General features: G+C 34.7%; 46 protein-coding genes and 3 pseudogenes. 35 read left to right on the forward strand and 14 right to left on the reverse strand.

The window, feature by feature from the left end; translation table 11 throughout:
* Positions 1-40 precede the first annotated feature (40 nt).
* From JCM9157_RS16440 to JCM9157_RS24110, 5 genes and pseudogenes are all read left to right on the forward strand, one after another.
* The gene (locus tag JCM9157_RS16440) at positions 41-913 is read left to right on the forward strand and encodes a GNAT family N-acetyltransferase (protein ID WP_035666446.1); all 873 of its coding nucleotides are present in this window, start codon (positions 41-43) and stop codon (positions 911-913) included.
* Entirely contained in the window at positions 906-1,079 is a 174-nt protein-coding gene (locus JCM9157_RS24700) for a hypothetical protein (protein ID WP_156321501.1), read from the forward strand. The genes JCM9157_RS16440 and JCM9157_RS24700 overlap by 8 nt, the downstream gene beginning before the upstream one ends.
* Positions 1,001-1,246: pseudogene (locus JCM9157_RS16445) on the forward strand (GNAT family N-acetyltransferase); the annotation flags it as partial. The gene JCM9157_RS24700 and the pseudogene JCM9157_RS16445, both read left to right, overlap by 79 nt.
* Positions 1,247-1,485: 239 nt before the next feature.
* Positions 1,486-2,061 carry a histidine phosphatase family protein gene (locus JCM9157_RS16450; protein ID WP_035666448.1) on the forward strand — a complete coding sequence of 192 codons (576 nt, stop codon included), beginning with the start codon at positions 1,486-1,488 and terminating at the stop codon, positions 2,059-2,061.
* A 196-nt stretch (positions 2,062-2,257) separates the two neighbouring features.
* Positions 2,258-2,866, forward strand: coding sequence for a Type 1 glutamine amidotransferase-like domain-containing protein (locus JCM9157_RS24110; RefSeq protein ID WP_081734222.1), 609 nt, complete (start codon positions 2,258-2,260; stop codon positions 2,864-2,866).
* A 343-nt stretch (positions 2,867-3,209) separates the two neighbouring features.
* On the opposite strand, the gene JCM9157_RS16460 is transcribed toward JCM9157_RS24110, so the two are convergent.
* Together JCM9157_RS16460 and JCM9157_RS16465 are read right to left on the reverse strand one after the other, a co-directional pair.
* Positions 3,210-4,046 (reverse strand): ATP-dependent DNA ligase, encoded by an 837-nt coding sequence (locus JCM9157_RS16460; protein WP_035666451.1) that lies wholly within the window; start codon positions 4,044-4,046, stop codon positions 3,210-3,212.
* A gap of 96 nt (positions 4,047-4,142) precedes the next feature.
* The gene (locus JCM9157_RS16465; protein WP_035666453.1) at positions 4,143-4,586 is read right to left on the reverse strand and encodes a hypothetical protein; all 444 of its coding nucleotides are present in this window, start codon (positions 4,584-4,586) and stop codon (positions 4,143-4,145) included.
* A gap of 285 nt (positions 4,587-4,871) precedes the next feature.
* Here JCM9157_RS16465 and JCM9157_RS16470 point away from each other — a divergent pair, with 285 nt between their 5' ends.
* The 4 genes from JCM9157_RS16470 (at position 4,872) to JCM9157_RS25820 (ending at position 6,408) form a co-directional block, all read left to right on the forward strand.
* Positions 4,872-5,084 (forward strand): DUF1659 domain-containing protein, encoded by a 213-nt coding sequence (locus tag JCM9157_RS16470; protein WP_035666456.1) that lies wholly within the window; start codon positions 4,872-4,874, stop codon positions 5,082-5,084.
* 36 nt (positions 5,085-5,120) lie between these two features.
* Positions 5,121-5,339: a DUF2922 domain-containing protein gene (locus JCM9157_RS16475; protein WP_035666459.1), complete on the forward strand. Its 219-nt coding sequence runs from the start codon at positions 5,121-5,123 to the stop codon at positions 5,337-5,339.
* 69 nt (positions 5,340-5,408) lie between these two features.
* Positions 5,409-5,615 (forward strand): YvrJ family protein, encoded by a 207-nt coding sequence (locus tag JCM9157_RS16480; RefSeq protein ID WP_035666460.1) that lies wholly within the window; start codon positions 5,409-5,411, stop codon positions 5,613-5,615.
* Between the two features lie 664 nt (positions 5,616-6,279).
* A complete protein-coding gene (locus JCM9157_RS25820) occupies positions 6,280-6,408 on the forward strand; it encodes a hypothetical protein (RefSeq protein ID WP_268870958.1) in 129 nt (42 codons plus the stop codon).
* Here JCM9157_RS25820 and JCM9157_RS16485 read toward each other — a convergent pair.
* Together JCM9157_RS16485 and JCM9157_RS23540 are read right to left on the reverse strand one after the other, a co-directional pair.
* Positions 6,400-6,741 (reverse strand): YhjD family protein, encoded by a 342-nt coding sequence (locus tag JCM9157_RS16485; RefSeq protein ID WP_035666461.1) that lies wholly within the window; start codon positions 6,739-6,741, stop codon positions 6,400-6,402. The genes JCM9157_RS25820 and JCM9157_RS16485 overlap by 9 nt on opposite strands.
* A gap of 500 nt (positions 6,742-7,241) precedes the next feature.
* Positions 7,242-7,790 (reverse strand): HIRAN domain-containing protein, encoded by a 549-nt coding sequence (locus tag JCM9157_RS23540; RefSeq protein ID WP_052013205.1) that lies wholly within the window; start codon positions 7,788-7,790, stop codon positions 7,242-7,244.
* A gap of 196 nt (positions 7,791-7,986) precedes the next feature.
* On the opposite strand from JCM9157_RS23540, the gene JCM9157_RS25825 reads away from it, so the two are divergent.
* The 5 genes from JCM9157_RS25825 (at position 7,987) to JCM9157_RS16515 (ending at position 12,352) form a co-directional block, all read left to right on the forward strand.
* Entirely contained in the window at positions 7,987-8,121 is a 135-nt protein-coding gene (locus tag JCM9157_RS25825) for a hypothetical protein (protein ID WP_268870959.1), read from the forward strand.
* 138 nt (positions 8,122-8,259) lie between these two features.
* On the forward strand, positions 8,260-8,490 hold the full coding sequence (locus JCM9157_RS16495) for a helix-turn-helix domain-containing protein (RefSeq protein WP_035666462.1): 231 nt from the start codon (positions 8,260-8,262) through the stop codon (positions 8,488-8,490).
* 1,376 nt (positions 8,491-9,866) lie between these two features.
* Positions 9,867-10,337, forward strand: a complete 471-nt coding sequence (locus JCM9157_RS16505) for a hypothetical protein (protein WP_035666466.1) — start codon at positions 9,867-9,869, stop codon at positions 10,335-10,337.
* A 9-nt stretch (positions 10,338-10,346) separates the two neighbouring features.
* Positions 10,347-11,954 carry an AlwI family type II restriction endonuclease gene (locus tag JCM9157_RS16510; RefSeq protein ID WP_035666467.1) on the forward strand — a complete coding sequence of 536 codons (1,608 nt, stop codon included), beginning with the start codon at positions 10,347-10,349 and terminating at the stop codon, positions 11,952-11,954.
* Between the two features lie 14 nt (positions 11,955-11,968).
* Positions 11,969-12,352 carry a phospholipase D-like domain-containing protein gene (locus JCM9157_RS16515; protein WP_035666469.1) on the forward strand — a complete coding sequence of 128 codons (384 nt, stop codon included), beginning with the start codon at positions 11,969-11,971 and terminating at the stop codon, positions 12,350-12,352.
* A 47-nt stretch (positions 12,353-12,399) separates the two neighbouring features.
* Here the strand turns inward: JCM9157_RS16515 and JCM9157_RS16520 are convergent, their stop codons facing one another.
* Positions 12,400-13,506 carry a DNA cytosine methyltransferase gene (locus JCM9157_RS16520; RefSeq protein ID WP_035666471.1) on the reverse strand — a complete coding sequence of 369 codons (1,107 nt, stop codon included), beginning with the start codon at positions 13,504-13,506 and terminating at the stop codon, positions 12,400-12,402.
* A gap of 392 nt (positions 13,507-13,898) precedes the next feature.
* On the opposite strand from JCM9157_RS16520, the gene JCM9157_RS16530 reads away from it, so the two are divergent.
* Positions 13,899-14,105 (forward strand): hypothetical protein, encoded by a 207-nt coding sequence (locus tag JCM9157_RS16530; protein WP_035666475.1) that lies wholly within the window; start codon positions 13,899-13,901, stop codon positions 14,103-14,105.
* 884 nt (positions 14,106-14,989) lie between these two features.
* Here the strand turns inward: JCM9157_RS16530 and JCM9157_RS16535 are convergent.
* Positions 14,990-16,492 (reverse strand): restriction endonuclease, encoded by a 1,503-nt coding sequence (locus tag JCM9157_RS16535; protein ID WP_035666477.1) that lies wholly within the window; start codon positions 16,490-16,492, stop codon positions 14,990-14,992.
* Positions 16,493-16,741: 249 nt separating this feature from the next.
* Here JCM9157_RS16535 and JCM9157_RS16540 point away from each other — a divergent pair, with 249 nt between their 5' ends.
* Positions 16,742-18,223, forward strand: a complete 1,482-nt coding sequence (locus JCM9157_RS16540) for a competence protein CoiA (protein ID WP_035666479.1) — start codon at positions 16,742-16,744, stop codon at positions 18,221-18,223.
* A gap of 230 nt (positions 18,224-18,453) precedes the next feature.
* On the opposite strand, the gene JCM9157_RS23545 is transcribed toward JCM9157_RS16540, so the two are convergent.
* Together JCM9157_RS23545 and JCM9157_RS26130 are read right to left on the reverse strand one after the other, a co-directional pair.
* Positions 18,454-18,966, reverse strand: a complete 513-nt coding sequence (locus JCM9157_RS23545; protein ID WP_052013206.1) for a site-specific integrase — start codon at positions 18,964-18,966, stop codon at positions 18,454-18,456.
* Positions 18,967-19,179: 213 nt separating this feature from the next.
* Complete coding sequence (locus tag JCM9157_RS26130) at positions 19,180-19,377, reverse strand: tyrosine-type recombinase/integrase (protein WP_052013207.1); 198 nt, start codon at positions 19,375-19,377, stop codon at positions 19,180-19,182.
* Between the two features lie 265 nt (positions 19,378-19,642).
* On the opposite strand from JCM9157_RS26130, the gene JCM9157_RS16550 reads away from it, so the two are divergent.
* From JCM9157_RS16550 to JCM9157_RS16565, 4 genes are all read left to right on the forward strand, one after another.
* Entirely contained in the window at positions 19,643-20,437 is a 795-nt protein-coding gene (locus JCM9157_RS16550) for a hypothetical protein (protein WP_035666481.1), read from the forward strand.
* A gap of 137 nt (positions 20,438-20,574) precedes the next feature.
* Positions 20,575-21,387 carry a hypothetical protein gene (locus JCM9157_RS16555; protein WP_035666484.1) on the forward strand — a complete coding sequence of 271 codons (813 nt, stop codon included), beginning with the start codon at positions 20,575-20,577 and terminating at the stop codon, positions 21,385-21,387.
* A 985-nt stretch (positions 21,388-22,372) separates the two neighbouring features.
* Entirely contained in the window at positions 22,373-23,392 is a 1,020-nt protein-coding gene (gene dprA / locus JCM9157_RS16560; RefSeq protein WP_052013208.1) for a DNA-processing protein DprA, read from the forward strand.
* Positions 23,385-24,521: a phosphoribosyltransferase gene (locus JCM9157_RS16565; RefSeq protein WP_035666487.1), complete on the forward strand. Its 1,137-nt coding sequence runs from the start codon at positions 23,385-23,387 to the stop codon at positions 24,519-24,521. Before dprA ends, JCM9157_RS16565 begins: the two co-directional genes overlap by 8 nt.
* A gap of 658 nt (positions 24,522-25,179) precedes the next feature.
* Here JCM9157_RS16565 and JCM9157_RS16570 read toward each other — a convergent pair.
* From JCM9157_RS16570 to JCM9157_RS16585, 4 genes are all read right to left on the reverse strand, one after another.
* Positions 25,180-25,485 (reverse strand): Dabb family protein, encoded by a 306-nt coding sequence (locus tag JCM9157_RS16570; protein WP_035666490.1) that lies wholly within the window; start codon positions 25,483-25,485, stop codon positions 25,180-25,182.
* Positions 25,486-25,561: 76 nt separating this feature from the next.
* On the reverse strand, positions 25,562-27,565 hold the full coding sequence (locus JCM9157_RS16575) for a DUF6449 domain-containing protein (protein ID WP_052013209.1): 2,004 nt from the start codon (positions 27,563-27,565) through the stop codon (positions 25,562-25,564).
* Entirely contained in the window at positions 27,540-28,439 is a 900-nt protein-coding gene (locus JCM9157_RS16580) for an ABC transporter ATP-binding protein (RefSeq protein WP_035666492.1), read from the reverse strand. Before JCM9157_RS16580 ends, JCM9157_RS16575 begins: the two co-directional genes overlap by 26 nt.
* Positions 28,432-28,821: a GntR family transcriptional regulator gene (locus JCM9157_RS16585; RefSeq protein ID WP_035666495.1), complete on the reverse strand. Its 390-nt coding sequence runs from the start codon at positions 28,819-28,821 to the stop codon at positions 28,432-28,434. The genes JCM9157_RS16580 and JCM9157_RS16585 overlap by 8 nt, the downstream gene beginning before the upstream one ends.
* Positions 28,822-29,150: 329 nt before the next feature.
* Here JCM9157_RS16585 and JCM9157_RS16590 point away from each other — a divergent pair, with 329 nt between their 5' ends.
* The 5 genes and pseudogenes from JCM9157_RS16590 (at position 29,151) to JCM9157_RS16610 (ending at position 34,432) form a co-directional block, all read left to right on the forward strand.
* The gene (locus JCM9157_RS16590) at positions 29,151-29,996 is read left to right on the forward strand and encodes an ABC transporter ATP-binding protein (protein ID WP_035666498.1); all 846 of its coding nucleotides are present in this window, start codon (positions 29,151-29,153) and stop codon (positions 29,994-29,996) included.
* Positions 29,947-30,897 (forward strand): iron-hydroxamate ABC transporter substrate-binding protein, encoded by a 951-nt coding sequence (locus JCM9157_RS16595; protein WP_035666500.1) that lies wholly within the window; start codon positions 29,947-29,949, stop codon positions 30,895-30,897. The genes JCM9157_RS16590 and JCM9157_RS16595 overlap by 50 nt, the downstream gene beginning before the upstream one ends.
* 158 nt (positions 30,898-31,055) lie before the next feature.
* Positions 31,056-32,065: pseudogene (locus JCM9157_RS16600) on the forward strand (FecCD family ABC transporter permease).
* Positions 32,062-33,069, forward strand: a complete 1,008-nt coding sequence (locus JCM9157_RS16605) for a FecCD family ABC transporter permease (protein ID WP_035666502.1) — start codon at positions 32,062-32,064, stop codon at positions 33,067-33,069. The pseudogene JCM9157_RS16600 and the gene JCM9157_RS16605 overlap by 4 nt, the downstream one beginning before the upstream one ends.
* A gap of 196 nt (positions 33,070-33,265) precedes the next feature.
* Complete coding sequence (locus JCM9157_RS16610; protein WP_035666504.1) at positions 33,266-34,432, forward strand: FAD-dependent oxidoreductase; 1,167 nt, start codon at positions 33,266-33,268, stop codon at positions 34,430-34,432.
* Between the two features lie 61 nt (positions 34,433-34,493).
* On the opposite strand, the gene JCM9157_RS16615 is transcribed toward JCM9157_RS16610, so the two are convergent.
* On the reverse strand, positions 34,494-35,675 hold the full coding sequence (locus JCM9157_RS16615) for a GTP-binding protein (RefSeq protein ID WP_035666505.1): 1,182 nt from the start codon (positions 35,673-35,675) through the stop codon (positions 34,494-34,496).
* A 144-nt stretch (positions 35,676-35,819) separates the two neighbouring features.
* Positions 35,820-36,089 (reverse strand): 30S ribosomal protein S14, encoded by a 270-nt coding sequence (gene rpsN, locus JCM9157_RS16620; RefSeq protein ID WP_035666506.1) that lies wholly within the window; start codon positions 36,087-36,089, stop codon positions 35,820-35,822.
* A 350-nt stretch (positions 36,090-36,439) separates the two neighbouring features.
* On the opposite strand from rpsN, the gene nikA reads away from it, so the two are divergent.
* The 10 genes and pseudogenes from nikA to JCM9157_RS16670 all read left to right on the forward strand — a co-directional run.
* Positions 36,440-37,996, forward strand: a complete 1,557-nt coding sequence (gene nikA, locus JCM9157_RS16625; protein ID WP_035666507.1) for a nickel ABC transporter substrate-binding protein — start codon at positions 36,440-36,442, stop codon at positions 37,994-37,996.
* A gap of 286 nt (positions 37,997-38,282) precedes the next feature.
* Positions 38,283-39,181 (forward strand): annotated as a pseudogene (gene nikB / locus JCM9157_RS16630) (nickel ABC transporter permease).
* An 89-nt stretch (positions 39,182-39,270) separates the two neighbouring features.
* A complete protein-coding gene (nikC, locus tag JCM9157_RS16635) occupies positions 39,271-40,026 on the forward strand; it encodes a nickel transporter permease (RefSeq protein WP_235715040.1) in 756 nt (251 codons plus the stop codon).
* Positions 40,026-40,841, forward strand: coding sequence for an ABC transporter ATP-binding protein (locus JCM9157_RS16640; protein WP_035666509.1), 816 nt, complete (start codon positions 40,026-40,028; stop codon positions 40,839-40,841). Before nikC ends, JCM9157_RS16640 begins: the two co-directional genes overlap by 1 nt.
* Positions 40,838-41,608, forward strand: a complete 771-nt coding sequence (locus JCM9157_RS16645; RefSeq protein ID WP_035666510.1) for an ABC transporter ATP-binding protein — start codon at positions 40,838-40,840, stop codon at positions 41,606-41,608. The genes JCM9157_RS16640 and JCM9157_RS16645 overlap by 4 nt, the downstream gene beginning before the upstream one ends.
* A gap of 48 nt (positions 41,609-41,656) precedes the next feature.
* Positions 41,657-43,000 (forward strand): MATE family efflux transporter, encoded by a 1,344-nt coding sequence (locus JCM9157_RS16650; protein ID WP_052013211.1) that lies wholly within the window; start codon positions 41,657-41,659, stop codon positions 42,998-43,000.
* Positions 43,001-43,204: 204 nt separating this feature from the next.
* The gene (locus tag JCM9157_RS16655; protein WP_035666511.1) at positions 43,205-43,771 is read left to right on the forward strand and encodes a hypothetical protein; all 567 of its coding nucleotides are present in this window, start codon (positions 43,205-43,207) and stop codon (positions 43,769-43,771) included.
* Positions 43,772-43,945: 174 nt separating this feature from the next.
* Positions 43,946-44,455 carry a DUF2243 domain-containing protein gene (locus tag JCM9157_RS16660; RefSeq protein WP_052013212.1) on the forward strand — a complete coding sequence of 170 codons (510 nt, stop codon included), beginning with the start codon at positions 43,946-43,948 and terminating at the stop codon, positions 44,453-44,455.
* Positions 44,448-45,254 carry a cytochrome c oxidase assembly protein gene (locus JCM9157_RS16665; RefSeq protein WP_035666521.1) on the forward strand — a complete coding sequence of 269 codons (807 nt, stop codon included), beginning with the start codon at positions 44,448-44,450 and terminating at the stop codon, positions 45,252-45,254. The genes JCM9157_RS16660 and JCM9157_RS16665 overlap by 8 nt, the downstream gene beginning before the upstream one ends.
* A gap of 378 nt (positions 45,255-45,632) precedes the next feature.
* Positions 45,633-46,308, forward strand: a 676-nt coding sequence (locus JCM9157_RS16670) for an NAD(P)-dependent oxidoreductase (protein WP_035666512.1), incomplete at its 3' end; no start/stop codon positions are given.

The following is a 46,308-nucleotide window of genomic DNA, read 5'->3' on the forward strand; positions in this document are numbered from 1 at the left end:
AAAAGGGGTATAATCATGTTTTACAGGAGGAGTAATCATTATGGCCACATGCAATAAACCAATATTGGAGTTAATCCAATTTGATGGATATGATGTTCCAGGATTAATTGAGCTGTCTGCATCAGTTGGGTGGGATTATGATGAAAAGGAAATTGGAACTGTCCTGTCATCTGGTAAAATATTTGGCCATAAAAATGCTGAGGGGAAAATTGTGTCCAGTGCTGCAATAATTCTGTATGATAAATCTATTGCCTCAATTGGTATGGTTATAGTTAATGAAGATTTCAGAGGTATGGGATTAGGGAAAAAGGCGACTAGGAAATGTATAGAAAGTGTTTCTAAGGAAACTACAATTATGCTAATTGCAACAGAAGAAGGAAGACCCCTTTATGAAAAAATGGGCTTTCATACTGTAGATTATGTTCATAAATCTCTATGTGATAATTACATAATTGGTACGAAACCGATGATTGACAGTGATATAGCTATTGAAGAGTTTAATGAAGTCGATATGGATGAATTACTTAAACTTGATGAGGGTGCTTTTGGTGACAAAAGAACTCAATTTCTTATGAATAGAATAAAACAATCTGAAAAATGCCTGGTAGTAAAAGATAATAATGGGACAATTGTTGGATATGGGCTTTCCATTCCAGGACCAATCAATCTTATATTAGGTCCAATTGTAGCACCGGACTTTCAAATAGCTTCAGTTTTAATAGATAAATTATCTTCAAACCATCAAGGGAAATTAAGAATCGATGTCCCATCAGGTAATGATGATTTTATGAGGTTTTTGGAGGAAAGTGGATTTGTTAATGTAAGTCAACCTCCGATAATGGTAACCAATTCTGTCAATATGCCTTTCAGAAACAATACATTATTCGGGATTGCAGCCCAAATTTTTGGGTAAGTTGAAAAATGTACTTAAACAAACGGGAGCGATAGCACAAGAAGCTGTTGCTGCTCTTGTACCCCTAACGGAAGTTTATGTAGCGAATGGAATGGTGGTTATGGTTCCGAAGCCTATAAGCTGTGGATTGACTATCTTTTTACATCCACTAATTTACACCGATTAGGGATGTCAACATGGTCAGGAAACGTAAGAATGATGAAGGTGGCAGAAAAATTGGGGATGAAAGAAGAAGCTAGAATAAGAGAAGCAAGAATGGTAAATGACGAATATTTTGATGTGATAAAAATGGGGATATTGAGGAAAGAATGGGAAGAATTAAAAATTAGTTGAAAACAATGCTTATATCCAACATACGGGTGCATTCCTTTAACAAGGGATGCTTTTTTTTATGTCAAGGAAAGGAAATAAATGTTAAACTAAAGGGGCAGATTATTGCAAGTGCTTATGAAGTTAGAAGGAATGGATGTAGAAAAACATCCATTCTTAATAAAATTTTAAAAGTAACTTCCAAGCATGAATAGTGTTATTACATTCTCTTGATATCCTTTGTTGAAAGGAGGAATCTATATATGGAGTTAATCTTTATTAGACACGGAGAAGGAGAGCACACCCTAAATACACCCAACAGTTTACAAACCTTTGATCCTATACTTACAGATAAAGGGATTAATCAAGCTAAATTGCTTAGAACACAATTCTCATTGTCAAAAGAGGATATTTTAGTTATTAGTCCTTTGAGAAGAGCTTTGCTAACGGCTCATTACTGGAGTAAGGGAATTAATTGCAAAAAAACTGTAAACCCATTAGTATCTCCCAGGATATTTCCTCAAGTTTCTGAGGGAAGAACTTTACCTTGTGATAGATTATTAGATAGGCAAAAAATATCCGTTGATTTTCCAAATATACAAATTGAAGAAAAGTTGCCTGAAGAATTTTGGGCTAATGGAATAAACATTTTACCCCAAGAAGATTTTAATTACTTGGCTAAACAATTTCTTGAGTGGTGCAAACAGCAAGAAACTCCAAAAATATATATTATTTCTCACGATGGAACAATCACATCTTATAGACAGTTTATTACAGGAGATAAACTAACAAGAGACGATTTTCCGAAAGAAACTGGATGGGTTAATCTCAAGTTCTGAACGTTTAAGTAGAAAAAAGTCAAGAAATTAATGATTCTTCTTCAACTAAAGGGGGCGATACTTTAAGAGCGTACGCTTGTCTTGTTGCGCTAACGGGCAGAAGAGTTGAAAAAGGGAAATGGGAAAAAGTGTAGAATTCGTCTTCTCATAAAAGATAAAGGTTAGGAGATTGGCGGTTTTAATGGAGGAGTTCATAATGGAAAGAAACATTCTTACAATATCTGGTGGTGGTTTTTCTGAAGAAGATAATGCCTATATTGATGAATATTTGCTTAAAATAGCCAGAAAACAGGAACCATTAAAAATTGCATTTATTGCAACGGCAAGTAGTGATGCACAAAGCTATATTGATAAATTTTATGAGGCTTTTAAAACAGAACTTCCAAGTCATATTACAATGAGAGATTTTGAATTGCCAAACATTCAAGAAGTTGTAAATGCTTTGGATATTGTGTATGTAGGCGGTGGCAATACTCAATATATGCTTGAAATTTGGCAGAAAACAGGCTTCGATAATGTATTGAGAAACGCTTATCAAAAAGGTGTCATCTTAGCTGGAATAAGTGCAGGAGCTATGTGTTGGTTTGAAACTTGTTATAGTGAAAAAAATGAGGAAGAATACGAAGAATTTAAAGGATTAGATATGTTAAAAGGCAGTCTTTGTCCACATTATAATGATACCGAAAGGCGTATTGCTTTTAATAGCTGGGCAACTACTCAAAAAAACAGCACTTTATATACTTTAGAGGATAATGAAAACTTACACTTTAAAAATGAAAAGTTGATTGCAAAAATTATTACATAAGATGCAAGATGCTTTACTCTATTCATTGCTCTTTGAAGTGACGAATATGCTTGAATGGAAAGAAGTGAGAAGACCATCACTCCATTTAAAAAAGCTCTATATTAATTAAAGAAGATTGTGAAGTAATACACTTAAAGTAACGGGTAGCGTTAGTTCAATAACAAGGGAACCCACTACGAGGGGTTCCCTTGTTATTGTTATAAAATCAACAATAATTAAAAAACTCAAAATCATTATTAACTGGCTACACCAACCTCTTTACGTTTTATTGAACTAACGAAGTTATTTTCAAAGAAATTAATATTTAGATGTATTTAACAATCTTTTATGAAAAAGTGCCCGCCTAAGCGAACTCTACAAAACTCGGAGACCTTAAAAACCCAGCCTTAGTTAAATTCCGATACTTAACACGACACTTCAGCGATCCCTTATCAAAATATATAAAATTCTCATTCTCATTCTTCTTTAAATCATTAACCAAACCATTTACCGAGTTTCGAGCTCTCTCTGGTACTCCAAGCTCCATAATTCCTGCAGGCCTTCCATCATCAAACGACAATAACAAGCCAAACTCCTTCTTTCTTACTCCACGAATCCACACTTCATCATACTCGTAGTTAACCACCTTAAGCCACGCCTTAGAGCGTTTGTTAATTTCATATTTCGAATCTTTTTGCTTCAATACAATACCTTCAAGACCTTGGGCTTTACACAGCTCAAATAGTTCGATGCCTTTACCTTCAATTGATAATACTTTTGACAATAGTGGAGTATTTTCCGGAATGAGGGACTGCAATAATTGTTTACGCCCAACTAGTGGCAGCTTCGAAACGTTTTCTCCTTTATGATAAATAACATCAAAAACGCAATAGGAGACATGCTGTTGATCTTCTAAATTCTTTGTACGTAGAAAACGAGACTGCATTGCCTCAAAATCTGGCTTGCCATCAGTATCAGTAATCACGATCTCACCGTCAAGTATCGTGCCAGGAGGGATAGGGAGTGAGTGGAGCTCAGGGAAACGATTGGTAACTTCAGTTTTATGCCGGGTATATAATTTTACCTGACCATCAATATTTGAAAAAATTAAACGGATACCATCAAGTTTTAATTCAGCGAGGTAATCCGGGTTGTTAAATGGTTCATCAACTCTATGCAGTAGCATCGGACTTATAAACATGAAATTCACCTCACCGTAAATTATAGCATGGTAAATCTCCGTCAGACTAAGGTAATGAATGGATGAATATCCGTCTTAACTGGTGTTCTTTATTGTCTAACCTTTAAAACTTTGAAATAACTTTCTCATATACGTTTGGTTCTTCTCAATTGACTCTATTGAAAAATTAGGATACTTAATCCGGCTTAACATGTCATCGACAGTAAGGCTTTCATGATGATTAGAATATACAATATCAGCAATTGATTTTGCATGTGTAACCATATCTCTTAGTGCTCGCTTTATCCAAGGGAGGGTTAAGTCATCATTTCCTGACTTATAATGAAAATCAATGATCGTTTTGGGGGCCATAGAGCAAATACATTTAATAGGAGTTCCATTTGAATAAGAAAGAGTAGGAGTGTTGTTAGAAGCTGGGAAAGAGATATACTTTCTGCTACCATCCGATAGTTCATACAAAAAGTGGTGTTTAGAAGTGTCACATTCAATAATTGCTTTCGTGCATTCTTTATAAAATAACGTTCCATCTTTTAATTCCATTTTGCACCGCCTCTCGAGTAATAAGTGGTAATTCTACAATTTGTAACAAATTCCTTGTTAAAATGCATGTTTGGGGAGAAAGTCTAACAGGGTTTTTAATATGAGGTATTGGTAATATTTTCTTAATATATTGATATTACCAATTATAAATTATAAAATGTACTTAGCCGGTGGGAACTCCCTCCGGCTATTTTTATATCCAATAGTAATAGGGTAGCCCACCGGCCGTGGCTACCTATTTACGTTCTCTAGCCGGAGAATATTTTAGAGAAAGGAGGTTTTATCATGGCAACTAAACAAATAATCTCATCACGCATGAATCTAAATCTGTCTGATGGATATGACATGGATGGCAAAGAGATTAAGAGACAAGCTAGCTATATTCTACGAGAGAACGCTGATCCAAACAACTTACTTCAAGTAGCTGCTGCTTTAGCATCTCTTAGTCAGTCCACTCTTACCAAAATTCTAGTTACAGATGTTACGAACGTTGGGTAAGTAGAAACTTTTTAAGATGGGAAGGAGGTGATTTAATTGGAACCTATTTTGACATTAGAATTACGTTTTAATAATGAGCAGAATCGTCAAGTCACAATTCGAATTCCAAACCCAAAGACGAATTTAACAGCACAAGAAGTATCTGCTGTAATGGATGTATTGTTAAATACTCCAGCTCTAGGCGGGCATGCTATGTTAATTACATCAAAAATTGATGCGCGCATTGTGTCACGTGGAGTAGATGTAATTATGTAGCTTAAACATGATAGGCAGCTGGTATAGATACTAGCTGCCTTAAACTTAAGGAAAGGAGAAGCGATACTGATGGATGAAATCGTCACACTTATCTCAAACGTAGGTTTTCCTATCACAGTGGCATCGTACTTGCTCATTCGACTGGAACCTGTAGTTAAAGATTTAAAAGAATCGATTTCAGGCTTAACACTATTAATTGGCAAACAAAATGAAGTAACTCAAAGCCAAATCAATAGTCTAATGCGAATTGTACCACTAGGAGATAGGGAAAGATGAATAGCTTTACTGCTCCCAAATCTTCCAAGTTGGGAGTTTATTTTTTTGTGCAAAAAAAGAAGGAATTTGTCAGTTGAAGAAGAATTCTAAATTTAAGCGAAAGATTGGAGGCCAGAAGTGACAAACAATAAAATAATATTGTTAGAAGCATATTCACTTATCTATGACATTGAAGTTAATCTGAAACATCTTATTTACAATCGGTTATACCAACATCGACTAACTAAGAAAGAAAGTTATTGGACTATTATTAACCTTGTAGAAATGAATAATCTTCTCCCGATATCTTCCTATGAATACAATACACTTCGCAAGACATGCCAAATCAGAAATAAAATTTGCCACATGCAATCCCTACACCGGGATGACATCTATGTATTGAATCAAGCCCACCAGTTAATTTACCAATCCCATTACTTACCTAAACCTAATAGAATAGTCTAATCTATCAAAAGCCTTTGATAAAGCCTTGTAGTTACAAAAAATGATGAAATATAATAAGTTTTTCTGATAACGGAGTATGTAGCAAATATAGTACAGTTGGGTTAAAGCGTAGTACCTCTTTTAAAGCCTGTTCTTAAATACATTGTCATAATTACTAACATTTTGTTGATTTATCTGAATAATGAGGTAATATTTAAAGCAAGAAGATGGAGGTGACAAGATGATGATAACTGTAAACGAACTAATCGTTGAATTTGAAAATAAGTTAAACCGAGAGTTACTAAAAGAAGAAATTGCTATAATAAAAGAAATGGTTAAAAAACATCAACCTTGCAGAGCTTCAGCTTAAATATTGCTCCATATACTCTAAAACTTCATTCTTCATTAAATGCGGAAACAGATTCATATTCTCGCGATACCCACGACAGACAATGAGATATTTGCACACATTATCTCCTTTACCTTGATTGTATACCGTAATTCCCTTTCTTAACATTTCCTTTTTCACTTTACCCAAATCCAGACTAACTTGATTAATTGTTTTTTCAATAAGTAACAAATAAGGGGCCGTAAATTTCAAGTTTGTTTCTTTGATTTTCTGATTATCATATTCTAGTACCTTACGTAACAAAGGTAAATAGATGTAATGTTTAACTAACTTCAACTCTTCTTTATTTAGCATAAGTTCACCTTCTACAAAAAAGTATACGAACATTAGTTCTATTATAAAACAAAAAATAAACAAAAACAAAAACTAAGCAAATATGTAGCGCAACTATTGCCGTTCTAGCCTTGACACCGGGGCCCTACCCCCTTTGGAAACCCTTGAGTTAAGGAAGGAAAAGCACCTTCCTTTCCACCCGCTCCTTGCGTCGCTAAGGATACCAAAGGGGGCCACCCAGTGTAAAGGCACCGCTTCGCTTAGAACTGGATAGAGTTATTAAGTTATTTGGTGTTCTCTCCAGTGATAAAAGAGCTATTGTGATTCAAAGAAGACAAAGACATTCAGCGGGATCAAGTGAACCATTAGTAAGGACTGTACTTAAAAAGAGCTAACTCAATTAAAGAGAGGATTAAAAAAGTGTTGAGAGAGAAAGGTTTTAATAGTGTGAACTGTGAATCAAAGTAGCTTAGTAAATTGGTTCAGTGTTAGGCTAGGAATCCAACACTGAACCAATGCCATTATACAGATAGAGAGGAGTGTGCTTCGTGACCGAGGGATACTCTTTTTGTATGGGGAAATACGGTAACTGGTCTAGAGGCAGCATAGTCAATCACATAACCAATATTAAGACCATAATGAGTACCTTGTTTTCCTCCGGTAATTCCTTCAAATGTTGCCTGGATATGAAGGTTCTTTTTTAGGAGGAGTGCGTACACTTCAGCAAAGTCCTTCTTAATATAACCAATTTGATAAGAACCTTTTCCGATAACTGTTACGATAACGGCTATAGCATTTTGATCATAGGGATTGGTTGGTTCATGTTGAAGAGTGATATTAATTCGACGGGGATCATAATTTTGTAGATGGTTGAGGGCGGTTTGACGTTTACCGAAACTGACACCAGTAACTTTTGTATAGAATACCTGTTTAATCATTCTCCAGGCTACTTTCACAGCTTTACTACGGTTATATTTACTACTTTTAATGAAATAGGTTGCAAGAGTCATTACCTTGCGTCTGATATTTCTTAATTCCTCATTTGTATATTTTCTATTGCGCTGTTTCATTTTTGAATCCCTCCAATAGAGATTTGTCCTGATCGGCTCAGGACCAACTGTTACTGGAAGTTAATTAGTAGTTGTACTTGTAGGAGTTGATTGACTGGAGGACATCATAGAAGCTAGTAGTAGGAATGTGTTCAATTCTCTTGGTGTTATGCTTTCTTTTTACGTAAGATAGGACTGTGTTCACATGAGGTCTTGGTTGGCCTTGGTATTCGATGTAGCTGCAGCAGGCTTGGATCTTTTCTTTGACTTCAATTACTTGTTCTTTAGTAAGGTAGTAATTGGTAGTGTTCATTTGGTTCATCCTTTCTTATCAAATGTTTTCTTTCTATAGTTATATTATACCAAACATTCGTTCTGTTTACAATACAATTTGTTAACTACAGTTAACAAATTGTATTGTTTATTTGTCATATGGATATCTTTGGATTACAATAGGAACGAGAAGTCTTATAAATTGGAGGTTACTAGAATGTTAACAAATAATCTGCAATTAATTATGGCGCAAAAGAAGATTAAAACTGTTACACATTTAAGTGAAATTACAGGAATTAGCAGAGGTATATTAAGTAAATTGTGGCATGAGGAACAAATGGAGACACTGAAATTAGAAACATTGATTAGGATATGCGACAGCCTAGATATAAAACTTTCGGAGTTAGTTGAATATGAGCCAGTGGAGCAAGCTAATGGTGATAGTTAGTTAGCTTCTTGGTTTTACTTACAAAAGAAATGAAGAAGTTGTGTCTGTGACACAGAGAGAATCTTTTGTTGGCCTAACTACCCAGCAGCCGGAGCTTCCATTCAGTCAAGGGCGACCGTTAGGGAGGGCGTAGCTTTACCCTTTACTGGATGGAAGCGGAGGCTAGACTATGTGGGGCCAATAAAGGATTTATATTTTTTAGTCCAGGGGGTAATTAATATCTGTTTATTTAATTAAGGAAAACCTATCTTTCTCTAAATTTTTTTATTATCTTAGTTTTGAAACTCTTCCTATGCGGAAGACTTTTTTAATTTACAGTATTAACTTTTTTGTATAACTGCTTTGCAAGAAGTGGCATGAACAAATTAAAATGGTCAAAAGAAAAAATGCATTCTTCTACAAAGTTATTAGTTTCAATGACAGTTAGTCCATATTTTTCGGCGTCATTAATAAGTATGCTCCTATATTGTTTCATTATTTCAGTGTTTAGAAGTAAGTATTTTTCGAGCTCATAGTTATAATTGATTATTTTCAAGATAGAACATTCCTTTCAAAACAATTCAAAAATTTTATAGTGTAGAGTTGATTATAACATTTTCATAAGCCTAAAATTAGGTAAGAGCTTATTAACTAAGTTGGTTTAGGTTGGAGGGTAATTTTAATTCGCTGGGATCATAATTCTGCAGGTGGTTGAGGGCGGTTTGACGTTTACCGAAACTGACACCGGTAACTTTTGAATAGAATACTTGCATAACTATTCTCCAGGCTATTTTCATTGTTTTGCTACGAATATGTTTACTGCTTCTGATGAGATAGGCTGCGAAAGTCATTACCTTGTGACTGATTTTTTAAAATTCCTCGTTTGTATATTTTCTATTATCCTGTTTCATTTTGAATCCCTCCAATTTAAATGGTCGTGATATCGCTAAGGGCCAGCTAATACTGAAAGAGATTCGGTGGTTGTACTTGTAGAGGTTGATTGACTGTAGAACGTCATAGAAGCTAGTAGTAGGAATGTGTTCAATTCTCTTGGTGTTATGCTTTCTTTTTACATATGATATGACTGTATTCACAGGGGCCTTTGTTGGCCTTGGTATTCAATAAGTTGTAGCAAGCTTGGATCTTTTCTTAGACTTCGATAACTTGTTCCTTAGTAAGGTGTAACTGGTATGTTCATTTGGTCGCCCATTTTTATTAAATATTTTCTTTCTATAAAAGATAATTGAAGTGAAAAACCCTAATAAACCTATACTGGTTCATTAGGGTTTTTGTGTTTCGCAAAACATATCCCCATTTACGGGGTATTATCCTGCTGTTTGGATAAGATAAGATATCACTAAAATATCCAATAAATGTAACACTACTGGAGGGATACAGTGCGAGGAAATGAAAACGAAAAGAAAGCAATGCAATCGTTATTAGATAAAGTAATTGTTAAGCAATTTCAAGAAAACCTTTATAGGGAAATTGAAAGGTTAGGATTAAAGCAATATAAAGTAAGTGAAAAGGCTGGTAAAGGTCAGAAGGGCTTAAATAAAATGCTCACTGAAATAAGAAACGTTAAAGTCTCCAATTTGCTTCGCTACCATTTTGCTATAAATGAACTACTTAAAAATGAGAAAAGAAATGAAATTTTAGTATTAGATGATCTTATAAATGAAAACATTAAGGCAACGATGAAAGTGGCTGAAAACGCTGCTGATGCTCACATTGAAGATTTTATTAAAGAGAATAAGGTATTCTTCCAAGGAATTATGTTTCACTTAGATCACTTTAAAACACGAAAAAATCTAAACCCAGCAGAAATTTTTCTATTAGATGACATAAAAAAAATATTAAATGATTGAGGTGAATATATGTCAGAAAGGTTAGTGTGGTTTATTACAAGACCTGAACGGGACCCGAATTTTCATCCTGAGGCTTTACAAGCTCTTCAAAGTGCCACTGAAAACTTTCAAGTTGTATGGGCTAGGAATAGAGAGGTCCATAAACGATATGAAGAGGAGCTTGGCAAAATTGGAATAAAAAGAATGAATGTTAGCCATGATGGTTCTGGAGGTAGGACCTGGGTTGCAATGTTGAAAACGTTTGCTTATTGCTATGTTAATGATGAAGGACTTATTGTTTTAACAAAAGTAGGTGAAGAAATTCTAAAAGGGAACAATGTGCGTGAGAATATTACTAAGCAAATTTTAACCTTACAGTATCCTAATGCCTATTTTCTTGAAGCGGGATTCAGACCGAAATTTAGTCAAGGGTTTAGAATTCGACCTGCTAGATTTCTTATTAAGTTAACAAATCAAGAGAGATTAAATTACTACCTAACAAAAGAAGAAATAACTTTTTTCGTGATGACTGCTCAGAAGGATAGTCAATTGAATGAGATAACTGATAAAATCATTGAATTTCGGAGTTGTTCTCCGGAATTACAGAACGAAATGAAAAAGGAAATAGCCATTAACTTTGATCATCGAGAACGTTCAGATAAAGCTGCAAGAGACTTTTATGGAGCTCACTCTGATGTAGCTCACACGTTTATGATGATTACTGATTATACCAATTTAGTTGAATATGTTAGAGGCTCAGTATTAAGAATAGCTCCCGAATCTTCAATTGAGGTTAATGAACAAATTGAACAATTAGATTTGCGCTATCCTTTTAATACAAGATATTTAATTTCACTACAGCGGATGGCTGAAAATAATGGACTGGATGTTACAAGTTATAAAGCAAGTAAATATAGGGAAAAGAGGCCAGCTACAAACTCCGAGAAGTTTAATCGAAAAATCGAACGGATTCTAGAAAAACATCCCGAGCCTCATGCAATGAAAGAATTCGAACTTATAGATATATTAAGTTCGGAGATTCCTCCTAGGATGGCGTCCAAGGTAGCTGCATCAATATTAGAAGAAGTCACTTATTCTGGTTTAAATGAGGATTTTGTTGAAGCCTATTTGGATGAAACGAATGATTATGAATTTGAAAATAAAACTGGAGAAATATTCAAATCCCTTGGTTTTGAAGTGGAAATGAGACCGAAGCCTATAAACGAAGTTCAGACTGAGATTGAAATACTCTTGAAATACGGAGAAGGTTACTGCGGTATTATAGACGCAAAAAATTATAAAAAGAAATTTCCGTTATCAGCTAATCTTGCTTCTCATATGGCGTCTGAATATATACCTAATTACAACGGCTATGACGCTAGAAAAGTCAAATTCTTCGGTTATGTCACGGCTTCAGAATTTAGCGGAGAAAAAAATCTTCAAAAAATTAGTGATTTGAGCAAGAGAGTTCTACCAGAACAAGAAGTTAATGGTATTATGCTAACGGCTAAAACGTTGCTTGGCTTTTTGGACTATTGCATTGAAAAAGAAATGAGTTTAGAAGAAAGAAGAAAATTGTTTGTATCTTCAGTAGATAATAAAGCTTTTGCAAGTATAGATAGATTATTAAAGAAGTAAGGGGGAGTTATTATATGACAAGAACAGGACAGCACTTTGAAGTTGTTTTAAAAGATGCACATCTAGGTTGGGGAAAGAAAGGTAACTCCAGATCTACTGTTAATCGAAGCGAATTTGAAGTATATCTACCAATTAATTCTGATAACGCCCGTACTTTTGATATTAAAGCTACTGAAGTTTTTGAAGCTGTGTCTGATGATGGTTATTACAGTCATAACCTAAAAGCATCAGGATCCCAAGGGCCTGGCAATCGATATGCTAAGAACTTTCAAAGTGAGGGTGATCTAAGAAAATTAGGTTACTGGCTTAAAGAACGCAGAAGTGCACAAACAGGTGATCGAATAAAAGTTGAATTTATAGGTGAGCATTCTGTTAAATTAACACATTACCCCACTTAATTAATATTAAACAAGCCAAGTTCTCAATTAGAGAGCTTGGCTTGTTTTTAGACAGGTTGTAAGACTTTATCTTGTTTAACAAGTTCCTCAAATATCCACTTCGGGGCTACATAATCATATTCAACTCCAGCAAAAGTCTTCAAAATAGCTTCAGCAATAATTTTTGCTGCTTTTGGAGGAACAGCCATTCCAATTTGTTGACGAACTTTCTCCTTTTTCCCTTCAAATATATATTCATCAGGGAAGGTTTGAAGACGAGCTCTTTCACGATTCGTTAGTGCCCGAGGCTCATCCCAATGATAGACATGAGTACCGCCACCACCGCTTCCAGTTACTGTATAAGAGGGGTGATCAGGATGTAGCCTTTTATAGATTTGACTCATTCGAGCCCCTTTAACATTAAGTCTAAGGTCTTCTGGAATACCTTCATACCAAGCGTTTTGGCCAGGTGGTATATGCTTTAACATCTCCACTGTTTTAGCATTATGCTTTGTAAACTCATGATTAGGTGCAAATTCTAATATTGGTGGATTTTCCAAAGCTTCTTTAGATGTAACATACTTTTCTGGTGTTGTAGGGGCTGGAACTCGAAAAGTTACACCTTGGTCTTTTCTAATGCCCACTATTATTATACGGTGTCGCTTTTGAGGAACTCCATACTCTTCAAATTTATATAGATGAGGAGTAAGGTTGTAGCCTGGGCCAGCTTCGGACAATTCTTTAAGAATTTGGATAAAAGCCTTTCCTTCATTGGCGCTTTGTAATCCACCAACATTTTCAGCTATAAAAAACTTTGGCTTGTGATGCTTTAAAACTTGTACTCCATATGAATAAAGTGGTCCATATTCTCCACCCATGCCCTTATGTTCTCCAACTATACTATAATCGTTGCAAGGGAAGCCAAAGGCTAATGCATCTATTGGTGAGAGACTCTTAATATCTAATTCTTGAACTGGACCCCAAATAACAGATGGATCCTCTATATCTCCGCATATATTTCTTCTGTACGTACTGCAGGCAGATTCGTCATAATCGTTTGACCACTCGTGTGTAATCCTAAACTCTTCACCGGAAGCATCTAAAACACTTGCGCTTGTAGCACCTAAGGCAAGACCGCCAGGACCACTGAATAGTTCTCCTTTGCGAAATATCATAGTGATACCTCCTATCAAAATCAAGTAATAGACTTATTATAAACCATTTTGTCGAAAAAAGCAGCGATAAGATAAAAATAAGAACATTTGTTTTATGGCAAATATTTACCTTTCTGCTGTAGAAATTTTAGAGTTAATGAAAAGAAATGATATAATATACAAATGAAAAACTATATTAGGTGGGATTACATTGATATGCAATGAATGCGGTGGGGTTCTCGTAGTTAAAGATGTTGAAGAAGTTCCTCAACCAGTAAAAGACAAACTTAATTATCAAAGAGTATGCGATGTTGAGTGTATAAAATGTAAGAAAGTTTATTATTCGCAACCGTATGATAGTGGTTCTAATATTAATGTAGTAAGGAAAATATAGTCTAAGGAGGAAATGAAAATTGTTAATTAAGAAAATGTATGGAATCCATAATTGGTTTTATGAAAAGAAAGAGCTTATTCCAGAAGAACATTTTGACGGGAAAGATGAATTAATAGAGAGATATGTTATTCTCCATGAGTATGTTCCAGATATTAATGCTTATGATGTACCATATGTTGCAAAAACTATAGAAGAAGCAGAAGAAGAATTAAGACATAGTTTCTAATAACAACAAACATCAGCCTACAAGAAGTGTGAAATAGGATCTGTTAAACTAGAGAACTCTAATAAGGAAATTTTTTAAAAAAGGAATCTATTCTCACATAGGGAATAGATTCCTTTTGCTTGAAGACTAACTACTGTCTACTGTATGATAGTTACAATATTTGTTATAAGTGGAAGTAATGATTTATAGAAGAAGATCGACTCTTTAAGACATCGCTTTATAGAGAATCTGAGATACTGTTATATTTAAGAATGGGAGAAGGGAGTTTAGATAGGGTGATCTAAGACAGCTTTCCGAGGAACATAGAATGTTTTTTGTTTGTGTTAGTCGTGCAAAGAGAAGTTGCTAATTCTTGAGCTCACAAGTTCATATTATCAACAAAAGAAGGTTAATGGGAAAAATTGTTCCCTCGATCCTAAAATTCCATAGATATAACGAAAGGAGAAAACGTAAATGGGAAGTGAAAAGATTAAGAGAAATCCCCCATGGAAGCGTGATGAATTAATTCTAGCTTAGACCTATATATTGAACTTGAGCCATCTGAAATGGTATCTAGCAATGAAAAGGTTATCCCAGTTATGAGGAAAATCAAAAAACTTGTATGAAAGATTTTAGTTTTGTTAAGTTGTCATAGAATGTTACATAGACGTAGACCATGGCTTTCTATTAATGAATTGACCAAGATCATAGCAAAATAACTGAATATCAATAGGCTTTTAAAAAAGTCTTATTAAATTAACGGGGAGAGTTAGCAAGATACAAACCGTTAAAAACAAGAAAATGGCTCGATTCGTATGAATTGAGCCATTTGTATTTTGTTAAATACAAAGGTACGGATTCTATTGTATAACTCTGTTTTTGCGATAGAGACAGATTCCGTTAATTTAAGATGGTTCCTTCTTTCCTTTATTAATTTCACAACGAACCCTATGTCCGTGTTCATCTAACATATGGACCAACCTAGGTCCATCAATTAATGTAATAGGTTTATTTTTTACAAAAGTCCAAGAATCGGGTCCGAAATAAGCCGTTGTAACGAGTATTCCTTTTGAAGCGCCCTCGTCATTCATTACACCATTTAATGCACGGACAGCTTCAGGAGGAACAACAGCATTGTATCTTTTTGCTTGTATTATAAATTTACCACCTCGAATTGGATCGGGATCAAATATAACAGCATCAATCCCACCTTCACGTGTGGCGCGTGTGACTTTCACTTCGCCACCAATTTTCTTGAAATAAAGTTCAAACAACTGCCCGATTAAATGTTCAAAGTCGTTCCAGTCCATTGTAGCTATATTTGGAATAGAATTGATATTAGCCAATATTTCTTTTGACTCTATAAATCGTTTGTCGTACTTATCCATTGCTATGATCGGTCGAATTGGTGAAAAAAGATATAAAGGACCAGCAGAAATACCTTTTAAATTTCGAAAACAATCTTTGGGAACTACACGGCCTAGATTTAATGAACTAAACTCATCCTTTTTTACATGTATACTAATAATACGCGAGTTGAATTCTTGTCCAGTAGCCGTATCAATTCCCTTCATCCAACCATTAAACGCAACAGTTTCTAAATTCTCGGGGGAATCTGAAGAAAAACATTCGTGAATTGTTCGCAGTGTTATTTGATATAGAATATCATCATAATATGTTTCAAATTCCTTTTTTTTCATTCGCTTAATATCCACATCTTTTCTAGTTTGAATAAATTTATATTCAACTATATTTGGAACATTATCCGAATGTGGAAGTGAATATTCGATTATTAAAGTTTTATTTTCTCTGTTGTACTGAATGTCAAAATCCTTCTTGAAACATTCTGGATAAATTGAATTATCTAGTACTAGCTTAAAGTAACGTTCAACTGAAATTGTTTCACTATTAGCAAATCCTTGTTTAAAAGATGTAATCTCCTTGTTTCTTTTAGTTTGTTCATTAAGAAATATATTTCTTTCATTATGAAACTCAGCAATTGCTTCACGGTAAAGATTTTCTGCTACTCTTAGCTTTTCTTCTCTTTTTCTCTTAATGGAAGAAAACAAGAACTCAAAGAACTTATCTTCTTTTGGAACGTCAACTTCGGTAATATATGTTTCTAAGGAAGGCTCGACTTTATTAAAAGTGGAATGATCATAAAAATCATCGCAGTTAATAGTATGATTAACGTTTAAAGAATCAGTTAAAATCGAACGGTATTTCTCTATACTAGAAATAGCATGTTGTGTTTTTTTTAGCGATTCATCTTTTAAACGTCCAACTTTCTCTTTTTCCTTCCACTGCTTTCTTTGTTTATTTATTTTTTTTTCTAACTCATAAGAAGTTTTTGCTTTTAGTACTTTTGATTCATTTAGGTATCGGTTAGAAATTTGCTTTTCAATCATGATGAACCTCCATACATTTCTCTTATCTTAAATTTTATCCATGTTAATGTCTTTTTATAAAATTTCCCTTATTATTAAAAATAAGAAAAAAATCATTGTATAAAGCGTGATTATAGAACTATAGGTAAACCAATTAATGTATAATTTGGAATAGGAGCAGGTTGATACATTGTAAAGAATTAATATTATTCCTATTAAAATAATGGAAAGACTTTATAAGGTGTTATTAAACTGAATTGGGTGAGATCATTGAACAAGGCATTAATGGAGAATAAAATTATTAATCTTTTAAGTGAAGAATACGAGAAACAAAGAGAACAGCTTAAAGAAAGTGGTCTCTTCCGTTGCCCGATTTGTAAAGAACAAGTCGTACTACATTGGGCGGAAGTTCCGAAGAAGATACCGCACTTTAAACATAAACCAGAAAGCGTATGTATTGGGACACAAAGTGAATCCCAAGAACATCAAGAGGCAAAGAGAAAGTTATTTGCTTATTTATCTAAAACCCTCGAACATAAAATAAAGATGATTGATATTGAATATTACATAGCTGAGACTAATCAAATCGCTGATGTTTATATCGAATTTACGAATGGTTCTCGTTGGGCTATTGAATATCAACGATCAAATATGTCACCTGAACATCTAAAGCAGAGGCGCAGCTTATATAAAAAATTAGGAATTAGAGACATTTGGATTGTAGGAGAAAATGTTATAAAAGAGAACGGGTTATTTAGTTACCGTGTTTTCAATATTGGTCAAGCTATTATTAGCAATACAGCTTTTGGCAATGACTCTCTTGTGGCGTTTAATCCGAATAATAATAAAGTTTCCATATATAGAGGTCTAGAACGTTTGAATAATCGAACTTATATCGTTAATACAGGGGTATATCATTACGACCTTGACGATATTTGCTTTAATCTATGGGGGGAAATCTTTTGTTTTGATGATTTCTTAGCATATAAAGAATCTCCAGATAAGGTTACATACCATTTTCTTGAATCCTATAAAAATTTTACAGCAATGAATGAAAAACTTTATAGATCCGAAGTTCCTGGATACACCTTTAAGGTATTTATAGAAGATCAAGATTCAAAAGAAAAGGTAGAGAGAAACTTAACAACTCCTGATGAAATCATAAAATATGTTCCTGTTGAGATGAAAGATATTAATTTTTCGTTGCAAATTACGTATAATTCCAGTCAACTTCACGAAATTAATGGATTTTTTGTAGAAGAGATTTATCCATCAAAATGGGGAGGCTATATCAAGGAAAATAGAGCAGAAAAGAAAAGTGATTTTCAAAACGTTACTCGTGGATGGTTACTTTTTGCGCTTGAAGATATTTATTCAAGTAAATTTCAGACGCTAAAAGATTTACAAAAAGAAATTAAGATTTTAGAAAATGGCGAACAAATTCCATTTTCTCTCAGAAATCAAGTTCTGCAAAAACATGGGTTAATTGATAAGCCTTTTCTTTTATCTGAGTTAAGTAAGGAGGTTTCTATTGAAGATTGTCTGTTGCAATTTTTGAAAATAGCCAACATCTCCGTTGAGCGTGAAAATGTTAAAGAAGTTGCACTATATAAGGGAGTTGTTACATTAGAGGAGCTTCAGAGTCCTTTTACAATTCCTATACTTTCTTCATTAGTAAAAAGGATTAACCGCCATATTTTAACGAGTAAAGATTATCATCATGCTACTAATTCAATTTTTTCAGAAACGTAAGCTGAAATCAGGTGCACAAAATGAGAGGATTTTTAATAGTAGATGGGTGTTAATGTACGAAATATTCATGTGACATTATTACTTTTTTTGCATAGGAGGAAGCATAAGAACTTTTCCATGGAGCTTAGGGGGACGAACCATTGACCAATACGCTACCATTGTCCAGATCAATTTGTATATAGGTGCATTATGTGATTATTCATAAGTAGTGACTTTTTAAGATATAAAGATTATAAAGCCTTGTTGAAAGAAATGAAAATGACCACAGAATGCCTCACTAAGTAAAAAAAGAATGAATAAGGATTAACCAGAGTGAATTTGGAAATCCCCGAACCCATTGCTACATTAGTAAAAATTAACAAAGGTAAGTAAAATGAACTAACAGCCTTTTTCTTCATTTCTTTTGTCAAATGACGATAGACAAGTCGTGTGGTTTCGTCATCGGTATGTCCTAGTCTTTCCATGATATCCTCTAACGGCACTTCGAGTTCAGCCAAAAGGGATGTGTGCGTGTGACCTAAGCGTTCTTTGACTTTTTCCTGAGTGGCCTTCAATTCTTTAAGTGCCTCAATGACATCTTCTTCAACGACTATGGTTCGAGCGGATGCAACTGTTTTTGGTGTGTTTAAATTAAACTCAACCGGATTATTCTTTGGATTGTAGTAGGTCTTAATAATGCGAATGGTCTGTTTATCAAAGTCGATGTCATCCCACTGGAGACAAACCAGTTCTCCGACACGCATGCCGGTGTAAGTAGGGTGAGGAACACTGGGAAATCGATCTCTAAGCCTTGGTTAGAGCCACTGTTTTTAGAAATAACGCAAGTTCTTCTTTTTCCATATACTTTGGGATATCATCTTTCTTTAATTCCTCAATCGTTTTCTTTTTCTTTTGTAACACAACAAACAGGGTGGGGTCCTTCTTAATGAGTTCTTTTTGTATCGCTTTCTTGAAAATCACCCGTCTGGTTGAATACCATCTACAGTGTTTGGTGCAAAGCGTTCCTTTAGTTTTTTTATAGCCCCTTCATAGTGATCAGGTTTGATACCTTTGAGTTTCATGTAGGCAAAGTAGGGCATAAGGTTATTGATTTCATTTTGTCTGATCCTAAAGGAGGGCTCTCGCAGCGGCTTAACATCTGATAAGGTAGCCAATAACTTAACAATACTATCACTCCTGTTTCATCTAGTGGATTTTCTATATGATCAATTTTTAAAAATATAAAGTAAATTGTTTTTTATTTTGTTATTGTTTATTATACAATGTTTTGCAGCTCTTTCAGGTGGAGTTTGGGTTGCTTTAGGTTATTCCTTCATTATCCTTACCCTGATGTAGAGTAAAGCACAAAGAAACCTAAACAATAAGTAGGTAACAAATATTAGTTAATTATTTATTTATGTGATTTAAGGAGGGGAAAGAATGTCAACTTATAGATGTAGTCTTAATGTAGACTTAATAGAAAAAGTTAATGAAATGTTAGTTGAAGACGACAATGTATTTTCTAAATATAAAGAAGTAAATGGTGTGTTTATATGGAATAAAATTTCAGCATTACTTTCGAGATTAGTAGATTTAACAAGATATTTAAATAGTGAAAAGATGGTTATTAATACAGATGATGATTTTTGTCAGTTTACATTTATGGAATTGATAAATTATGCAGAACAAATAAACACTTTTGTAACGGAACTTAGTGATATTTTTAATCTGGAAATATATAAAATGAAAACTTCTAAGAGGATATTTCCTAATATAGGTAATGAGATATCTAATGATGATCGGTATATTAAATATTTGAGGTCTTTAGTATCAATACACCCTACTAATACAGATAGACACACTAAATATGGGTACCAATCAGCCGCTGAATATTCACCATATGTTAGAAAAGGTAGTTCATTTAGTCACATACTTATACTTGGAAAATCAAAATATAATGTAATTATTAATAGAGAACACGAGTTAGAAGATCAATTTGTTGTAAGGGTTTATCATAGCGAAGTAAAGGAATTAGATAATGAAGAGTTAAATGAATTAAATAATATGTTAGAAAACAATGCTATTTGTAAAGAAGAATATGAAAGCCTACAAATCACATATAAGACTAAAAGCGATACTTATATCTTCATACACCCGGAAGACATAATTGAATATATATCAGAAAGATATAATATATTGTATGCTTTTGAGCGGGTTTTACAATTAAAATACTAAATTTAATACCTCACTTGTACCTTATTCATTATTCCAGGAGGAAGAATAAAAAAATTTAATAAACAATTCATCATTATAGTTATAGGATTCCCGATATATGGTAAAATTTAGTTACTAGATTTTAGGAGGAATGCTATTTGGTATCACGTAAAACTTTAATAGCTGCTTTGAGTTTACTAGAAGGAAGAACTCATGCTGAAATTGGTAAATTTTCATTAATACACAGCGTCGAAAATGAAACATTAGGTTCTTCAAAGGCAGATAGAATTAACAATTTAACCAGGTATTTAATATCAAATAAATTAGAGGAGAGAGAAGCTCAAGACCTAACTTTTGATATTGTAAAAGATCTAATAGAAGATGAACTCGAACTTATTGAACGAATGAATGGATGGGAGGTTACTACGTTTAAAGACAAGCATCCTAAATTATTCAATTACTTGATAAAAGATGGTTTTATAGTAGATGGCATTTCTTTAAGAAGAAAATTGCCTCAGGATTTTTCACCTGTAATCAATGAAAATGAAGTTGACAGATTACTAATTAAATACCAAATGAACACATTGAAAGTGCATTTAGATCAGGCATTAGATAATTTTCATGATTCTAAATGGGAGTCTTCAAATGCTCAGTTAAGGTCTTTTTTGGAAGGATTATTTAACGAAATTGCAGATAAGCTTGATCCTATTGAGAGTGCTAAAATACAGAGCGATAATGGAAAAAGGGATCTGCTAGGAAGAACAAATCCTCCAATTTTATTTAGTGATCTTAATGAGATTTATAATGATGGCAAAAACTTTATTAATGGCGTATTTAAAAGAATCCACAGAAGAGGATCTCATCCAGGACTTTCAGATCTAAACGATTGTACTTTTAGAATTCACCTTGTGTATTTAGTAGCTGCAGAAGTTTTAAGACGCTTCGATCATGCTATGGAAAACAGAAGATGATAAAAAAAATAGAAGTAAATAATTGGATTGTCGTCTATTTAACAATCCAATTATTCGTTACCTTACCTTATTAAGATTAACCCGCTCATTAGAGTACCACAAGATTAAAGCTGCCTTGTAATAGTTCTGATTTTCATCTCTTGCTACCCATTATTATACCTTTTTAATTGAATAGCTCCCATCAAACCGTCTATGTTTCTTCAAGTTATACAGTCGAGTTAAGTAGAAAAAAGTTACAGCACCAAAGATAGGAGTGTATTAGCAAGATGTAGATTGAATCGAGAAAGTACAATCGCTGAATTAAAAAAATGCAGGAGTTAATAAATCAAATGTATACTTGGGAGTGGATTTTAGTATAAAGCCACCTCCTATAAATTTTCTAATTAAATTAGTAAGTTTGTTCTAGTTTTCATAAATACTTCTAATAGTTAAACACTACATGATCATTCGGTAGCACACCATCCATAAATATCATATCCCAAAGCGTCTAACTTGCACGTCTATCGTAACCCTGAAACTTCAGGAAGTAGGACTCTATTATCTCCCCAATTCAAAATATGAATATCTTGTAGCTCAACATCACGTAAAAGCGATAGTTTCTTTGAATATAGTCTCGTTTGTTTACGCTAATTAAAAGTTTTTCTGCCAAATTAATTTCCTTTGACCAATTTTCCTCTTGAGGTGTGCTTCCCCAGCTAGACGGCCTGCAAAGATTTTTAAGTGTTTAGAGTAATTTGTATTCCACCACATATATTCTTGCGATACTCGCTCCTATAGCTTGTTGAGCATCTTTACCTATATATAGTAAAACATCTTTTCTGTAGACCGTGTGTTTACCGTAGATTTCATTTAAGTTTTCCTTAGTGTATAAGACTGTATTGTATGTTAGTAAAATCATCTATAGTATAATTTAAAGCATCGAATAATTCTTAATTAAAGATATCTAATCAATGGATAAAATCAGTCGATTTTGGAGGAAGTGACAATGCTTAAAGAACTAATGATACTTAAAAATCTCGGTGTAGATGGTTCTTTGATTAACTATTACGTTAACTATTTCTCTGAAGAAGAAAGGGCTCAATTATTTAATGGTGGAGCGTTTGAACTACAATTTAAATATAATCTTACTAATGGAAAACATCTGGTTGTATTTGAAGATAAAGCTAAACTGGTAGCTACAGAAAAAATGGTTGATAATGTAATTAGTAGAAGTGATGCTCAAAATATAAAGATAATTTCTTATTATGATGATTTGTATCCTTCTAATCTAAGATTTATTAAAAATAGTCCCCTTTTTTTGCATGTTAAAGGCAATTTGAACTTATTAAAGGTTAATCATTCTATAGCTTGTGTCGGAACAAGAAATCCCAGCAACAACACACTACAACTTATTGGTGACATTATTAAAGGACTAGTGAAAGAAGGTATGGTTATTGTTAGTGGGCTAGCAAAAGGAATAGATGCTATATCACATAAAGAATGTCTAGATAATAATGGGAGAACTATTGCAGTATTAGCACATGGACTAGATACTATTTATCCAAAGGAAAATAGAACTTTATCTGAACGAATTATAGAACACGATGGTGTTTTAGTTTCAGAATATCCTATAGGTACAAATATACAAAGGTCTAATTTTGTTGCGAGAAATAGAATAGTTTCAGGATTGTCGCAAGGTCTAATTGTTTTTGAAGCTGACGAAAAGAGCGGAACAATGCATACAGCTAGATATGCATATTCCCAAGGTAAGCATATTTTTTGTCCTTATGTAGCAAAAGACAATCAGGACCTATCAACAGGAATAAAGAAATTACTAGAATCAGGTAGTGCTATACCAATTACTAATGCAAAAGATGTATTGAATGTATTGTTTACTAAGGTCGGTATTGAGTCTTCTTTAATAAAAGAGTTACAAAGGATTTCATATCATAGAAACATTTCAATGGAGAAGCTAATAAATTCAATATTAGAGAAATATATTGAGGGGGAAAAAAATAATGAGTAAAACCATTGTTTTTCCAACAGCAACCATAAAAGATAAAACTGATATTATGTATGAAGGTATAGTAGAGTTAATTCAACAACTAAATGACGATAATAATAAAGTTATTATCATGTCACATGACCGTTCTAGGGTTGCGGATTTAGAATCTGAAATTGGATCTGTGGAAATATGTTATAGATGGCAAGTAAGAGATATGATGAAAGAAGATAATGAAGGGAATTACATCTTGGTTGGAAGTAATGAAGATGATATGCGGATGGCAGCAAGTACAAAAACAGTTCTACTTACTCCGAAATGGTCAGATGTTAAGGATCCAGGACCTATAAAATATGGACTTGGAATTCCTACGCCAAAAACGCTTTACAAGGTAATACAAATTATCAAAAACCAAAAAGTTTGGTTTTATCACCTGGATCTGAATGATAGGTCAACAGTATATTCTTTAACAAGTGCCAATTCTAGGGGAGATATATCAAAATCAGAGAGAGAAATAGTTGACGGGTTTAGGGATTCGCTGAAAAAAGGAAATAGAAAGTACTTTAAAGTTCTACAATTACATTTTTTAGCCTCACTTATTCATAATCCAATGTTTAAAGAAGTTGATATATGGTCTGTAATGCCATCTTCTAGTACAGATATAAATGAGGACCTTTGGGCCTTAAAAGAGAGAGCTAGAATTCTTATGGGTAAGCGGTTAGTCAATCCACTTTTTATAAGACATACAGAAATTAAGAAAAGTCACCATTATACTAATATCACCGATAGATTGTATTGTGATAGGCACTTTCAAAGTATCAAGATTAATCCTGAGTATAGGAACAAGATTAAGGGGAAAGTTATTTGTGTTTTGGACGACTATTTAACAAATGGGACTTCATTTGAATCTATAAGAACCTTGTTAATAAAAGCTGGAGCTAAAAAAATAATTTTAGTTTCTTTAGGGAGGTTCAGAAGAGGATCAGGTATTGAATATTATAAGCAAGATTATAATATTGCTGGGGATGTTTTTACACAAAATTATTCCTATGAACTGATAGAAGAAATAGATATAAGTGGCGAGTACAACCCGCAAGCGAGAAACGAGATTGAGAATTTATACAGTCTTATTTATTCAAATGATAATAGTTAGAACAGAGTAGCTCCACCAGATAACAATTAATGATTTAATTTCGTTAGCAAGCTATGACGTGTGCTTGAAAAGACATTCACATAAGGTTCGACCTGTTCTCATAAGATGTAAGGTATCTAGTTTATAAGTTATTAGAGTATAATACCGTTCAAATATATTCTTTCATACTGAAACAAGAATGGAGGGAAGATCTTTAAACTATTTATCTAATATATGTTAAAAGGAAAAAGTCAAATATATCACTTAACTGTTTGTATTTGATAAGTGTATATTCCAAAGCTAACCCTTCACAAATATTATGTTATTTTTCAAATGAAAAGAAAGTCTGTGATACTAATTTGATCCCAGACTTAAGTAAATTATGTTTTCTAAAGTGAACTTGAGTTTTTTCACACTTTTAAAAACCGCGCTACAATAGGCTTTACGCACACCCTTCACCTTACGGAAACAAGTGCCTCGACATTGACAGGGTGGAGGTCACTGGTTCGAACCCAGTACGGGTCATTCCTAAAAAGCTAGTAATGATGCGCCTTCTCAGGTTTTGAGAGGCGTATTTTTTTATGTGCGGTGGTGTGAGAGGTCTGGGATTAATAACCACAGAGTAATTAATTGTTGACTGAGACAGTTAAATGCATCTAATTAAATTTACTTTTTCAGATTAGTAAACTTCAAAATCAATTTCTTGAAATTTTTTAACTTCTTTTTTCCAACGTTCCTCAACAAATGCTTGATGATCTGGATGAGCATTATATGTATCATAAGCTTCTTGATTCGCAAACTCCATTGAAAAACCAAATTCAAAATCATATTTATTACTTATTTGTTTTAATACCTCAAAATGTTCAACAACGGGAATAGAGCTTAATATTTTTTCTCCGTCAGCTAAAAATTTCTTAGTTTCAGCTGAATCATACTGACTCTTTAATGTAAAGACAGCCATATGTCTTATTCTACCTTTTTTCATCTTGTAAACCTCCATTTTCTATTTATCAGTATTATTATAACAAATAAAGTTTGAAAAAAACTCCCGGACTCTAAAGTCACGGGAGTTTATTAATAATGGAATTCGGTAGGTGTTCTCTACTAATGGATTCAAATTCTGGATAAGAATTACTAGAAAGATAAAAACCGATTATATAATCATCGGTATGATTTCCACCAGATTGATTAAGAAGCTCTTGTAGTTCTGCTGGGTCACTAATCTTGATCACATCTTCTCTTTCATCGAGAGTATCTTCTAATCTATTTTCATAAATGAAATCGTACATGTTTCTATTAGGATCATTTTTTATAATATACGCATGCGATAAATCAGCGGCAGTAACTCGTGCTTGTGAAAGAAGATCTTTCTTGTCTAACCAATCCTCAATCTGGGTGTAAGACTTCTTCCAAGTAAGATGGAGGTATTTATTTTGTTCAAATTCATATTCAATTTGAGACCACCAATAAAGTTCATCAAGCATTTCCTCTGTCGTTTGGTTCGATATATCTGCTTTTAACAACTGATGAAACTCTGCTAATTCTTGTGGGTCTATTATTCGAACTTGTTGACCTGTGCGGTACGAGTTAATCGTAATTCGTTTCAGGCTTGTGATGTCATCTACTTCAAGAATTGGAAATTGATTTTGTTTATACTCTGGTGATTCAACAATTTCTCTGTAATGTTTTTGATAAGCATGCATCGGAATTTGATAATGTCTAACCAATTCTTTACCATTTTTTAAATGATAACGGAATGCAACAGAGTCCGTTTGTGAAGCTGTCTTTTTTAGTTGATTTTTTTCTTTGATAATTTGTTCATGTAAGCTTAGAATGCTTTTAATTGTACCGCTCTGATTGTAGTGGTATTTAGGTTCGATATATTCTTCCATTCTCTCACCGTCATAGTAATGATAAAAGCGATCCTGGTCGAGAATTTGATAGATTGAATCCCCGAAATGAACACCTTGAATCTCTTCTATGTTTGGGATTCTTTTTTCAAATCCAAACGCATCTAGTTGAAAAGAAACTCCTAAAATGGTAACGACTATTAAAAATCCAAGATAACCTTTCCATTTAGCTAAAACTCTCCATGTCTTTTCAAGAATCATGGTAGCAAGGTAATACCCTAGTAAAGCTGCTGTGATGTATCCAAATATAGTCCAACCCATTCCACCTTGTACACTACCAAAATAAAGGCCGCCGACCAACATTGTACAGAAGGTAACACCATATTTAAAAACAGGCCGCAATGCTGCAAAAGCAATAGCTTGTGTGGCTGTTTCGGTCGGTCTCTTTTTGTAAGCCAACAATGCGCATAGATAAAAGGAAGCACTTAATAATAAATAGACAACAATCTCAATTGTAGTTAATGGATTTTGTTCTAGCTGTGATATCCGAATAAAAGGGATGATATTTTCGAATTTCTGATTTATGTAGTAGGTAGCTGAAAATCCAAATAAATAAAATTCCAAGTTAGAGTAGAAAAGCATGGTGATTCCAACTGGGAAGACAAAAAGAATATAAGTAAGCGCAGCTTGTAAGATTGACATGCCTGATAACATACCTACAAAAACTCCAGCTAGAAAAACGAAAACAGCAAAAAGTAACGAAAACATTGTCCAGTTAAACACAGAAGAAAAAGATAAAAGTTCATTATAAGGTAGAAACTGTCCTAAAATTAATAAACTAACTGACGTAATCAATACTGGAGTGATTAAACCAAGTAAACCAAACAAAATGTGTTGATTATACAATTGCTCTCTTTTTATCGGTAAACTATGTGTGAAATCACTTGAAAGCTTTACTTGCATATAACGAAATAAGAAAATAGCAAACAATACAGGAAAGGTAAAAGTCATAAGAACCTGAAATTCTATTGAAACTTCCCAAAGACTTTTAGGTGGTATAAATTGATGATATTCGTTGTCTCTTGTATATGCCATAAGTAGCTGTAAAGGTAGAGAAAAAAGCAGGCAAAGTAAATATCCAAGGCTAATCCATCCAACTTGTCTTACATTTTGAATGAATATACCTCTATTAAACAATGATGTTTTCAATTTCATAACCAACACCTCTCATTTCATAAATGAATATTTCTTCTAGAGTTAAAGGAAGTAAATCAAAAATTGCCGGTTGATGAGCCTGTACTTGAGCAGAAATGTCACTTTCTTTTCCACGTACAATATAAAGAAGTACACTACCGCGTTCTTCTCTATATAAGATTGGGAGATCATCTAAGAAATCAGTAGGTACAGCTTGTTTAAAAGCAACTTGTATCTTATGAATATCTGATTTTAAATCATCTAGATCTTTTTCTATAATGATTTGACCATGATGCATGATTCCCACCTGGTCGCATAGGTCTTCAACTTCTCTTAAATTATGAGAAGAGATCATGATCGTCATTTCACGTTCTGCAACGTCTTGTATAAGAAGGTTTTTAACTTTTTGTCTCATGACGGCATCTAATCCGTCTAGTGGTTCATCCAAGATTAATAGATCAGGCATCGTTGATAATGTTAACCAAAAAGCCACTTGTCGTTGCATTCCTTTTGAAAGACGCTGAATTTTTTTTGTCGGATCAATTTGAAAAACATTTTGAAGCATCTTGAAGCGTGTTTCGTTCCACGAAGGAAACAAAGTTTGATAAAAACGAGCTGTTTGCTGAATGGTCGAGTTAGGATAGAAAAATAGCGAATCAGCAAGGAAAATCATTTTCTCTTTTAGAGCTACGTTTTCATATACCGGCTCTTCATTTATATGGACTTGACCAGAACTTGGATTATATATTCCAGCAAGCATTTTCAAAAGCGTTGTTTTCCCTGCGCCATTTGAACCGAGTAACCCGTAAATAGAGCCTTTTTTTATATGAAGGTTTACGTTAGTTACCGCTTCAAACCCATCAAAGTTTTTTTGAACATTGGTTACACTAATCATTTTGATCAACTCCTTTAGTTGATTGTTCAGCAATTGAAATTAAATTTAGAATTTCTTCTTTATTAATACCGAGGTAAAGTGCTTCCGATAGCAACTTAAGTAATTCTTGTTTCATTTTCATCACCTTCTCGTTATTTGTTGTTACTGCTTGTGGGGCAACGAATTTCCCCTTACCTGGAATGGAATAAATGTAACCTTGATGCTCTAGCTCACGATATGCTTTTTGAATGGTATTGGGATTTACCGTTAATTCTTGAGCTAGTACTCTAACAGAAGGAAGTTGTTGATCTGATTGATATACTTCATGAATGATTAAATCCTTCCACTTTTCCACTAATTGTTCATAAATAGGCACTCTGCTTCTAAGGTCTAGTTGAAACATAGGGACCTCCTTTCAAAAGGGAGATGTAGTAACTGAGCTAACTGTATTATTTAATATAATACGGATAGCTGTATTTTACAACTAATAATTTCAAGGAAGAAGCTAAATCTAATTAAGTCAAGTTTTTAAATGAAGAAAAACAAGTTATACAAAAATGCATAACCGGTTTAAACTTTTTCGCTTTCTATTGATACTTCTTTGCTAATTAAGATCATACCTAAAAAAATATTGACACTAAGAACTGGAGAATATATATTAGGTTATGTGTTTGTAAATGATAATCATTTTCGATTGGTTTTTTTTGTTAGTTCGACCGTGGAGGTGAAAAGATGGTTCGTTTATATACAGATGATTTAAACATTAGTTATGGCGAAAAGTTAATTGTGAAAAATCTTAGCGTGAAAATCCCAGATAAGAAAATTACAACTATTATCGGTTCAAATGGTTGTGGGAAATCAACGCTCCTGAAAGCCATTACTCGAATCATATCGCATCAATCTGGTACGGTGATATTAGATGGAGAAAACATCTCCAAAGAAAGTACGAAAATTTTGGCTAAGAAAATGGCGATCCTTCCACAAACACCTGAAAGTGCAAGTGGGTTGACGGTTGGTGAATTAGTATCGTATGGTCGTTTTCCTTATCAAAAAGGGTTCGGAAGGCTAACGAAAAAAGATTATGAAGTAATTGATTGGGCTCTTGAAGTGACTGGAACGAAGGACTTCAAGTTCCGACCGGTAGACGCTTTATCCGGAGGACAACGGCAAAGAGTCTGGATAGCAATGGCTCTTGCGCAAGAAACAGAAATAATCTTTCTAGACGAACCTACCACTTATTTGGATATGGCCCATCAACTTGAGGTTTTAGAATTATTACAAAAATTAAACAGAGATCAGGACCGGACCATTGTAATGGTTCTTCACGATTTGAATCAGGCTGCGCGATTTGCTGATTACATGATTGCTTTAAAAGCTGGAGAAATTGTAAAAACAGGATCTTGTGAAGAAGTTATGGTTCATGAAGTTTTAAAAGAAGTGTTTCAAATTGATGCTGTAATTGGAAGGGACCCTAGAACGAACAAACCAATGTGCGTAACATATAACTTACTTAGAGGAGAAACAACCAATGAAGAAACTACTATTCCCTATTATGCTAATGTTGGTACTAATTATTAGTGCTTGCGGTAGTAATGCAACAGAAGAAACTACAGAAGAAATAGAAGTGGAGCAAGCAGAAACTGAAATTACAGTTGAAGAAACGAGTTCAGATATGATCATTTATGAATCTGAAAATGGTCCTGTTGAAGTTCCAGCCGACCCAAAACGTGTTATTGTACTTGCTACATTTGCTGGAAATGTTTTAGCTTTGGATACCAATCTTGTAGGAGTTGATCCTTGGTCTAAGATGAATCCACGTTACGTTGGATTAGAAGGTGTCGAAGAAGTAACTGATGAAAATTTAGAGAAAATCATTGAACTCGACCCAGATTTAATCATTGGTTTGTCATATACAAATAACCTTGATAAATTAAGTGAAATTGCTCCTACTGTCACTTTTACTTATGGTGCTCTAGATTACTTAACTCAACATTTAGAAATAGGTAAACTACTAAACAAAGAAGCAGAGGCGCAAGCGTGGATTGATGATTTCAAACAACGTGCACAAGCTGCTGGTGAAGAAATCAAAGCGGAAATTGGAGAAGAGGCAACTGTTTCAGTTATTGAGAATTTTGATAAAGAACTTTATGTATTTGGAGATAACTGGGCACGTGGAACAGAGATCCTTTACCAAGAAATGCAATTAGAAATGCCTGAAAAAGTAAAAGAAATGGCATTAGAGCAAGGCTATCATACTCTATCTTTTGAAGTGCTTCCTGAATTTGCAGGTGATTATGTAATATTTAGTAAAAATGCAGATGGTGATACGTCATTCCAAGAAACGGAAACGTACAAAAATATTCCTGCTGTTCAAAATAATCAAGTCTTCGAAGTCAATGCTAAGGAATTTTACTTTAATGATCCAATTACGTTAGAATTTCAATTGGAGTTTTTTATTGAGCAGTTTCTAGGTAACTAATAGTAAAACAGAAGGGGATGCAGGTGTAATAAATTCTGATCCTAGTACTCACTGAGGGATGCTGATATAATTATTTCAGTAACTTTCTATTCGGTGCTAGTAGGGATGAATTACCTGGACCCCTTTTTCCTATTCTATGAAGAAAAGATGAGAAGCTAATGTTTAAAGAAAATGCCACTACTATTCCATTTATCTATAAACTTATCGCTGGACTATTCCTATTTGTTTGTATGTTTTTTGTAGCAATGGGATTTGGTGCCGCCGATATTGCATTTAGAGACGTTTGGTTAGCGCTCACGTCTACTACAACAAGTGATAAAATTTTGATTATTCGAGAAATCCGTCTGCCACGAGAGGTTGCAGCTATTTTTGTAGGAGTTGCTTTGGCTGTTTCAGGAGCTATTATGCAAGGTATGACGAGAAATCCACTTGCAGACCCTGGCTTATTTGGATTAACAGCCGGGGCTAACGCGGCTCTAGCGATTGCGATTGCTTTTGTACCTACACTAAATTATTTTGGCGTCATGATTGCTTGTTTTATTGGAGCGGCAACAGGAGCAATAATGGTCTTTGGAATAGCTCAATTCGTAAAGGAGGCTTTTCACCGTTTCGAATTGTGTTAGCAGGAGCAGCCGTCTCAGCTTTTTTATATGCAATTGCAGATGGGGTTGCTATTTATTTTAAAATATCAAAAGATGTCTCGATGTGGACAGCAGGTGGATTAATCGGTACTTCTTGGATTCAGCTTCAAGTCATCGTTCCATTTATAATCACTGGTGTATTCGTTGCTCTTTTTTTGTCTAGACAACTGACGATTCTCAGCTTGAATGAAGAGGTTGCTGTTGGACTTGGTCAAAAAACGACACAAATAAAAGTGATTTTATTTATTGTCATTATTTTATTAGCTGGTGCATCGGTTGCATTAGTCGGGAACATGGCTTTTATTGGGTTGATGATTCCTCACATAGTGAGAGCCATTGTCGGGACAGATTATCGTTTTATCATTCCAATGTCGGCAGTGATTGGAGCAACTTTTATGTTGCTTGCCGATACACTTGGGCGAACGATTAATGCTCCTTTTGAAACGCCGGTTGTAGCCATTGTAGCCATAATGGGATTACCGTTCTTCCTGGTTATTGTGCGTAAAGGAGGGAGGGAATTCAAATGATTCATCCACGTATAGTTAGAAGGCAAAGAATGATTCTCTGTCTACTTATCATGTTGATTTTTGTAACGGCGATCATTGGAATGGGGTTAGGTTATTCTTCTTTATCATATGACAGACTGTTTCCTACTTTGTTTGGACAAGGGACTTTCAAAGAGGAATTCGTGTTATTTTCGATTCGTCTTCCGAGAATTTTTATTACATTGTTAGCCGGGATGGCACTTGCGTTATCGGGTGCTATTTTACAAGGGATTACTAGAAATGATCTAGCAGACCCAGGCATTATTGGGATCAACTCAGGTGCAGGTGTTGCAATTGCCGTTTTCTTTTTGTTTTTTCCGATCCCAACGGGTCTTTTTGTTTATTTCCTTCCAATCGTAGCTTTTGTTGGTGCATTATTAACTGCACTCATCATCTATGTTTTGGCGTATAATCGAAATTCAGGTCTACAACCGATTAATTTAGTGCTAATTGGTGTAGGGTTCTCCATGGCACTCTCCGGAGTCATGATAGTTCTTATTTCTTCTGCTGAACGCACAAAAGTGGATTTTATTGCGAAGTGGTTAGCAGGGAATATATGGGGAGCGGACTGGCCGTTTATTTGGGCGATTCTTCCATGGCTTATTATTTTGATACCCTTTACATTGTATAAAGCTAACCGGCTAAATCTTCTAGGTGTGAGTGAACCTGTCGCAATTGGTGTTGGTGTAGCAATTGAAAGAGAAAGAGTGGTCCTTTTATTAACAGCCGTTGCCTTAGCTGCATCAGCAGTCTCTGTAACGGGGGGAATTGCTTTTATCGGTTTAATGGCCCCGCATATGGCAAAGGCATTGGTTGGTCCTAGAAATCAATTGTTTATCCCAGTTGCCATTCTTATTGGTGGTTGGTTGTTATTGTTTGCTGATACCATTGGTCGTAATATCATTGAACCCGAAGGCATCTCGGCGGGTATTATGGTTGCACTGATTGGAGCTCCATACTTTATGTATTTGCTATTAAAGAAATAGAAGCAGTGCCATTATATTCGGTTGAGAAATGAACTGAGTATAATGGTTTTTTGTTTTTGAGAAAACTGATAGACCTAGATATTATAGAAAAATTATTGTAATTGATTATCTTGGTTTTATCTATTACAATAAATAATGAATCGTAATGATTTCGATTTAATGATGAGTTAGAAAGAAAACATAGGAGGGGTTTAAATTGGTTGAGTGGACAATAATTGGAGGCGGCATTCAAGGATGTACGCTTGCAAATTATTTAATTAAAACAAATCGCACAACTATCTCAAACCTAGTCATTATAGATCCAAACCCAGAACCGTTATTTACTTGGAAAAAATGTACTAAAACAATAGAAATGCCTTTTTTAAGATCTCCATCTATCCATCACTTAGATCTTGATCCTTTTTCTCTTGAAAAGTTTGCAAAATCTGAAGAAGGTAATCGACTCACTCAATTTTATGGACGTTATGATCGACCATCTCTTGTTCTCTTTAATAAACACTGTGATGTTCTTTTCAATGAGATTCAATTAGAAAAAAGTTGGAATCAGGGGAGAGTTGAACAGTTAGTAAAGGTAAAACAAAATTGGTTGATTAAGCTTTCAGATGGAAGAGAGTTTGAGAGTAAGAATGTTGTGTTAGCAATGGGAGTCAGCGAGAACCCTAACTGGCCAGAATGGGCAAATCAGTTAGTAAACGAGGGAGCCAATGTACATCACATTTATGATAATGCAGTGAATACAGACAATAATTCAATGGATAACATGGTTATTTTGGGCGGAGGAATAAGTGCCGTACATACTGCTTTAAAGTGGAGTAAAAGACGTCCAGGAAAAGTAAGGTTAGTGACTAGACACCCGTTTCGACTTCATCAATTCGATTCTGATCCAGGATGGCTTGGACCTAAAAAAATGAATTCATTTAGAAAAGTAACTTGCTTAAATAAGAGAAGGCATCTCATTATTAATGCTAGACACAAAGGTTCAATCCCACAAGAACTAAAAGCGAAAGTTTTAAAAGAAGAGAAAGATGGGCGTCTAGAGATTATTGTAGATGAAATTTCTAATGCAACGTATTCAAATGGTGAGATTAATCTAAAACTAAAAAATACTAAAATTGTTACGAATCAGATTTTATTGGCAACAGGATTTAATCCAGCACCGCCAGGTTTTAATTGGTTAACCTCTATTATAAAAAGTGAAGGTTTACTTTGTGCAGCTTGTGGTTATCCAATTGTATCCGAAAAGACTTTAGAATGGAAAGATAAATTATTTGTCATAGGTGCTCTTGCTGAACTAGCTGTTGGACCTGTGTCTCGGAATATTTCTGGTGCTCGTAGAGGGGCAGAAAGAATAGTCCAACTATAACTAGTAGAAAAATGAAGGATGCTTGAGCTTCGAAGCTCAAGCATCCTTCTTGTTTAATCATCTATGCTTCAACAAACTCAGGGATTGAATCAACAAACAGTGTCCAATCGGCATTCATCTCATTCTCTGTTAATAAGCATTCATTAAGAGATTTTTTTATTTGATCATGATCCATATCAATCCCAATTAAGACAAGCTCTGTCATTCGATCACCGTAGATGGGATCCCATTTTGCTAGAAGCTCTGGTTCTTCAAGTAACGTTTGTTGTTTTTCTTCTTCCGAATATGCAGCAACCCATTCCCCAGCTCCTTGGATGGTTACAGTTGAACCGGATTGAGAAATCAAACCTGCTACCTGGTTTCTAGAAGCTAACCATATGAAGCCTTTAGCACGAACAACATCAACTGGCCAATTTTCCATCCATGTCATAAGTCGTTCTGGATGGAAAGGTTTCCTACTACGATAAACAAAAGAAGAAATACCATATTCTTCTGTTTCTGGTGTATGCTCTTCATTTAATTCCTTAATCCAACCAGCAGATTGACTCACTTTTTCAAAGTCAAATTTATCTGTATTTAATATTGAAGATAATTCCACTTTAGAGAATGATGTAGGAATGATATCGGCGTCAGCATTTAATTTTCTCATGAAACCGATTATTTCATTTCTATCAAGTTGTTCTAACATCTCTACTTTATTTAAGACAATTACATCAGCAAATTCAATTTGATCAACAAGAAGGTCGGAAATTTCTCGTGTATCCGAGTCGTCAGTACCTTCTTTACGATCAAGTAGTGTTTCACCTGAAGCATAATCCTCCCAAAAGCGGTTGGCATCAACCACGGTCACCATTGTATCAAGCTTACATTTTTGAGTTAAGTCAATTCCTACTTCCTCATCAATATACGTAAATGTCTGTGCTACTGGAACTGGTTCACTAATACCAGAAGATTCAATGACGATATAATCAATGTTACCAGCATCGACAATACGTTCAACCTCTTGCATAAGATCTTCACGTAGAGTACAGCAAATACAGCCATTTTGAAGCTCAACTAATTTTTCCTCAGTTCTTGAGAAGCCATTATTTTTAACAAGTGTTGCATCAATATTAACTTCGCTCATATCGTTTACGATTACTGCAACTTTCAATCCCTCACGATTCGTTAAAATGTGGTTTAGTAATGTCGTTTTACCTGAACCAAGATAGCCACTTAAAACAGTAACTGGTACTTTTTTCATTCGTTTTTCCTCCCACAAAACAATTATAAAACCTCCAAAAGGGGAATTAAATTGTGCTTTCTATAGTTTTTAAAAAGTAATTATTACGATTTGTACCTTAGATAAATAATTAGTTGAAACTTGTAAATAGAACATATATATGCATTACCAACTAGATTTTTTTACACCTGGAACCTGTCCCTTATGCGCTAACTCTCTAAAAGCAATCCTTGAAAGTTTAAATTTACGTAAAACACCTCGTGGTCTGCCTGTCAGTTCGCATCTTCTAGTTAATCTACCCGGAGCTGAATCCCTTGGGAGCTTACTTAGTGCTACATAGTCACCCTTTGCTTTTAGTTCTCTTCTTCTTTCTGCATAACGTGCAACAAGTTCTTGTCTTTTCTTTTCCTTTACAACTTTTGATTTTTTAGCCATTTGTTGACCACCTCGCTATCATGATAATCGAAATCATTACGTTTTATATCTTAATGGATTTCAACACTGAAGTAAAGTTTCTGTCGAAAACAATTCGTAATAATTACGATTTTCTTGTTGACGATTGTTTGTGAATTTAAGTATAGTATTAAAGTGTAAATAATAATCATTACGATATAGTGAGTTGGAAAAATAAAATCTATTATTCTTGTCTACATATGCAGAGTAAAGATTTACTTATGGAAATGGGGGTAGGGGAACCACAATTTTTGGACTGAGGTCAGTTAGAAAAAGACTCTATTAACGTGTTAGGATTTTCTATAAAAAATTAGAACGGGGTTGAATTTAAGTTGATTAAGAAATTTATTACTCTTTATATGGTCACAGCCGTACTTTTGTTTATTACTGGCTGTGATAACAATAGTGAAACTACTACTTCCAATGCAGGTGAAGAAATTTCAAATAGTTCTGAAACTGAGAATAAGTCTTTAACATTGTTATTTAGTTTTGCCTCCAAAACGATTGATCCTCATCAAGACTGGATGGGTGTTCGTGCAGGTATTGCAGAGACTCTAGTGAAGATTGATGAAAATTTACAAATTCAGCCATGGTTAGCAGAGTCATGGGAGCAAATGAATGAAAAAACTTGGACGTTTAAGATTAGAGATGGAGTAACGTTTCACGATGGCACACCTGTTGATGGAGAAGCAGTAAAAGCTTCATTTGAGCGTGTACTTGAAGTGAACGATGCGATTGCATCTAATTTAAAAATTGAATCTATTGAAGCAAACGGACAAGACATTACTTTTGTTACAACAGATGAATATCCTGCATTCCTTTCCGAACTAGTTCACACGAATACTTCTGTTATTAAGACTGATGTAGAAAATATTAGTGAACAACCAATCGCAACGGGTCCATTTCAAGTTGTTGACTTTACAGCAGAAGCAGAGATCAATTTAGCAAGATACGAAGAATACTGGGACGGGGCTGCTAACTTAGAGGAAGTCACGATTAAGTTTAACTCAGATGGTAACGTCAGAGCACTTGCCCTTCAATCAGGAGAAGCTGACATTGCTTATCATTTACCTCCTGAGACGCTAGCCCCAGTAGAAAGCAGTGAAAACCTTCGTGTTGAATCAGTGTCAAGTTTACGTGTTCATTTTATTCTCTATAATGCGGCTAACCCTGCATTACAAGATGTGAAAGTTCGAAAAGCTCTAGATTTACTTGTTAATCGCCCTGTCGCAGTCAGTGAAATCATGAATGGACACGCTACTGCAGCTAATGGACCGTACAATCCTGATTTTGCATTTGCTAGTGAAGAAGAACCAGTGAGTTACAATTCAGAACAAGCAGCGAATTTATTAAAAGAAGCAGGTTACGAGAAGAACGCTGACGGAAAGCTTGAAAAAGCAGGAGAAGTCCTTGAGCTAACATTGGCAACGTATCAAGGTAGACCAGAACTTCCATTAATGGCACAATACTTCCAAGCTGAAGCTGCAAGTCTAGGTATTGGTGTAAACATTGTAACTGTTGAGAACATTGATACTTATTTATGGGAGCAGCAAGAAGAGTGGGATTTAGCGACTTATTCAGTTTTAACTGCTCCAAGAGGAGATGGAGGTTACTTCCTTAATGTTGCCTATCTACCAGATGGTTCATTGAACCCAGGTCAAATTAATATCCCAGAACTTAATGAAGTAACAGAAAAGTTAAATGTGACTGCTGATCGTACAGAACGGATCGAGTTACAAAAGCAAGCTGTAAAAATAATTCAAAAAGAGGTGCCACAGTCATTTATTTTACATCCACATATTATTGTTGGTGTGAATGAGCGTGTGAAAAATTGGAGTCCAGGGTCTGAAGAGTACTACTTAATCACTCACACAATGGACGTAGAATAATAGAAATAGGGGTTATCTCAAATGGTCTGTGTTTTTTGACCTTGAGATAACCCCGAACTAATTTAACGGTGGTTATGATTTGTAGGGATGGAGTTTCACATACGTATTGTTTTGATGTTAGGTAGAGATGCAAGATGTTCATTCAGACTGCTGTACTACATTAAAGAGAAATTATATTTCAAATATTCCTTGTGAAAAGCGACTATTTAATAGAAGAGATTAGGAGGTGGGTGACATTAGAAAAGTTCTTGCCATAATTGGTTCCAGAATGATTCAATTAGTTATCATGGTTCTGCTTTTATCGTTTGTGACTTTCTTATTAATGAAGGTCACACCAGGTGACCCTATTAGAGCGATCTTAAAAGTAGATGATGTAATTTCAACAACTGTGGAAGAAGAAAGAGTAAGAAAGGAATATGGCTTTGATCAACCGATTTTGCAGCAATATAGTCAGTGGATTTGGAATGTAGTACAACTTGATCTAGGTGAGTCAATCATCGCAAAAAGACCTGTGCAGGATATGATTATGACCAGGTTGCCGGCAACGATCGCTTTATCCGCTGGAGGTTTGTTGGTTCTCTTTTTGATTTCTGTTCCACTTGGAATTGTAGGAGCTGTTTATGAAAATAAATGGCCAGACTACCTTAGTAGATGGATTGCCTTAGTGGGTGCTTCTATTCCCAGCTTTTGGCTCGGTTTGTTATTAATCTACTTTTTTTCATTGAAGCTGAATTTATTACCGGTCATGGGGAAAGGAAGTTTGGCTCATTTTATTTTACCATCCGTCACCCTAGGAGTAGCGATGGCACCGATGTACATTAGACTTTTACGAGAAAGACTCATATCTACGTTACAGAGTTCTTACATTGAAGCTGCAAAGGCAAGAGGCTTAGGGATGAACGAGTTCTAATTTTTCACGCCTTAAGGGGTAGTCTTATTCCAATGGTTACGATGTTTGGTTTAAGTGTGGGGAGTCTTCTTGGTGGGATAACCGTTATTGAAATTCTCTTTTCTTGGCCAGGAATGGGAGAATTAATTGTTCAAGCAGTGATGCAGAGAGATTATCCTGTTATTCAAGGTTATATTTTAATTGTAGGTTGTTTAGTCGTCGTAACCAATTTAATTGTAGATCTACTGTATTTAGTTGTTAATCCTCAAATTAATCAAGGAAAGGAAAGTGTGTAATGGAGTTGGCATATTTTAAAAATTCAAGGAAGCTCCATAATCCGAGCATGATACTAGGGATATTCCTCTTTATATTTCTGGCGGGTGTAATGCTTTTAGGGGGAGCACTTGTTACAGATCCTTTTCAGATTGATATGGGAAACAGGTTACAAGGTTCTTCGCTCAATCATTGGCTTGGTACGGATCAATTAGGTAGAGATGTTTTTTCAAGAATTGTTTACGGGGCTAAATTAACGATTGGCTTAGGTGTGTTTTCAATCGTAATGGCGATCTTGATTGGAATTCCGATTGGACTTTTTTCAGGTTATATCGGTGGGAAATTGGATGCTTTTTTTATGAGAATCATTGATGGAATCTTAACTTTTCCTGATTTTATTTTAGCTATTGCCATTGCGGGAATATTGGGGCCTAGCCTAACGAATATCATCATAGCAATTGTATTAGTACGTTGGATTGTGTATGCACGTGTCGTGCGTGGGTTAGTTCTTGCAGAAAAAGAGAAGGAGTACGTTTTAGTGTCAAAGGTATCTTTTTCAAGTTCTTTTAGAACAATTCGTATGCATTTATTACCACACGTGATGCCAGACATTATTGTAATGGCGGCAATTGATATGGGTAAGGTGATTTTATTAATATCAGCTTTATCTTATATTGGACTTGGTGCTCAACCTCCTATACCTGAATGGGGAGCGATGTTAAATGAAGGTAGAGGCTATTTTCAAGTAATCCCTACTCTAATGTTATACCCTGGTCTTGCAATTTTGCTAACTGTGCTTTGTTGTAACTTGATAGGAGATGGATTAAAAAGTTACTTTGATATACGAAAAGGGAGCGACTACATGTGATGGAACCTTTATTATCAATAAATAATTTACATGTTACTAGTAATTGCGATACTAAAACATATTTGAATAAAGTAAATTTAGAAATAAAAAAAGGTGAAATGGTTGGATTAATTGGTGAAAGTGGCAGTGGGAAGAGCATGTCAGCTAGAGCTTTATTAGGTCTCGTACCTCATTCTATGAAGGTGCGTGGAGAGATTTCTTTTCAATCACAAGATCTTTTAACGATAAATGCTAAACAACATCGACGGCTTTTAGGTAAAGAGATAGGAATGATTTTTCAAGATTATCGTGGCAGTTTTACTCCGTTTATTAAAGTTGGCAAACAAATAGTTGAGACGATTTGTACGCACTTCTCAATTAGTAAGAAGGAAGCGAAGAATTTGGCTTTAAAAGTACTGCTGGAGATGGGATTAGACTCAGAACGTATTTACCGCAGTTACCCCTTTCAATTAAGTGGGGGACAGGTGCAACGGTCAGCGATTGCGATGACGCTAGCTTTGAAACCAGACCTTCTAATATGTGATGAAGTGACGACTGCATTAGATGTAATGAACGGTGAAAAAGTGTTAAATTACATTGATCAAGTTCGTAAAGAAACGGGATGTGCAGTTCTGATGATCACTCATGATTTGGCTCTTGCTTACAAGCGAACGGATCGTATGTATGTGATGCATGAGGGTGAGATCGTGGAAGAGGGATTGCCTGAGCAGATTCGATGTCATCATAAGCATCCCTATACAAAAAAATTATGTTCTTGCTTGCTCTCTCTTCCCGGAGAAAACAACTTAGATCTAAATGGAAGAGTGGTCCTATGAGTTTAGAAGTAGTTGGTCTATCGAAAAATTATGAGAAAAATACTCAGGTTCTAAATAATATATCTTTTCAAGTAAAAGAAGGAGATTGTTTAGGAATTGTAGGAGAAAGCGGGAGTGGAAAAAGCACCCTTGCTAGAGTCCTTTTAGGATTGGAGAGCTATAAAGACGGTTCTATTATGCTTAATGGTCAACCAATCCCTCCCCAAAAACGTTCCTTACTTCGTCAGTATCGCAAAAATGTACAAATGATCTTTCAAGATGCAAACAGTTCATTAAACCCCAAGTTACCAATTTGGAAAAGCTTACTAGAACCACTAGATAATTTCAAAGAAGTTAAGCCATCTTTCTTAGCTCATTCAAATCTAACACGAAAACAAATAGCAGAAAATCTACTTGAAATGGTCGGTTTAGGCAAAGAAATGGTTGATCGTTTTCCGGGGGAACTGAGCGGGGGACAAAAGCAACGAGTAGGAATTGCAAGAGCTATCAGTATTGAACCAACGCTTCTTATTTGTGATGAACCAACAGCAAGTTTAGACGTTACGGTTCAAATACAAATTTTAGAATTACTGAGCGAACTGCAGAGAAAAACAAATATGACGATTTTATTTATATCCCATGATATAAGAGCAGTTACTTATCTATGTAGAAAAATGATTGTTTTGAAAGAAGGCTCTATTGTGGATCAATTTATGTTGGAAGAGCTTTATGATCAAGATCGTCATTCTTATACAAAAGCTCTAATTAAAGCAGCATCAATTGATTAAAAAAATTGTTTTACTTTTTTGGTTAGTGAGTAAGAAAAGGAGAAACAGATGAAAGCAGCAACTGCGTATGAATTAGAACAAGTCCCCCAAGTAACTCAGAAACAGTATTTAGTTTTGGCCATTCCACTTGTTATTTCCGGCATTTCGACTCCTATTTTAGGAGCAGTTGATACAGCAGTAGTAGGCCGAATACCTGATCCAGCGCTAATTGGGGGAGTGGCAATTGGCGCTGTCATTTTCAATACGATGTATTGGCTTTTAGGTTTTCTTCGTGTTAGCACGAGCGGTTTTACTGCCCAAGCACAAGGAGCAGGAAATCAACAAGAGATGATCTTATCCTTTATTAGACCAATGATTATCGCTGTCATCTTTGGTTTGTTGTTTGTTTTAATTCAAAAACCAGTGTTGGAATTGGCTTTGTTTTTAATAGGTAGTAGTGAAGCAGTATCTTCATTTGCTTCAACTTACTTCTTCATTCGTATTTGGGGTGCGCCTTTTATCTTATTGAGTTATGTGTTGATTGGATGGCTAGTAGGGATGGGGCACGTAAAATTATCATTAGCGCTTCAAATTTTTATGAATTTATTAAATATCATATTAAGTATTATACTTGTGTTACATATGGGAATGGGGATAGAAGGAGTTGCTTTTGCGACACTTATATCTGAAGTTACTGCCGTTCTATTTGGTGCGTGTATCGTCTTTCGCTTAAAAGGTTATAATCTATTCCGTATTGATTTTAAATCGATTATGAACACTAAGAGTTTGCTGAAAATGTTAAAGGTTAATAGAGATTTATTTCTCCGAACGGTCTGCTTACTTACAATGACAGGGATTTTTACGGCAAAAGGGGCTAGTATGGGAGAAGTGACGTTAGCAGCTAATGCTATACTACTGCAAATTCAATATCTGGTTGCTTATTTATTTGGTGGATTTGCGAATGCATCCGGTATACTTGTTGGAAGAGCAATAGGTGGAAGGAACTATTCCGTTTATAAAAGGTCATTTTCTTTATCGGCTGAGTGGGGCTTTTTTACAGCAATTATGCTCTCTATCTGTATCCTTTTATTTGGAGACTTCATTATCGCTTTATTTACAACGATAGTTGATGTGCAAGAAGTAACAAAGGAATATTTACTTTGGATGGTTCTTTTCCCCTTTGTTGGATTTTGGGGATTACAATTAGAAGGGATTTTTTCAGGTGCTACAGAGGCTAAGTCGATTAGAGATTCCATTATTCTAGCATTACTTGTATTTCTGATTGCTTTATGGATTATGCTTCCGAGTTACAATAACCATGGATTATGGTTTGCTTTTATAGTGTTTAGTTTATCTAGGTCGCTTTTCTTATCTATGTTTATACCTAAATTAACTAAAGCAAATTTTCCTTAAAAACATTAGTGGTTAAAACAATGTTCATATATAAGAATAGCTAACTCGTATTGGATTTGAAATCCGATACGAGTTTTTCTTTTCTTGATACGATTTAAATATAGGTAGCATCTCTTTCAACAATAATCGACTTTATTAGTATACGTATTAATGAATTATGGAAAAGATATGTTTAAAAGGTTTAGCTTAGAAAGGGTTAGAAACATGAGTTATGAAGAATATTGGAAAAAAATACAGCAGACAACTGATGAATTAACTTCTTTAGTGGAAACCTATTGGCAGAATTACTCTAATATGGGAACCTGGCAATTTTGGTTTGTACTCTCCGTTTTAATATTACCGTTGGTTCTTTTATATTTTACAGTGGACCGTAAAAGAATCTTTGAAGTTTTTTTCTTTGGTTATACAGTACATGTGCTCTGGACTTATGTTAGCATTCCACTAGAACGATATGGATACTTCATCCACACATATTTCTTCACTCCCATACTTCCCTTTGCATTAAATATGGCATCATCGGCACTTCCAGTTGGTTTTTTACTGCTTTATCAATATTGTACAAAAGCTAATAAAAATTTTTATTTATATATGCTGTTATTAAGTGCATTTTTTGCTTTTGGATTTGGGACGCTTGAAGAGGTTCTTGGTTTGATTGAGTTCGGCAAAGGAATGAATCAGCTTCATTTGTTTATCATTGACATTGTTATTGCGTTAATAGCTTATTGGTTTACAAAGCTATTATTAAAGGTGAAAAATAAATCTCTAAGTTAAAGTTTGAGTAATCTCAAGCTTTTTTTTAGTACAGCTCCTAATGACATTTTTCTCTTATAAATAAAGAAATTCGAGGTCTGAAGAGAATGGACAGCTCATTGAATACATCCAACACAATTAGGTGAAAATGTTAAGAATAAAAATCACAGACACTTAGGGGACAGGAGGACTTAAATGAGTACCAGTGCAATGAATAATAAAAAAAACACTAATCAAAATTTCTACTCATCTCGCAATCTATGGTCAGGTATTTTGTTTGGTTTAGGTTTGATTGCTTTTATTGATGAGATGATCTTTCATCAGCTATTACATTGGCACCATTTTTATGATAAATCTACAACTGAGTTTGGATTAATATCCGATGGTTTATTCCATGCGTTTAGTTGGTTTGCAACAATTGCAGGTTTATTTTTATATGCTGATCTTCGCCGTCGAAATGCCTTATGGAAAACCAAATGGTGGGGCGGAGTTTTTCTTGGAGCGGGTGTATTTCAATTATATGACGGAATTATTCAGCATAAACTGATGCGCATTCATCAAATAAGATATGTGGAAAACGTTCTGGTGTACGATGTTATTTGGAATATTGGGGCGATCGCGATGATTATAGTGGGAATAATTTTGATAAAGCGTACTAATCAAAAAGTACAACGAAAAGAGGTAGTGCCGAGTGGGCATGCATGAGCATCGTCATCATGGAGTTGAGAGTGCTATAGGGATCTTCCCACAACTAGTCTTAGCACTACCTTTTTTGATTACATTATTCTTGTATATTTTTGCAGTGTTTGTCTCAAATCGAAAATATAAAAACTGGCCGATTTATCGGACAGTGTACTGGGCACTAGGGGTGTTATTAGCTATAATCTCTGTCAGTGGACCATTAGCAGAACGAGCTCATGGTGACTTTGTGATACATATGCTAGGTCATTTATTTCTAGGAATGCTTGCTCCACTTTTTATGGCTTTGGCTGCCCCAATGACACTATTTCTACGCTCCCTAGAAGTTCAGAGTGCAAGAAAAATCACGAAAATTCTTCAAAAAGGGTTATTTCGAGTTTTGACTGACCCAATAGTTGCTTCTTTATTGAATGTCGGCGGTTTATGGGTTCTTTACACAACTAATTTGTACACATTAATGCATGAGAGTATGACTCTGCATGTATTGATTCATTTTCACGTATTTTTAGCTGGTTATGTTTTTACTATATCTATCATATATATTGATCCCATTCCACATCGTACCAGTTACCTTTATCGGTCGATCGTGTTACTTGTTGCACTGGCAGCGCACGGAATTTTGTCTAAGTATATTTATGCTAACCCGCCAATGGGAGTTTCTCAATTACAGGCTGAACAAGGAGGGAAGCTGATGTACTACGGGGGAGATGCTATTGATATTGTATTAATTTTTATTTTATGTTTACAGTGGTATAAATCTAGCCGACCCAAAATTGCTACAAAGTCAGGTGCTTATTCAATTTAGTTCTAAGAAAACAATCCAGTAGTATCGGTGATACTACTGGATTGTTTTTTAATTTAGAACAAAATAATTTCCTGAGGAATAATGTCGGAAGGTGTACAATTCTCTTCATAATCGTTCTCGGAATAACTAGTTAGTTATAAAATTATTATTTTTTAAAATTTTAGTAGGTAATCGAAGTAATTTATAGAAGTATTAATTTGTGATGCACTATTAAATGGATTTTCTCAAATGATTTAACATTCATTTTTATAGGATAGCTAGAGGTTTTGTTAAAGTTGTATAATATTTGTTCTTATGAATAGAGTTATTACAAATGAAATAGCTTAAAAAAGCTGCAATGATTTTTATAATTGATAAATAAAAAATAGGAGTGAGAAAATGCTTAAAGGTTTATTTTTGTTAGACGACTTTTCGTTGATTTATGAAAGCGTTTACCGTGAATTGAAGAGTTATGTTGATGTATACTCAAAACCTCGAACAAAAGAGGAAATAAGGGAGAATCCTTCACTTTTAAATGAAGCAGATGTCATTTTTTCTGGTTGGGGTTGCCCGGTAATGGACGAAGCATTTTTAATGGAAGCCCCAAATCTAAAGATAGTTTTTTATGGTGCGGGTTCAGTTAAGTACTTGGTAACGGATGCCTTTTGGGAACGGGGGATTAAAATTACAAGCGCTTATGCTGCAAATGCCCAACCTGTTGTTGAATATACAGTTTCCCAAATTTTATTCTCTCTTAAAAGAGGGTGGTATTATGTGATGAAATCAAAGAGCAATTCTAGTTTTCCAGTTAAGGATTGGATGCCTGGAGGTTTTCGTTCTACTATTGGAATTGTCTCTCTCGGAATGATTGGAAAGAAAGTTTGCAACATGTTAAAACACTTTGATGTTAATGTGATTGCTTATGACCCATATGTATCTCAAGACGAAGCGGAAAAGCTAGGAGTTCAACTATGTTCACTAGAGAAAGTGTTCTCTTTATCAGATGTTGTTACACTGCACACCCCTTGGTTAAAAGAGACAGAGGGTTTAATAAACGGAGATTTAATTCAGAAGA

The organism is Halalkalibacter akibai JCM 9157, assembly GCF_000513135.1.
In the GTDB taxonomy this organism is placed as follows: Bacteria; Bacillota; Bacilli; order Bacillales; family Bacillaceae_D; genus Halalkalibacter; species Halalkalibacter akibai.

Coding starts and splice junctions, on each gene's coding strand:
- JCM9157_RS16650 (WP_052013211.1), top strand. CDS start 41,657: ATGAAAGCAGCAACTGCGTATGAATTAGAACAAGTCCCCCAAGTAACT.
- JCM9157_RS16515 (WP_035666469.1), top strand. CDS start 11,969: ATGACAAGAACAGGACAGCACTTTGAAGTTGTTTTAAAAGATGCACAT.
- JCM9157_RS16480 (WP_035666460.1), top strand. CDS start 5,409: ATGGATGAAATCGTCACACTTATCTCAAACGTAGGTTTTCCTATCACA.
- rpsN (WP_035666506.1), bottom strand. CDS start 36,089: ATGGCTAAAAAATCAAAAGTTGTAAAGGAAAAGAAAAGACAAGAACTT.
- JCM9157_RS16580 (WP_035666492.1), bottom strand. CDS start 28,439: ATGATTAGTGTAACCAATGTTCAAAAAAACTTTGATGGGTTTGAAGCG.
- JCM9157_RS16470 (WP_035666456.1), top strand. CDS start 4,872: ATGGCAACTAAACAAATAATCTCATCACGCATGAATCTAAATCTGTCT.
- JCM9157_RS16495 (WP_035666462.1), top strand. CDS start 8,260: ATGTTAACAAATAATCTGCAATTAATTATGGCGCAAAAGAAGATTAAA.
- dprA (WP_052013208.1), top strand. CDS start 22,373: ATGCTTAAAGAACTAATGATACTTAAAAATCTCGGTGTAGATGGTTCT.
- JCM9157_RS16460 (WP_035666451.1), bottom strand. CDS start 4,046: ATGTTTATAAGTCCGATGCTACTGCATAGAGTTGATGAACCATTTAAC.
- JCM9157_RS16485 (WP_035666461.1), bottom strand. CDS start 6,741: ATGCTAAATAAAGAAGAGTTGAAGTTAGTTAAACATTACATCTATTTA.
- JCM9157_RS16660 (WP_052013212.1), top strand. CDS start 43,946: ATGAGTACCAGTGCAATGAATAATAAAAAAAACACTAATCAAAATTTC.
- JCM9157_RS16520 (WP_035666471.1), bottom strand. CDS start 13,506: ATGATATTTCGCAAAGGAGAACTATTCAGTGGTCCTGGCGGTCTTGCC.
- JCM9157_RS16565 (WP_035666487.1), top strand. CDS start 23,385: ATGAGTAAAACCATTGTTTTTCCAACAGCAACCATAAAAGATAAAACT.
- JCM9157_RS16595 (WP_035666500.1), top strand. CDS start 29,947: ATGAAGAAACTACTATTCCCTATTATGCTAATGTTGGTACTAATTATT.
- JCM9157_RS16655 (WP_035666511.1), top strand. CDS start 43,205: ATGAGTTATGAAGAATATTGGAAAAAAATACAGCAGACAACTGATGAA.
- JCM9157_RS25820 (WP_268870958.1), top strand. CDS start 6,280: ATGATGATAACTGTAAACGAACTAATCGTTGAATTTGAAAATAAGTTA.
- JCM9157_RS16575 (WP_052013209.1), bottom strand. CDS start 27,565: ATGAAATTGAAAACATCATTGTTTAATAGAGGTATATTCATTCAAAAT.
- JCM9157_RS16510 (WP_035666467.1), top strand. CDS start 10,347: ATGTCAGAAAGGTTAGTGTGGTTTATTACAAGACCTGAACGGGACCCG.
- JCM9157_RS16440 (WP_035666446.1), top strand. CDS start 41: ATGGCCACATGCAATAAACCAATATTGGAGTTAATCCAATTTGATGGA.
- JCM9157_RS16605 (WP_035666502.1), top strand. CDS start 32,062: ATGATTCATCCACGTATAGTTAGAAGGCAAAGAATGATTCTCTGTCTA.
- JCM9157_RS16465 (WP_035666453.1), bottom strand. CDS start 4,586: ATGGAATTAAAAGATGGAACGTTATTTTATAAAGAATGCACGAAAGCA.
- JCM9157_RS23540 (WP_052013205.1), bottom strand. CDS start 7,790: ATGAAACAGCGCAATAGAAAATATACAAATGAGGAATTAAGAAATATC.
- JCM9157_RS23545 (WP_052013206.1), bottom strand. CDS start 18,966: ATGCGTGTCGGAGAACTGGTTTGTCTCCAGTGGGATGACATCGACTTT.
- JCM9157_RS16585 (WP_035666495.1), bottom strand. CDS start 28,821: ATGTTTCAACTAGACCTTAGAAGCAGAGTGCCTATTTATGAACAATTA.
- JCM9157_RS16535 (WP_035666477.1), bottom strand. CDS start 16,492: ATGATTGAAAAGCAAATTTCTAACCGATACCTAAATGAATCAAAAGTA.
- JCM9157_RS16665 (WP_035666521.1), top strand. CDS start 44,448: ATGCATGAGCATCGTCATCATGGAGTTGAGAGTGCTATAGGGATCTTC.
- JCM9157_RS16640 (WP_035666509.1), top strand. CDS start 40,026: ATGGAACCTTTATTATCAATAAATAATTTACATGTTACTAGTAATTGC.
- JCM9157_RS16615 (WP_035666505.1), bottom strand. CDS start 35,675: ATGAAAAAAGTACCAGTTACTGTTTTAAGTGGCTATCTTGGTTCAGGT.
- nikC (WP_235715040.1), top strand. CDS start 39,271: ATGCTTTTAGGGGGAGCACTTGTTACAGATCCTTTTCAGATTGATATG.
- JCM9157_RS16570 (WP_035666490.1), bottom strand. CDS start 25,485: ATGAAAAAAGGTAGAATAAGACATATGGCTGTCTTTACATTAAAGAGT.
- JCM9157_RS24110 (WP_081734222.1), top strand. CDS start 2,258: ATGGAAAGAAACATTCTTACAATATCTGGTGGTGGTTTTTCTGAAGAA.
- JCM9157_RS16645 (WP_035666510.1), top strand. CDS start 40,838: ATGAGTTTAGAAGTAGTTGGTCTATCGAAAAATTATGAGAAAAATACT.
- JCM9157_RS16590 (WP_035666498.1), top strand. CDS start 29,151: ATGGTTCGTTTATATACAGATGATTTAAACATTAGTTATGGCGAAAAG.
- JCM9157_RS16550 (WP_035666481.1), top strand. CDS start 19,643: ATGTCAACTTATAGATGTAGTCTTAATGTAGACTTAATAGAAAAAGTT.
- JCM9157_RS16450 (WP_035666448.1), top strand. CDS start 1,486: ATGGAGTTAATCTTTATTAGACACGGAGAAGGAGAGCACACCCTAAAT.